At 71.7% G+C, this 57,671-nt stretch carries 23 protein-coding genes and 7 pseudogenes (1 of these 30 running past the window's edge); 18 read left to right on the forward strand and 12 right to left on the reverse strand.

The genetic code is table 11. From position 1 onward, the window contains the following. Positions 1–220: 220 nt before the first annotated feature. From ACZ562_RS33920 to ACZ562_RS33930, 3 genes and pseudogenes are all read right to left on the reverse strand, one after another. Positions 221–13,588 (reverse strand): annotated as a pseudogene (locus tag ACZ562_RS33920) (amino acid adenylation domain-containing protein); the annotation flags it as partial. Between the two features lie 87 nt (positions 13,589–13,675). Beyond that, positions 13,676–20,245: a type I polyketide synthase gene (locus ACZ562_RS33925; protein WP_471187351.1), complete on the reverse strand. Its 6,570-nt coding sequence runs from the start codon at positions 20,243–20,245 to the stop codon at positions 13,676–13,678. 121 nt (positions 20,246–20,366) lie between these two features. Further along, positions 20,367–29,810, reverse strand: coding sequence for a type I polyketide synthase (locus ACZ562_RS33930; protein WP_471187436.1), 9,444 nt, complete (start codon positions 29,808–29,810; stop codon positions 20,367–20,369). Between the two features lie 1,061 nt (positions 29,811–30,871). Here ACZ562_RS33930 and ACZ562_RS33935 point away from each other — a divergent pair. Continuing rightward, positions 30,872–31,228, forward strand: a complete 357-nt coding sequence (locus tag ACZ562_RS33935; protein WP_471187354.1) for a LysR family transcriptional regulator — start codon at positions 30,872–30,874, stop codon at positions 31,226–31,228. Then, entirely contained in the window at positions 31,150–31,398 is a 249-nt protein-coding gene (locus ACZ562_RS33940) for a hypothetical protein (RefSeq protein ID WP_471187447.1), read from the forward strand. Before ACZ562_RS33935 ends, ACZ562_RS33940 begins: the two co-directional genes overlap by 79 nt. A 578-nt stretch (positions 31,399–31,976) precedes the next feature. On the opposite strand, the gene ACZ562_RS33945 is transcribed toward ACZ562_RS33940, so the two are convergent. Further along, complete coding sequence (locus ACZ562_RS33945; protein WP_471187357.1) at positions 31,977–32,324, reverse strand: hypothetical protein; 348 nt, start codon at positions 32,322–32,324, stop codon at positions 31,977–31,979. Between the two features lie 276 nt (positions 32,325–32,600). On the opposite strand from ACZ562_RS33945, the gene ACZ562_RS33950 reads away from it, so the two are divergent. After that, positions 32,601–33,803 carry an acyl-CoA dehydrogenase family protein gene (locus ACZ562_RS33950; protein WP_471187360.1) on the forward strand — a complete coding sequence of 401 codons (1,203 nt, stop codon included), beginning with the start codon at positions 32,601–32,603 and terminating at the stop codon, positions 33,801–33,803. 150 nt (positions 33,804–33,953) lie between these two features. Here the strand turns inward: ACZ562_RS33950 and ACZ562_RS33955 are convergent, their stop codons facing one another. Continuing rightward, positions 33,954–34,139 carry a WCX domain-containing protein gene (locus ACZ562_RS33955; RefSeq protein ID WP_471187362.1) on the reverse strand — a complete coding sequence of 62 codons (186 nt, stop codon included), beginning with the start codon at positions 34,137–34,139 and terminating at the stop codon, positions 33,954–33,956. Positions 34,140–34,336: 197 nt separating this feature from the next. Here ACZ562_RS33955 and ACZ562_RS33960 point away from each other — a divergent pair. Beyond that, positions 34,337–34,578, forward strand: a pseudogene (locus ACZ562_RS33960) (VOC family protein); the annotation flags it as partial. 18 nt (positions 34,579–34,596) lie between these two features. On the opposite strand, the pseudogene ACZ562_RS33965 reads toward ACZ562_RS33960, so the two are convergent. After that, positions 34,597–34,827, reverse strand: a pseudogene (locus ACZ562_RS33965) (hypothetical protein); the annotation flags it as partial. 486 nt (positions 34,828–35,313) lie between these two features. On the opposite strand from ACZ562_RS33965, the pseudogene ACZ562_RS33970 reads away from it, so the two are divergent. After that, a pseudogene (locus ACZ562_RS33970) lies at positions 35,314–35,721 on the forward strand (DUF4158 domain-containing protein). A gap of 73 nt (positions 35,722–35,794) precedes the next feature. Here ACZ562_RS33970 and ACZ562_RS33975 read toward each other — a convergent pair. After that, positions 35,795–36,418, reverse strand: a complete 624-nt coding sequence (locus tag ACZ562_RS33975) for a DJ-1/PfpI family protein (RefSeq protein ID WP_471187366.1) — start codon at positions 36,416–36,418, stop codon at positions 35,795–35,797. Positions 36,419–36,510: 92 nt separating this feature from the next. On the opposite strand from ACZ562_RS33975, the gene ACZ562_RS33980 reads away from it, so the two are divergent. The 6 genes from ACZ562_RS33980 (at position 36,511) to ACZ562_RS34005 (ending at position 42,285) form a co-directional block, all read left to right on the forward strand. Beyond that, on the forward strand, positions 36,511–37,848 hold the full coding sequence (locus ACZ562_RS33980) for an aminotransferase-like domain-containing protein (protein ID WP_471187369.1): 1,338 nt from the start codon (positions 36,511–36,513) through the stop codon (positions 37,846–37,848). Positions 37,849–38,121: 273 nt separating this feature from the next. Next, a complete protein-coding gene (locus tag ACZ562_RS33985; protein ID WP_471187371.1) occupies positions 38,122–38,376 on the forward strand; it encodes a hypothetical protein in 255 nt (84 codons plus the stop codon). A 644-nt stretch (positions 38,377–39,020) separates the two neighbouring features. After that, the gene (locus tag ACZ562_RS33990; protein WP_471187374.1) at positions 39,021–39,464 is read left to right on the forward strand and encodes a DUF6336 family protein; all 444 of its coding nucleotides are present in this window, start codon (positions 39,021–39,023) and stop codon (positions 39,462–39,464) included. Positions 39,465–40,853: 1,389 nt separating this feature from the next. Further along, positions 40,854–41,030, forward strand: coding sequence for a hypothetical protein (locus ACZ562_RS33995; RefSeq protein ID WP_471187377.1), 177 nt, complete (start codon positions 40,854–40,856; stop codon positions 41,028–41,030). Between the two features lie 21 nt (positions 41,031–41,051). Beyond that, positions 41,052–41,501 carry a DUF6338 family protein gene (locus ACZ562_RS34000; RefSeq protein WP_471187380.1) on the forward strand — a complete coding sequence of 150 codons (450 nt, stop codon included), beginning with the start codon at positions 41,052–41,054 and terminating at the stop codon, positions 41,499–41,501. Between the two features lie 301 nt (positions 41,502–41,802). Next, positions 41,803–42,285 (forward strand): hypothetical protein, encoded by a 483-nt coding sequence (locus ACZ562_RS34005; protein ID WP_471187383.1) that lies wholly within the window; start codon positions 41,803–41,805, stop codon positions 42,283–42,285. 24 nt (positions 42,286–42,309) lie between these two features. On the opposite strand, the pseudogene ACZ562_RS34010 reads toward ACZ562_RS34005, so the two are convergent. Together ACZ562_RS34010 and ACZ562_RS34015 are read right to left on the reverse strand one after the other, a co-directional pair. Next, positions 42,310–43,150, reverse strand: a pseudogene (locus tag ACZ562_RS34010) (IS5 family transposase). A 42-nt stretch (positions 43,151–43,192) separates the two neighbouring features. Next, positions 43,193–43,567, reverse strand: a pseudogene (locus ACZ562_RS34015) (transposase); the annotation flags it as partial. Between the two features lie 168 nt (positions 43,568–43,735). On the opposite strand from ACZ562_RS34015, the gene ACZ562_RS34020 reads away from it, so the two are divergent. Then, entirely contained in the window at positions 43,736–44,053 is a 318-nt protein-coding gene (locus tag ACZ562_RS34020) for a helix-turn-helix domain-containing protein (protein WP_471187386.1), read from the forward strand. A 131-nt stretch (positions 44,054–44,184) separates the two neighbouring features. On the opposite strand, the gene ACZ562_RS34025 is transcribed toward ACZ562_RS34020, so the two are convergent. After that, positions 44,185–44,463: a hypothetical protein gene (locus ACZ562_RS34025; RefSeq protein ID WP_471187389.1), complete on the reverse strand. Its 279-nt coding sequence runs from the start codon at positions 44,461–44,463 to the stop codon at positions 44,185–44,187. Between the two features lie 193 nt (positions 44,464–44,656). After that, positions 44,657–45,688, reverse strand: coding sequence for an SMP-30/gluconolactonase/LRE family protein (locus tag ACZ562_RS34030; RefSeq protein WP_471187392.1), 1,032 nt, complete (start codon positions 45,686–45,688; stop codon positions 44,657–44,659). Between the two features lie 131 nt (positions 45,689–45,819). On the opposite strand from ACZ562_RS34030, the gene ACZ562_RS34035 reads away from it, so the two are divergent. The 3 genes from ACZ562_RS34035 to ACZ562_RS34045 all read left to right on the forward strand — a co-directional run bounded on the left by ACZ562_RS34035 (position 45,820) and on the right by ACZ562_RS34045 (position 53,457). Then, positions 45,820–46,761, forward strand: a complete 942-nt coding sequence (locus tag ACZ562_RS34035; protein WP_471187395.1) for a helix-turn-helix transcriptional regulator — start codon at positions 45,820–45,822, stop codon at positions 46,759–46,761. Between the two features lie 477 nt (positions 46,762–47,238). Then, a complete protein-coding gene (locus ACZ562_RS34040) occupies positions 47,239–50,436 on the forward strand; it encodes an NACHT domain-containing protein (protein ID WP_471187397.1) in 3,198 nt (1,065 codons plus the stop codon). 477 nt (positions 50,437–50,913) lie between these two features. Beyond that, on the forward strand, positions 50,914–53,457 hold the full coding sequence (locus ACZ562_RS34045; RefSeq protein WP_471187399.1) for a pentapeptide repeat-containing protein: 2,544 nt from the start codon (positions 50,914–50,916) through the stop codon (positions 53,455–53,457). 128 nt (positions 53,458–53,585) lie between these two features. Here ACZ562_RS34045 and ACZ562_RS34050 read toward each other — a convergent pair. Continuing rightward, a pseudogene (locus ACZ562_RS34050) lies at positions 53,586–54,473 on the reverse strand (transposase); the annotation flags it as partial. A gap of 93 nt (positions 54,474–54,566) precedes the next feature. Here ACZ562_RS34050 and ACZ562_RS34055 point away from each other — a divergent pair. The 3 genes in view from ACZ562_RS34055 to ACZ562_RS34065 are tightly spaced (at most 4 nt apart) and all read left to right on the forward strand, a layout consistent with a single transcriptional unit that may run on beyond the window. Beyond that, complete coding sequence (locus ACZ562_RS34055; RefSeq protein ID WP_471187403.1) at positions 54,567–55,922, forward strand: DUF6879 family protein; 1,356 nt, start codon at positions 54,567–54,569, stop codon at positions 55,920–55,922. Positions 55,923–55,926: 4 nt separating this feature from the next. Then, complete coding sequence (locus tag ACZ562_RS34060) at positions 55,927–57,219, forward strand: CHAT domain-containing protein (protein WP_471187406.1); 1,293 nt, start codon at positions 55,927–55,929, stop codon at positions 57,217–57,219. Then, positions 57,216–57,671, forward strand: partial view of a hypothetical protein gene (locus ACZ562_RS34065; RefSeq protein WP_471187409.1) — the 5' portion only. The gene runs 516 nt beyond the window's last position; only the first 456 of its 972 coding nucleotides appear in the window; the start codon lies at positions 57,216–57,218; its stop codon lies beyond the right edge, outside the window. The genes ACZ562_RS34060 and ACZ562_RS34065 overlap by 4 nt, the downstream gene beginning before the upstream one ends.

Raw genomic sequence — 57,671 nt, forward strand, 5'->3', positions numbered from 1 at the left:
CTGCGTTAGGGGAAAGGACAAAGAGGAGAGGGAAGGCCGAGGGAAGAGAAGAGGAAAGGGGACAGACAGATCGGGGGGGGGGGAAACAAAGGGGGGGGGGGGGCGGGGGGCCCCCCCCCCGCCCCCCACGTCTTGGAACCGCCCTCAGCCCTCAGCCCTCAGCCAGTTCCCGGCCCAGATCGTCGGCCAGCATGCGGAGGTTGGCGCCCCGCATGACGCTGTAGTGATCGCCGGGCAGGTCCACCACCCGGGCGTCTGCGGACAGGAGCTTCATCCAGCGCCGGGCGGTGTCCGTCGTGGCGCCGCCGTCGGCGGCGCGGTAGAAGCGGACCCGGCCGAAGTAGGGCGTCGGCTCGTGCCGGAGCAGGGCCCGGGAGTTGCGGGCGAAGCGGTCGACGATGCGGCCGAGGGTGTCGCGGTCGACGTCCGCGGGCAGGACCCCGGCCCGGCACAGCTCCTCGTGGAGCGCCACCAGCGATGAGCGGTCCGGTGTTCCGGCGAGAGCCGAGGCGGGCCTGTCCCAGCTGCGGCCCGACAGCCCCGCCAGGTCACCGGCGAACCAGGTCATCAGCGAGGCGTCGTCCACGGGCCCATGCTCGGCCGGTCCCGGCGGCTGCATCAGGTCGACGGCCGCGACCAGTTCGACCTCGTGGGCCGCCCGGGTGAGCTGCCCGGCCATCTCCAGGGCGATCACACCGCCCATGGACCAGCCGCCCAACCGATAGGGCCCCTCGGGGAGTTCCGCGGTGAGCGCGTCCACGTAGTGGGCGGCCAGGCGTGGCACCGTGTCCAGCGGGCTGTCCGTGTCCGGCACCTGAAGCGCGTAGAACGGCTGGTCGTCCCCGAGGAGCTTCGCCAGCTCGGCGTAACAGAGCACGTCGCCGCCGACCGGGTGGACGAACACCATGGGGGTGCGGGTTCCTTCGGTGCGCACCGGCACCATCGCGGCACGCCGGGCCGTGGTACCCGCGCCCGTCCCGTCGGCCTCGCGGACCGCCTCGGCCAGAAGTTCGACGGTCTGCCGGGCGAAGAGCGTGGACAGCGGCAGCGCGTGGCCGGTGACGTGCTGGATGCGGGCCATCAGCCGGACCGCGAGCAGGGAATCGCCGCCCAGGTCGAAGAAGCCGTCCGTGACGCCGAGCGCACGGCCGGGGAAGAACTCCACCCAGATGCCGGCCAGGGCGGCCTCCAGCTCGTCCCGCGGCGCCACGACGGCGGTGTCCGCCGAGGCGGGCCCGTCGGGGGCGGGCAGGGCGGACCGGTCCACCTTGCCGTTGGAGCTCAGCGGCATCCGGTCCAGGACGACGATCCGGCTCGGCACCAGATACTCGGGCAGCTGCGTGCGCAGCGCGGACCGCAGCGCCTCCTGGGCCGCAGTGCGGCCCTCCTCCGGGACGACGTACGCGACCAGGCGCCGCGACGTCTGCCGTTCGCCGACCGCGACCGCCGCGGCCTCCTTCACTCCGGGGCAGTTCAGCAGCCCGGCCTCGACCTCGCCCAGTTCGATCCGGTAGCCCTGGATCTTCACCTGGGAGTCCTCACGGCCGAGGAACTCGATGGTGCCGTCCGGCAGGTACCGGCCGAGGTCGCCGGTGCGGTACAGCCGCTCTCCCGTGGCCGGGTGCCGGAAGAACGCGGCCTTGGTCTTGACCGGGTCGCCCAGGTAACCGCGCGCCAGGCCGATGCCCGCGATGTACAGGTCGCCCGGCACCCAGTCGGGGCAGGGCTGCAGCGCCTCGTTCAGCACATGGAAGCGCTGGCTGCGCAGCGGCCTGCCGTACGGGATGCTCGTCCACTCCGGGTCGACGTGGGTGATCGGGTGGGCGATCGACCAGATGGACGCCTCGGTGGCGCCGCCCAGGCTCCACACCGACGCGCTGGGCAGCAGCCGCCGGATCGCGTCCGGCAGGTTCACCGGGATCCAGTCGCCGCTCATCATGACCACCCGCAGCGGCAGTTCGGGCAGGTCCTGCTGCGCGAGGGCATGCGTGGTGAACATCTGCATCAGCGCCGGGACGCTGTTCCACACCGTGACCCGGTGCTCGGTGACCAGCGACGCCCACCGGCCCGGTTCGCGGTGCGCCCGCGGTTCGGGCAGCACCAGCGCTCCGCCGGCCGCCAGGATGCCGAACACGTCGTACACCGACAGGTCGAAGTTGAGCGCCGACAGCCCGAGGACCCGGTCGTCCCGCGTGACACCGAAGCGCTCGTTGATGTCCAGGACGGTGTTGAGCGCCCCCGTGTGCTCGATCATCACGCCCTTGGGCACGCCCGTGGAGCCCGAGGTGAAGATGACGTACGCGAGATCACCGGGCCGTGTGCCCGCGGCGGGCAGCGGCGTGTCGCTCTCGGCGTCCGCGCCGCCGCCGTCGACACACAGGCGGACCGTCTCCCGCGGCCAGTCGGTCGTGGAGTCGACCCCCGACTGGGTCAGCGCCACGCAGATCCCGGCCGTGTCCATCAGCAGGCGCAGCCGTTCGGCCGGCACGCCCGCGTCGATGGGCACGTAGGCGCCGCCCGCCTTGAGGACGGCGAGCGCGGCGACCACCTGCTCCCAGCCCTTCTCCATCACGATCGCCACGAGGTCGCCGGGCCGCACCCCGCGGGCCCGCAGCACCCGGTCCCAGCGGTTGGTGAGCCGGTCCAGTTCGCCGTAGCCCAGCGTGCGGTCGGCGGTGATGACCGCGGGCGCGTCCGGCCGGTCGGCCGCCTGGCGCAGGAACGGCTCGTGCAGCAGCCCCGCGGGCAGCGGTGCCGCCGTCGCGTTCGCCACCTGGCGCACCTCCAGCTGCGGGGTGGGCGTCAGGGCGTGCGCCGGGTGCCGCCAGGCCTCCGGGTCCTCACTCAGTTCGGTGACGAGGCCGACGTACGCGTCGAACATCGCGTCGATCACCCCGTCGGGGAAGAGGTCCTCCACGACGTCCCAGTTGAGGACGAGTTCGCCGGCGTCCTCGACGGCCTGGTGATCGAGCCACACCTGCGGGGTCCGTACCGAGCTGCGGACCTCGCGGCCCGATGTGCCAAGCCGGGTCAGCGGGGCGACGTAGCCGGTGCCGTGCGTCCCCTGCTGTTCCTGCGCGGCCTTCACCGTGGAGGCGAAGACGACGGGCATCGACGCGCGGCCCGCGCGGCCCCGCGCGCGGTTGATCTCGCGCAGGATCCGCACACCGCTGACGTGACTGTGCTCCAGGTCCTGCCACAGCTGCTTCTGGACGCGCCGGGCCCGCTCCGCGAACGGGTCGGCCGCGGTGCTGCGCACCTCCAGCAGAGAGGTGGCGCTGAAGTTGCCGATGACCCTGCCGACGTCCGGGTGCAGCGGCAGCCGGTTGAACACCAGGAGGTTCAGCGTGAAGTGCGGTGACTTGCTCCACGCCGCGAGCACCTGTGCGTAGGCGGTGCCCAGGGCGGCCGAGGGGGTGACCCCGGCGGCTGCCGCGTACTGCCTGAACCGGGTCAGCGCGGCAGCGTCGAGGCGGGCGACGCGGTGGGTGAACTCAGGGCGCACGATGGTGCCCGGACTCACCTTCAGCGGCAGGTCAGGCGCGGGCGGCAGGGTGGCGGCCCGCTCCCGCCAGTACTCCAGGGCGCGCCGGTAGTGCGGGGTGTCCTCCACCTGGCGGGCGGTCAGGACGTAGTCGCGGTAGGTCAGCGCGGGTTCGGCCCGCTCGGGCGCCTCGCCGCGGTAGCCGGCCACCAGTTCGCGCACCAGCAGGGCCGTGCTCCACCCGTCGATGATCAGCGCGTCGAAGCCGATGTGCAGCCGGGTGGTGCGCGTGTCGATGCGGGTGGCGCGGAGGTCGAACAGCGGCCACAGCTCCGTGTCGAAGACGCGGGTGCGCAACTCCTCGTGCACCGCCTCCAGCGCCTGCTCGCGCTCGGCCGGGTCGGCGCTGCCGGTGAGGTCGACGACCGGGATCTCGTACGGCGGCACTTCGGCCAGGACCCGCTGGGTGCCGTCCCGGCCCACGATCGCCCGCAGCATGTCGTGACGGTCGATCAGCCGCCGGAAGGTGCGCGCCAGCAGGTCGAGGTCCACGTCCTCGACGTCGACCTCGGTGAAGAAGCACGTGGAGACGTTGCCGAGTTCGAAGGCGTCGCCGCGGCCGACGAGGTACGCCTGCTGCAGGTCGGTGAGCGGGAAGGGCTCGTGGCGTCCGGCCGGGTCGGTGACCAGCGCGGGCAGGTGCCGCTGCCCGGACGCGGGTTCCGTCTCCGCGGGGGTGGTTCCGGCGTCTCCCTCCGGTGCCTCGCAGCCACCGGAGACGACCAGCTCGGCCAGTGCGGCTGCGCCGAGATGGTCCTCCAGGAAGGCGACCAGCGGCACGGTGACGCCGAGGCGGGCGCGCACGGCCTCCCGGATCTCCATGGCGATCAGGGAGTCCATGCCCAGGTTCCGCAGCGGCTCTTGGACGTCGAGGTCCGCCGCGCTCATGCCGAGTGCCCGGGCCACGATCCGGGGCACCGTCTCGGGCACCGGCTCGGCTCGTTCCGCCGCGGGCTCTGCTGCGACGGGCTCCTCCGGCGCCGCCTGCTGCCCCGGCTCCTGTACTGCGGCCGGGGCCGCGGTCAGCCAGTACCTGCCCCGCTGGAAGGGGTACGTCGGTACGGCGACCCGGCGCCGCAGGCGGCCCTGGTCGAAGCCGGCCCAGTCCACGTCGGCGCCCAGCGCGTACAGCGCGCCGAGGCTGTCGGCGAGCACCCGCCAGTCGTCCTGCTCCGGGCGCAGCGACGGCAGGAACACCGTCGGGCGTTCCCCGCCCGGCGCGAACCGCCTTGCCATGCCTGCCAGCACCGGCGCGGGGCCCGTCTCGACGAAGAGGCGGTGGCCGTTGTCGTACAGGGTGTTCATGCCCGCCAGGAAGTCCACCGGGCGGCGTACGTGCTCGCGCAGGTACGCGGCGCTGAAGGCGTCCTCGCCGGTGAGCAGGCCGCCGGTGACGTTGGAGACGAGCGGGATGCGCGGCGCCCGGAAGGTGATGCGCGCGGCCTCCTTCTCGAAGGTGTCCAGCATCGGGTCCATCAGCGGGGAGTGGAAGGCACGGTTGGCGGTGACCGGCCGGGTGCGCACGCCCCGCGCGGACAGCTCCGCGAGGAGTTCCCGCAGTGCCGGTGCCGCGCCGGAGACGACCACGCTCTCCGGGCCGTTGACCGCCGCGACGGCGACCTCGCCGGCGAACCGGGCCACGGCGTCGGCGACGAGCGCCGCCGGGGCCTGGACCGCCGCCATCGCGCCCTCGGCGCACAGGTCCTGCATCAGCCGGCCGCGCAGCGCGGCCAGCCGCAGCCCGTCCTCCAGGTCCATGACGCCGGCCACGCAGGCCGCGGTCAGCTCGCCGACGCTGTGCCCGAGCACGGCCGCCGGTTCGACACCCCAGGAGCGCCACAGCTCGGCCAGGGCGTACTCGACGGCGAACAGCGCGGGCTGCGTGAAGCGTGTCTCGTGGATCAGCCCGGCGTCCTCGGGCGCCGGGTCGAGCACGCTCCTGAGGGAGCGCACGAGCAGCGGGCGCAGGATCTCGTCGCAGGTGTCGAGGGCACGGCGGAAGGCCGGCTCGGTGGCGTACAGGGTCTTCGCCATGCCCGCGTACTGCGCGCCCTGGCCGGTGAACAGGAACACGGGACGCGGAGTGCCGTCCTGGCCGGCCCGGCCGGTGCGGACGCCGGCGGGCAGGTCGTCGTCCGCCCGTGCCGGGTCGAGCAGTTCGTCGAGCCGCCCCCGTACCTCGGCGGCGGAGCCGCCCACCACGGCGACGCGGTGGGCGAAGTGGCTGCGTCCCGTGCCCGCGCCGTGGCACACGTCGGCCAACTGCCCGGAGTCCTCTGCCAGGAGGCCGCGATAGCGTCCGGCGAGTTCCCGCAGCGCCGCCGGGGTCATCGCCGACAGGGGCAGGACGTGCGCCGTGCGTTCCGGAGCGGGTTCCGGGCCGTCCGGCGGCACGGGTTCGTCCCACTGCTCGACGATCACGTGGGCGTTGGTGCCGCCGATCCCGAAGGAGGAGACGGCGGCCCGCCGCGGGCGGCCCGTCGCCGGCCAGTCGGTGGTCTCGGTGACCACCCGGGCCGCGCCCGCCGACCAGTCGACGTGGGTGGAGGGCCGGTCGGCGTGCAGGGTCGCCGGCACGACGCCGTGCCGGATGGCCTGCACCATCTTGATCACCCCGGCCACGCCCGCGGCCGCCTGGGTGTGCCCGATCTGCGACTTGACCGAGCCGATCAGCACGGGCCGCTCGTCCGGCCGGTCCTGCCCGTATGTCGCGAGCAGCGCCTGCGCCTCGATGGGGTCGCCGAGCACGGTGCCGGTGCCGTGCGCCTCGACCACGTCGACGTCGCCGGGCCGCAGCCCGGCACCCGCGAGCGCCTGCCGGATCACCCGCTGCTGCGAGGGGCCGTTGGGCGCGGTCAGACCGTTGCTCGCCCCGTCCTGGTTGACGGCGCTGCCCCGCACCACCGCGAGGACGGGATGCCCGTTGCGTACGGCGTCGCAGAGCCGCTCGACGACCAGCAGGCCCACGCCCTCGGCGAAGCCGGTGCCGTCGGCGCCGTCGCCGAACGCCCGGCAGCGGCCGTCGGGTGACAGGCCCCGGTGCCGGGAGAAGCCCGCGAAGGGCGCCGGAGTGGCCATGACCGTGGCTCCGCCCACGAGCGCGAGCGTGCACTCGCCGTTGCGCAGCGACTGGGCCGCCAGGTGCAGGGCCACCAGGGACGAGGAGCAGGCCGTGTCGACGGTGATCGCCGGGCCCTCCAGGCCCAGGGTGTAGGCGATCCGGCCGGAGGCGACGGCACCTGAGGTCCCGGTCATCCGGAACCCTTCGGCGTCCGCCGGGAGTTGGACGGCGGCCGTGGCGTAGTCGTGATAGATCACGCCGGCGAACACCCCGGTCCGGCTGCCGCGCAGGGCGTGCGGCGCGATGCCGGCGTCCTCCAGCGCCTCCCAGGCCGTCTCCAGCAGCAGCCGCTGCTGCGGGTCCGTCACCAGGGCCTCGCGTGGCGAGATACCGAAGAAGGCGGGGTCGAACTCGGCCGCGTCGTACAGGAATCCGCCGTGCCGGGTGCTGCTGGTGCCGGGCCTGCCCAGCTCCGGGTCGTACAGGTCGGCCGGCCAGCCGCGGTCCGCCGGGAACTCGCCGATCGCGTCGGTGCCCGCCATGACCAGACGCCACAGCTCATCCGGGGAGCTCACCCCGCCGGGGTAGCGGCAGGCCATGCCGACGACGGCGATCGCGTCGTCGTCGGCGGGCGCGGGAGCCGTCCCGGCCGGGGCCGCCGGCGCGGGTGCCTGGTCGCCCAGCAGCCGGGTGCGCAGCAGCCCGGTCACCGAAGCCACCGTGGGATGGTCGAAGACCAGCGTGGTGGGCAGGCGCAGGCCGGTCGCCTTGCCGAGCCGGTTGCGCAGTTCCACGGCGGTCAGTGAGTCGAAGCCGAGGTCCTTGAACGTGCGGGACGCGTCGAGGGAGCCCGGCGAGCTGTGCCCGAGCACGCCGGCGGCCTGCTCCTGGACGAGTTCGGTGAGCAGCGCCTCCTGCTGTTCCGAGGTGAGGCCCTGGAGCCGGGCGGCCAGCGAGCCGGCCGAGCCCTGCGCGCCGGCGGCGCCGCGCCGGGCTGGCATCCGGACCAGGTCGCGCAGCAGCGGGGGCAGGCCCTCGGCGCCGGCCCGGGTACGCAGGGCGGCGGTGGACAGCGCCACGGGGACGAGCAGGCCCTCTCCGGAGCCGGCGGCCAGGGCCGCGTCCAGCAGGGCGAGGCCGTCGTCGGCGGTGAGCGCGGTGATGCCCTGCCGGGCGAGGCGCTCGACGTCCGCCGCATCCAGCTCGCCTGTCATGCCGCCGTCCTGCTCCCACAGGCCCCAGGCCAGGGACAGCGCCGGCAGCCCGTGGGAGCGGCGGTGCCGGGCCAGCGCGTCGAGGAAGGCGTTGGCCGCCGCGTAGTTGCCCTGCCCGGCGGCGCCGAGCACACCGGCGGCCGACGAATAGAGCACGAACAGCGACAGGTCGGCGTCGGCGGTCAGCTCGTGCAGATGCCAGGCGGCGTCCGCCTTCGGCCGGGCCGCCCGAGACAGGTGCCGGGGGGTGAGCGCGTCGATCACCGCGTCGTCGAGCACCCCTGCCGTGTGCACCACCGCGGTCAGCGGACGCTCCGCCGGGACAGAGGCGAGCAGCGCGGCGAGCGCCTCGCGGTCCGCCACGTCGCAGGCCTCGATCCGTACGTCGGCGCCCAGCGCGGCGAGTTCCTCGCGCAGCCGGTGGGCGCCGGGCGCGTCCGGGCCGCGTCGGCCGGCCAGCAGCAGGTGCCGGGCGCCGTGGGCGGTGACCAGGTGACGGGCGGTCAGGGCGCCGAGTGAGCCGGTGCCGCCGGTGATCAGGACCGTGCCCTCGGGGTTCAGCGGCGTCGGCATCGTCAGCACGATCTTGCCGGTGTGCCGGGCCTGGCTCATGTGCCGGAAGGCCTCCGGGGCCCGCCGGACGTCCCAGGCCGTCACCGGCAGCGGCCGCACCACACCCCGCTCGGCGAGTACGCCCAGCTCGGTGAGGATCTCCCCGATACGGTCGGCCTCCGCGTCGAGCACGTCGAACGCCTGGTACGAGACACCGGGACGGGCGGCGGCGACCTCGGCGGCATCGCGGATGTCGCTCTTGCCGATCTCGACGAACCGGCCGCCGTCCGTCGCCGTCAGGCGCAGGGTGGCGTCGACGAACTCGCGGGCCAGGGAGTTGACGACGACGTCCATGCCGTGGCCGTCGGTGGCGGTGCGGAACCGCTCCTCGAAGTCGAGGGTGCGGGAGGAGGCGAGGCGGTCGTCGTCGAGGCCGAGGGCACGCAGGGCGTCCCAGTTGGCGGGGCTCTCGGTGCCGTACACCTCGGCGCCGAGGTGCCGGGCGAGGTGGACGGCGGCCATGCCGACGCCGCCCGCGGCGGCGTGCACGAGCACCCGCTCGCCCGGCCGCACGCGGCCCATGTCGACCAGGACGTAGTACGCCGTGAGGTAGGCACTCGGTACGGTCGCGGCGGCGGCGAAGGACCAGCCGGCCGGGATCCGCGTCACCCTGTGCCGGTCGGCCACGCCGACGGGACCGAAGGCGCCCTCGAACAGGCCCATCACCCGGTCGCCGGGGCGCAGGTCCGTCACGTCGTCCGCGACCTCGGTGACCACGCCGGCGCCCTCTCCGCCCAGCAGGGAGGCGTCGCCCGGCCGCATGCCGAGCGCGAGGAGAACGTCCCGGAAGTTCAGGCCCGCGGCCCGTACCGCGACCCGGACCCGGCCGGGCGCGAGGGGCGCCGCCGCCTCGGGGCTCTCGGCCAGCCGGAAGCGGTCCAGCGTGCCCGGCTCGGGGTTCTCCAGCCGCCAGGCGGCCACCCCCTCCGGCGGTACGAGCCCGCCGGTGGCATCACCTCGCGCCAGTCGACGAGCGCTCAGGGTGCCTTCCCTCAGCGCGAGTTCGGGTTCGTCCGAGGCGAGCGATGCGCCCAGCGCGCGGTACGACTCCGGTGTGCCGTCCAGGTCCAGCAGCGACAGGCGGTCCGGGTGCTCCGCCTGCGCGGACCGCAGCAGCCCCCACACCGGGGCGTGCGCGAGGTCGGTGACGTCCTCGTGCGGCTGCGTGCTCACCGCCCGCCGCGTGAGCAGCACCAGCCGCGAGGCCGCGAACCGGTCGTCCGCCAGCCAGCGCTGCACCAACGCGAGCGCCCCCTCGGCCGCCGTACGTGCCGCCGCGGTCGTCTCCCCGGCGGCGGGGGCCAGCGGCACCACGACACGACCGGGCACGGCACCATCCGCGGCCTGCGCGTCCGCCAGCTCGTCCAGGTCGGCGTGGCGGGGCGCGAGACCGTCCAGTTCGGGCCAGGCCGTGGCCCCGGACACCTGCACCCAGGGCACCGGCTCGGGCGTTTCGGGCTCGGCGAGCGGCACCCACTCCAGCCTGAACAGCGAGCCGTCACCCGTGCCCGAGGCGGCCCGCAGGCGCTCGGTGTCGAGGGGCCGCAGGGCCAGCGCACCGATCGAGGCGACCGGGGCGCCGGCGGCGTCGGCTATCTCCAGGGACACCGCGTCCTGTCCGGCCGGGGACATGCGCAGCCGCAGCCGGGAGGCGCCCGTGGCGTACAGGGCCACCTCGGACCAGGCGAACGGCAGACGGGGGCGGTCGCCGGCGGAGCAGAAGTCGCCGAGCCGGGCGGCGTGCAGGGCGGCGTCGAGCAGCGCCGGGTGCAGGCCGAACCGGCCGGCCTGCTCGTGCTGCCCGGGCGGGAGCACGGCCTCGGCGTAGACGTCGTCGCCGTCCCGCCACGCGGCGGTCAGGCCCCGGAAGGCCCGGCCGTAGCCGTAGCCGGCCTCGGCCGCCCCCTCGTAGAAACCGTCCAGGTCCAGCGGGCGCGCCTGCGGGGGCGGCCAGGCGGCGAGCGTCTCGCCGGTGCCGCCGCTGCCGCGGGCCAGCGTGCCGGAGGCATGCCGGATCCAGCCGGCCGAGGGGTCCTCGGCGTCGGCGGTCTGCTCGGGCCGCGAGTGCACGGACAGCGGCCGCCGCCCGTCCGCGTCGGCGGCGCCGACGACCACCTGGAGCTGGACGGCACCGCGCGCGGGCAGCACCAGCGGTGCCTCGACGACGAGTTCGTCCACCAGGTCGCAGCCGGCCTCGTCGCCCGCGCGCAGGGCGAGTTCCACGAAGGCGGTGCCCGGCAGCAGCACCGTGTCCGCCACCGCGTGGTCGGCGAGCCACGGGTGGGTGCCCGTCGCGAGCCGCCCGGTGAGCAGCAGCTGGTCGCCGTCGGCGGCGGCCACGGTGGCGCCGACCAGGGGGTGCCCGGTGCTGCCGAGACCGGCGGCGCGGACGTCCCGGTGCGCGGCACCGGCGCCCTCGGGCCAGTAACGCGCCCGTTGGAAGGCGTAGGTGGGCAGGCCGACGGTGCGGGCGTCGTGCCCGGCGAGGCAGGCGGCCCAGCCGACGGGGGCGCCGTGGGTCCAGGCCTCGGCCAGCGCGGCGAGGAAGCGCCGGGGACCGCCCTCGTCGCGCCGCAGCGAGCCGAGGGCGACCCCGTCGGCGCCGGCCGCGTCCAGCGTCTCCTGCACCCCGACGGTCAGGACGGGGTGCGTGCTGACCTCGACGAACCGGGTGTGGCCGCGTTCCAGCAGGGCCCGTACGCCGTCCTCGAAGCGCACGGTGTGCCGCAGGTTCTCGTACCAGTAGGCGGCGTCCAACTCGGGGCCCTCGACGGGCTCGCCGGTGACGGTGGACAGGAACGGGACCGTGGCCGGGCGCGGGGTGATGCCGTCCAGGGCGTCGAGGAGGGCGGTCCGGATCGACTCGACGTGCGCCGAGTGGGACGCGTAGTCCACGGGGATGCGGCGCGCCCGTACGCCGTCGCGCTCGCAGCCGGCGAGCAGCCGCTCCAGGGACTCGGGGTCTGCGGAGACCACCGTGGAGGTGGGCCCGTTGACGGCGGCGATCCACAATCCGCCACCGTCCGCCGCGATGCGTGCGCGTACCTGCTCGGCGGTGTCCGCGACCGAGACCATGCCGCCCTGTCCGGCCAGCGTCAGCAGCGCCTTGGCGCGCAGCGCCGACACCTTCGCCGCGTCCTGGAGCGAGAGCACGCCCGCGACACAGGCGGCGGCGATCTCACCCTGCGAGTGCCCGATGACCGCGTCCGGGGTGATGCCGCAACATCGCCACAGTTCGGCGAGGGACACCATCACCGCCCACAGCACCGGCTGGACCACGTCCACCCGCTCCAGAGAGGGCGCCCCGGGAACGCCGCGCAGGACGTCGAGGAGGGAGAAGCCGGTGTGCGGGGCGAGGGCGTCCGCGCACTCGGCGAGCCGGGCGGCGAACACCGGGGAGGTGTCGAGGAGTTCGACGGCCATGCCCGCCCACTGGGAGCCCTGGCCGGGGAAGACGAACGCGGTCCTGCCCGCCACGCCGGCGGTGCCCTGTACGACGTCGGCGCACTCCTCCCCGGCGGCGAGCCGCTCCAGCGCGGCGAGCCGGTCCGCCTCGCTCGCGCCGACGACGACCGCGCGGTGCGTCAGGGCGGTGCGCGTGGCGGCGAGGGACAGCGCGATGTCCGCCGGGCGCGCGTCCCGGGCGAACTCCCGCAGCCGGGCCGCCTGGGACCGCAGCGCCTCGGGGCTGTGGCCGCTGACCGGCCAGGGAAGGGCGGCGGAGCCGTCGAAGGCCGCCGGGGCGGTCGTCACGGTCAGGGACTGCGGTGCGGGCGCGGCCTCCTCGAGGATCAGGTGCGCGTTGGTGCCGCTGATGCCGAAGGAGGAGACAGCGGCGCGGCGGGGGCGGCCGTCGGACGTCCAGGGGCGGTTCTCGGTGAGGAGACGTACCGAGCCCTCGGACCATTCGATGTACGGGGAGGGGGCGTCGACGTGGAGGGTGGGCGGGAGTTCGCCGTGCCGCATGGCCATGATCATCTTGATGACGCCGCCGACGCCGGCCGCGGCGGCGGTGTGGCCGATGTTGCTCTTCACCGAGCCCAGCCACAGCGGCTGTCCGTCGGGCCGGTCCTGCCCGTACGCGGCGAGCAGCGCCTGCGCCTCGATGGGGTCGCCGAGCGTGGTGCCGGTGCCGTGCGCCTCGACCGCGTCGACGTCGCCGGGACGCAGCCGGGCCCGGGTGAGGGCCTGGTGGATCACCCGTTGCTGCGCGGGGCCGTTGGGTGCGGTCAGGCCGTTGCTCGCCCCGTCCTGGTTGATCGCCGAGCCCCGGATCACGCCCAGCACCCGGTGGCCGCGGCGCACGGCATCGTCCAGCCGTTCCAGGACGAGCAGGCCGACGCCCTCGCCCCAGCCGGTACCGTCGGCCGCCGCCGCGAACGCCTTGCAGCGGCCGTCGGGCGCGAGGCCCCGCTGGCGGCTGAACTCGACGAACATCGAGGGCTGCGACATCACGGTTACCCCGCCGGCCAGTGCCAGGGAACACTCGTCGTTGCGCAGCGCGTGGCAGGCCCAGTGCAGGGCGACCAGCGACGACGAGCAGGCCGTGTCCACCGTCACCGCGGGGCCCTCGAGCCCGTAGACGTAGGAGATCCGGCCGGAGAAGACACTGCTGGACGCGCCGGTCAGGCCATAGCCCTCGGCGGTGTCCTGACCGGTCTGCGCGCCGCTGAGGAAGCCGGGTGAGCCGCCGCCGACGAACACGCCGGTGGCGGAGCCCCTGAGCCCCGACGCGGTCAGGCCGGCCCGCTCGAACGCCTCCCACGAGGTCTCCAGGAGCACCCGCTGCTGGGGGTCCATGGACAGCGCCTCACGCGGCGAGATGCCGAACAGGCCGGCGTCGAACTCCGTGGCGTCGTCGAGGAATCCGCCGTGGCGGGTGTAGGACGTGCCGGGGTGGTCGGGGTCGGGGTGGTAGAGGGCGTCGAGGTCCCAGCCGCGGTCGGCGGGGAACTCGCCGATGGCGTCCCGGCCCTCGCGGACCAGCCGCCACAGGTCCTCGGGCGAGCGCACTCCGCCCGGGTAGCGGCAGGCCATGCCGACGACGGCGATCGGCTGACGGTGCTTCTCCTCGGCCTCGGTCAGGCGTTCGCGGGTGGTGTGCAGCTCGGCGGCGACCCTCTTGAGAGAGTCGACGAGTACCTCTTCGTTCGCCATCAGGCGCTCTCTTCCGTTCGTGCGGTCCTGCGGGTGTGGTCTGCGGGTTTTGTGGGCTGACGGTTCCGTGGTGGCGCACGCCCGGGCTCACACGCCGAGCTCGTTGTGGATGAAGTCGAGGACCTGGTCGGCATCGGCCGACCGCAGTCGCTCGGTGACGTCGGCGGTCCCGCCCGCCGGGGCGGCGGACTTCCGCCACTGCCGCAGCAGTTCCTCCAGCCGCCGGCCGATCTCCTCCCGGTCGGTGCCCGTGTCGGCCACGTCGGCCGCCGCGACGGCCGCTTCGAGCCGCGCCAGCTCCTCGGTCACCGCTCCGACGGCCGGGGCCGCCTGCTCGGCGGGCAGCAGTCGGGGCAGGAGGTGGTCGACGAGGGCGCCGACGGTCGGGTGGTCGAAGATCAGCGTGGGCGGCATCCGCAGCCCGGTGGCGGAGTTGAGCTGGTTGCGGAACTCCACCGCGGTCAGGGAGTCGAAGCCGAGGTCCTTGAAGGAGCGCCCCGCGCCGATCGTGTCGGGTCCGGTGTGCCCGAGCACGGCGGCGATCCGGCCGCGCACCATGTCCAGGACGCTCTGCTCCCGTTCCGCCGCCGGCAGCGGGGCGAGCCGCCGCGGCCAGTCCCGGGCGTCCGCCGCCGCCGGGGCGACGACGCGCCGTACCGGGGTGCGCACCAGCCCGCGCAGCACGGCGGGCAGCTCTCCGGACGTGGCCCGCTCGCGCAGCGCGGCCTCGTCGAGCAGGGCCGGCACGAGCAGCGCCTCGTCGAACCGCCGCGCGGCGTCGAAGAGGCCCAGGGCCTGCCCGGTGGGCATGGGCACGAACCCGGAGCGGCCCAGCCGGTCCAGGCCCGCCCGGTCCAGGGAGCCGGTCATGGCGCTGGTCTCGGCCCAGTGCCCCCAGGCGAGCGAGGTCGCCGGCAGCCCCTGGGCCCGGCGGTGGTGGGCGAGCGCGTCGAGGAAGGCGTTGGCGGCCGCGTAGTTGGCCTGTCCGGCGCTGCCGACGACCCCGGCGACGGAGGAGTACAGCACGAACGCCGTGAGGTCCAGGCCGAGTTCCGCGGTCAGCTCGTGCAGGTGCCAGGCGGCGTCGGCCTTGGGTCGCAGCACCCGGTCCACCCGCTCGGGGGTCAGCGCCGTGAGGACTCCGTCGTCCAGGACACCGGAGGTGTGCACCACGGCGCGCAGTGGCCGGTCGGCCGGAACGGAGGCCAGCAGCCCGGCCAGCGCGTCCCGGTCGCCGACGTCACAGGCCTCGACGCGGACGTCGGCGCCCAACTCGCCCAGTTCGGCGGCGAGTTCCCGTGCACCGGGGGCGTCGCCGCCCCGGCGCCCCGCGAGCAGCAGATGCCGTACGCCGTGTGCGGTGACCAGGTGCCGGGCCAGGGCGGCGCCGAGCGTGCCGGTGCCGCCGGTGATCAGGACCGTGCCCTGCGGGTCCCAGCCGGGCGGCATCGTCAGCACGATCTTGCCGACGTGCCGGGCCTGGCTCATGTGGCGGAAGGCGTCCGGGGCGCGCCGAGCGTCCCAGCCCTGGACCGGCAGCGGCCGGAGGGCACCGGAGGCGAACAGCGGGCCCAGCTCGGCCAGCATCCGGCCGATGCGTTCCGCACCGGCCTCCAGGGTGTCGAACGCCTGGTAGACCACGCCCGGGTGCTGTCGGGCGACCGCCTGCGGATCGCGGACATCGGTCTTGCCCATCTCCAGGAACCGGCCGCCGTTCCGCGCCGTCAGACGCAGGGTCGCGTCGACGAACTCGCGGGCCAGGGAGTTGAGTACGACGTCCATGCCGTGGCCGTCGGTGGCGGCCAGGAACCGTTCCTCGAAGTCGAGGGTGCGGGAGGAGGCAAGGTGGTCGTCGTCGAGGCCGAGGGCACGCAGGGCGTCCCGCTTGGCGGGGCTCGCGGTGCCGTACACCTCGGCGCCGAGGTGCCGGGCGAGGTGCACGGCTGCCATGCCGACGCCGCCCGCGGCGGCGTGCACGAGCACCCGCTCGCCCGGCCGCAGCCCGGCCAGGTCGACCAGGGCGTAGTACGCGGTCAGGAACACAACCGGCACGGACGCCCCCTGCTCGAAGGACCAGCCGTCGGGCAGCGGGGTGAGGAGCCGCGCGTCGGCCACCGCTACCGGGCCGAAAGCATGCGGTACGACACCCATCACCCGGGCGCCGACGGCGAGTCCGGTCACGCCGGGGCCGGTCTCGGTGACGACGCCCGCGGCCTCGCTGCCGAGCTGGATGTCGCCCGGGTACATGCCGAGGGTCATCAGCACGTCGCGGAAGTTCAGCCCGGCCGCGCGCACGGCGATCCGCACCTCGCCCTGCGCGAGCTCCCGGCGGGCCTCCGGGCTCGGCGCGAGGGCCAGGCTCTCCACGGTGCCGCCGCCGGCCGTGTCCAGGCGCCAGTCGGCACCGCCGGCGGGCGCGGCCAGCGCGTCGGTGCCGGCCGCGGTGGTGAACCGCGGCGCCAGCGGACGGCCGTCCCGCAGGGCGAGCTGCGGTTCCCCCGTGGCCAGCACCTCGGCGAGGTCGTACCGGCCGTCGTGGTCGACCAGCACGAAGCGGCCCGGGTGCTCGGTTTGCGCGGCCCGGACCAGCCCCCACGCCTGCGCGTGCACCAGCGCGGGTACGTCCTCGCCGGTGCGCACCGCGACGGCGCCCCGGGTCACCACCACGAGCCGGGACGACGTCAGCCGCTCGTCGCCGAGCCAGTCGCGCACCGTGCCGAGCAGGGACACCGTCGCCTCGCGCGCACGGTCCGCGACACCCCGCCCCGAAGCGGCCGCGACGGGCGTCTCCAGCTCCAGGACGACCGTGTCCGGGACCTTCGCCCCGGCGTCGAGCGCGTGCACCAGCGCCGCGAGGCCCGGGTGGTCGCCCCGCGTCCCGAGCCGGACCACACCGTCGCCGGACACGTCCGCCGGCGCCGAACCGGCGGACACGGGCACCCAGTCGACGCGGTACGGCGTCCCCTCCCCGGTCGCCGGCCCCGCGTCCGCCCGGCCGTCCGGAAGGCCCGGCAGGGACCGCAGCGTGAGGGCGCCGATCGTGGCGACGGGCAGGCCCCGCGTGTCGGCGACGGTCACCGCGACCGTGTCCGGGTCGTCCCCCTGCGCGGTGATCCGCACCCGCACGGCGGTGGCCCCGGTGGCGTGTACGGACATCCCGCCCCAGACGAACGGCAGCCGCAGCGGGGCGGGAGCGGACGCACCGCCCGCCGCGTCGGCCAGCAGCGCGTGCAGGGCGGCGTCCAGCAGTGCGGGGTGGATGCCGTAGGCCCCGGCCTGCTCGTGCTGGTCCGCCGGCAGCTCGACCTCGGCGTAGCGGTCACCGCCCGCCCGCCAGGCCGTACGCAGCCCTCGGAACGCCGGGCCGTAGGTGAATCCGGCCGCGGTGAGTCCTTCGTAGAAACCCTGCAGCGGAACGGGCTCGGCGCCCGGCGGCGGCCAGGCGGTGAGCGAGTCGCCGTTGGTGGTGGCGGGGGCGAGGGTGCCGGTGGCGTGCCGCGTCCAGGGGGTGTCCGGACGGGCCGTGGCGGCCAGCGAGTGGACGGACACCGTACGGGTGCCGTCCGCGGCCGGGCCCCCGACCCTGACCTGGACGCGCACCGCGTCGTGCTCGGGCAGGACCAGCGGGGTGTGCAGGGTCAGCTCCTCCAGAGCGCCGCAGCCCGTCTCGTCGCCCGCGCGCAGGGCCAGCTCGGCCAGCGCCGTGCCGGGCAGCAGATCGCGTCCCGCCACCCGGTGGTCGGGCAGCCAGGACACGGAGCCCGCCGACAGCCGCCCGGTCAGCACCAGGCCGTCGCCGTCGGCGAGTTCGACCGCGGCACCGAGCAGCGGGTGCCCGGTGTCCTGCAGCCCAGCCGACCGGACGTCCCCGGCGTCGTCGGCCGGCCGCAGCCAGAAGGTCTCGTGCTGGAACGGGTACGTCGGCAGGTCGGGCAGCGGTGCGCGGCCGTCCCCGCCCCGGGGCAACAAGGAGCTCCAGTCGGGCGTGCCGCCGCGCACGAACACCCGGGCCACCGAGCGCAGCAGCTCGCCGAGGCCCCCGCAGTCCCGGCGGAGCGACCCGGTCACCAGTACTTCGGCGCCGGCGGACTCGGCCGTCTCCTCGATGCCGACGGTGAGCACCGGGTGCGGGCTCATCTCGACGAACGTGTCGTGCTCGGCGTCCAGCAGGCCCCGGGTCGCCTCCTCCAGCCGCACCGTGCCGCGCAGGTTGCGGTACCAGTAGGCGCCGTCCATCAGGGTGTCGCCGAGCCACTCGCCGGTGACGGTGGAGTACAGCGGGATCTTGGCCCGGCCGGGCCGCACCGGTGCGAGCAGCTCCGCGAGCCGCTCCTCGATCTCCTCGACGTGCGCGGAGTGCGAGGCGTAGTCCACCGGGATACGGCGCGCCTCCACATCCGCCGCCGCCAGCTCGACGTACAGCTCGTCGAGGGCGTCCGGATCGCCGGAGACGACGGTGGACGAGGGGCCGTTGGCGGCGGCGAGCGACAACCGCCCCTGCCGCGCCGCCAGCCTCTCCCGCACGGCGTCCCGGGGCAGCGGCACGGACATCATGCCGCCGCGCCCGGCCAGCGCCAGCAGGGCCCGGCTGCGCAGCGCGACGGCCCGCGCCGCGTCCTGCAGGGAGAGCACACCGGCCACACACGCGGCGGCGAACTCGCCCTGCGAGTGCCCCGTCACGGCGTCGGGCTCCACCCCGAGGGAGCGCCACAGCTCGGCCAGCGACACCATCACGGCGAACAGCGCGGGCTGGACGACGTCCACCCGCTCCAGCGAGGGGGCGCCGGGCAGCCCGCGGGCCACCTCACTCAGCGACCAGTCGGTGTACGGGGCCAGAGCCCGTTCGCACTCCGCCATGGAGGCGGCGAACACCGGGGAGGTACGCATCAGTTCGGCCGCCATCCCGGCCCACTGCGCTCCCTGACCCGGGAAGACGAAGACCACCTTGCCGCGGGGGCCCGCCACCCCGGTCACCACGTCCGCGGCGGTGCGTCCCTCGGCCAGCTCCCGCAGCCCCGACACCAGCGCCTCCCGGTCGGCGCCGAGCACCACGGCACGGTGCTCCAGCAGGGAACGGGTGGACAGCAGTGCCCGGCCGATCTCGGCGGGGTGGGGGCTGTTGGGGGTCTGGGCGTGGGCGTGGAGGTGTTCGGCTTGGGCTCGGAGGGCGCCGGGGGTGCGGGCGGAGAGGATCCAGGGGAGCGGGTGGCCTGTCTCCGCAGGGATGTCACGGGTGTCGTCTTCGGCGGGTGCTTCTTCGAGGATGACGTGGGCGTTGGTGCCGCTGATACCGAAGGAGGAGACGCCCGCGCGGCGGGGTCGGTCGTCGGTGCGAGGCCAGGGCACGGGTTCGGTGAGGAGGCGTACGGTGCCTGCGGACCAGTCGGCGTGCGGGGTGGGTTGGTCGACGTGCAGGGTGGGCGGCAGGGTCTCCTCGCGCAGGGCCATGACGGCCTTGATGACCCCGGCCACCCCCGCGGCGGCCTGTGCGTGACCGATGTTGGACTTCAGGGAGCCGAGCCACAACGGCCGTTCCCCGGACCGGTTCTGGCCGTACGTCGCGATCAGCGCCTCCGCCTCGATGGGGTCGCCGAGGCGGGTGCCGGTGCCGTGGGCCTCGACGGTGTCGACGTCGTGGGGGTGGACGCCGGCGTCGGCGAGGGCCTGGCGGATGACGCGTTCCTGGGAGGGGCCGTTGGGTGCGGTCAGCCCGTTGCTGGCGCCGTCCTGGTTGACGGCGGTGCCGCGGATGACGGCGAGGACACGGTGGTTGTTGCGGCGGGCGTCGGAAAGGCGTTCGAGGACGAGCATGCCGACGCCCTCGGCCCAGGCAGTGCCGTCGGCCGCGGCGGCGAAGGACTTGCAGCGGCCGTCCGGTGCCAGCCCCCGCTGCCGGGAGAACTCCAGGAACATGCCGGGCCGGGACATGACGGTGACCCCGCCGGCGAGGGCCAGCGTGCACTCGCCGTCGCGCAGGGAGCGGGCGGCCAGGTGCAGAGCCACCAGGGATGACGAGCACGCCGTGTCCACGCTCACCGCCGGGCCCTCCAGACCCAGGGTGTACGCGATCCGGCCGCTGGCCACGCTGGAGGTCGTTCCGGTCAGCAGGTGGCCCTCGTATCCGGCCGGGGCCCGGTCGAGGGTGCCGCCGTAGTCCTGCGCGATGATCCCGGTGAAGACCCCGGTCGGCGTGGAGCGCAGCGCGTCCGGCACGATGCCGGCCCGTTCCAGCGCCTCCCAGGAGGTCTCCAGCAGCAGCCGCTGCTGCGGGTCCATCGCCATGGCCTCGCGGGGCGAGATCCCGAAGAACTCCGCGTCGAACCCGGCCGCGCCGTTCAGGAACCCGCCCTCGCGCACATACGACCGGCCCGTGCTCTGCGGATCCGGGTCGTACACGTCCTCCGGCCAGCCCCGGTCGGCCGGCAGGCCGCCGATCGCGTCGGTACCCGTGGCCACCAGCCGCCACAGGTCCTCGGGAGTGCTCACCCCGCCCGGGCATCGACAGCTCATGCCGATCACCGCCACGGGTTCGGTACTCGCCTCCTCCAGCTCGCGGACCCGTTGCCGCGCCTTGTGGAGATCGACGGTGAGTCGCTTGATGTAGTCCGTCCATTTCGTCTGTTGTGACGACTTTTCGTCCTGTGGCAGGGATGACATCGGTATGTGCCCTTCTGGTCAACGGTGGTGCACGCCGGACACGCCCTGTCGCACGGCCTGGGGCCGTCGCGGGCGCGAGGAGTGCGTACGGGTGTGTCCGGCACGAGGTGGGGCCGGCGGGTCAGCCCACCGGGAATTCGCTGTCGATGAGGTCGAGGAGTTCGTCGAGCGAGGCCTCTTCGATCCTGTTCACCAGCTCGTCGCCGCCGGCCTGTTCGGCGGGCGGTCTGTCGTCCGCGGCGACCGGAGCGGGCTCCGCGGGCGCGGGGGCCAGCTCCGCCGCCAGGTACCCGACCAGCTCCTCGGGTGTCGGCAGGGTGAACAGGAGGGTCGGGGACAGCCGCAGTCCGGTGGCCGCCCCGAGCCGGTTGCGCAGTTCCACCGAGGTCAACGAGTCGAACCCCAGTGACTTGAAGGACTGGCCGGCGCGCAGCGACGCCGGTTCGGTGTGGCCGAGCACGGCCGCCATGTGCGTACGGACGAGGCGGTGCAGGACGCGTGCGCGGTCCTCGGCCGAACTGTCGGAGAGCTGCGCGCGCAGCGCCTCGGGACCGCCGTCCCCGCCGTCCCCGGCCGGTCCGGAAACGTCTGCCGTGGGCGCGAACGCCCGCAGTACGGCAGGTAGTTCCGCGCCGGGCCGGCGCAGTGTCGGGCGGTCCAGCCGGGTGGGCAGCAACACGGGCGCGGCGGCGGCCAGGGCCGCGTCGAGCAGGGCGAGCCCGTGCTCGGCCGACAGCGGCAGCATGCCCGTACGACGCATCCGGGCCCGGTCGGTGTCCGAGAGGGCACCGGCCATGCCGTCAGCGTCCTCCCACAGCCCCCAGCCGAGGGCGAGGGCGGGCAGGCCACGGGCGTGCCGGTGCTCGGCGAGGGCCTCGACAGCGGCGTTGGCGGCGGCGTAGTTGGCCTGCCCGGCGCCGCCGAGGGTGCCCATGGCCGAGGAGAAGAGCACGAACGCGCTCAGGTCCAGGTCCCGGGTGAGGTCGTGCAGATGCCACGCCCCGTCCGCCTTGGGCCGCAGTACGGCGTCGAGGCGTTCGGGGGTCAGCGAGGTCAGCACGCCGTCGTCGAGGACCCCTGCCGCGTGCACGACGGCCGTGAGCGGATGCCCGGACGGCACCCCGGCCAGCACGCCCGCCAGCGCCTTCCGGTCGGCCACGTCACAGGCCGCGGTCGTCACCTCGGCGCCCAGCGCGGCCAGTTCGGCCGCAAACTCGGTGGCACCGGCGGCCGAGGCGCCGCCCCGGCTGGCCAGCAGCAGCCGGCGGACTCCGTGCCGGGTGACCAGGTGCCGGGTGACGGTGCGCCCGAGCGCGCCGTACCCGCCGGTGACCAGCACGGTGCCGGACGAGTCGAGCGCCTGCGGCACGGTCAGCACGACCTTGCCCACATGCCGGGCCTGGCTGACGAAGCGGAATGCCTCCGGCGCCCTGCGTACGTCCCAGACGCCTACCGGCAGCGGCCGCAGCGCGCCGCACGTCAGCAGCCGCAGGACCTCGGCGAGCAGGCCGGCGAGGTGCTCCGGCGGCTCCTGGAGCAGGTCGAAGGAGTGGTAGGCCACGTCGGGACGGGCCGCGGCGACCTCGCGCGGGTCGCGCAGGTCGGTCTTGCCCATCTCGACGAACCGTCCGCCGCGCGCCAGCAGCCGCAGCGAGGCGTCGGTGAACTCGCCCGCCAGGGAATTGAGAACGACGTCGACCCCCTGCCCGCCGGTGGCGGCGGCGAAGCGGTCGGCGAAGTCCAGCGTGCGCGAGGAGGCGATCCGCTCCTCCGGTACGCCGAGGGCGCGGACGGCGTCCTGCTTGCCGGGCCCGGCGGTCGCGAAAACCTCGGCGCCCAGGTGCCGGGCCAGTTGGACGGCCGCCATGCCGACGCCGCCGGCCGCCGCGTGGATCAGGACGCGCTGCCCCGCCCGCAGACCGCCGAGGTGCACCAGGCCGTGGTAGGCGGTGAGGAACGCGATGGGCGCGGAGGCCGCCTCGGTGAACGACCACCCGTCGGGAACCGGCACGATCGTGCGCCGGTCGGCGACGGCGATGGGCCCGCAGGCGGCCGGGAAGACGCCCATCACGCGGTCGCCGGGCGCGAGGCCGGTGACCCCGGGGCCGGTCTCCATGACGAGCCCGGCGCCTTCCAGACCGATCCGCCCGGGATCGCCCGGGTACCTGCCGAGGACGTTCAGCACGTCACGGAAGTTGACCCCCGCGGCCCGCACCGCGATCCTCACCTGCCCGGCCGTCAGCGGCTCGAGAGCCTCCGCCGAGGGCAACAGAGCCAGCCGGTCGAGGCTGCCGCGGCCGTTGCTGCCGAGTCGCCACGCGGCGGCGCCGGAAGGCACCGTCAGCTCCTCGTCCGCGCTGAGCCTGGCGATCCGCGGGACGGATAACTCCCTGCCCCGCAGGGCGAGTTGTGGCTCGTTCCCGGTCAGGGCCAGTGCGGTGGGCAGGGCCGCGAGGGAGGCGGGCGAGCCGTCCACGTCGACCAGGGCGATCCGTCCGGGCTGTTCGGTCTGGGCGGTGCGCACCAGGCCCCATACGGCCGCCTGGGCGGGGTCGGTGACATCGGCACCGGGCGCCCCCGTGCCGGCCGCGACCCCGCCCCGCGTCACGATCACCAGCCGGGCCCCCGCGAGCCGGTCCTCCGCCAGCCAGGCGCGGGTCAGCCGCAGCGCCCAGGACGCGGCGTCACGCACCGCGTCCGGGCCACTGCCGGACGCCTCGGCGGCGGGACAGACGGCCACCACCAGGCCGGGCAGCGGCTCCTCCGCGTCCAGCGACGCGAGCAGCTCCGCCGGACCGGCGTGCACGACCGGCGGCCGTCCACCGGTGCAGGCGGCGACGATCCCGTCCGGGGCGGCGCCCAGCAGGACGGGATCACCGGCCCGGTCCGGCCCGGCCGCCGCCACGCCGTCCCGCTCACCGGTCGCCTCCCACACGACCCGGTACAGGTCGTCACGGGCCGCGGTGCCCCCGCCCGGCAGTGCGGCGGCGCGCATGACGAGCGTGTCGACGTGGGCTACGAGGTCTCCCTCGGCGTCGGTGAGGGCCAGGGCGTACGCGCCCGATCCCTTGGGCGCCAGGTGGGCCCGGAGGGTGGTCGCACCGGTGCGGCGCAGGGTCACGCCCTCCAACGAGAACGGCAGCGACTGCCGTCCGGAGAGGGCCGGTTCGGCCTCGGCCCGAGGATGCAGCAGCACATGCAGACAGGCGTCCAGCAGCGCCGGATGCATGCCGTACCCGGGCGCCTCGGCCCCCGCCTCCTGCGGCAGGGTGACCTCCGCCCACAGCTCCTCGCCCCGCCGCCAGGCGGCCCGCAGCCCCCGGAACGCCGGGCCGTACCCGTAGCCGCAGTCGGCCAGGTCGCCGTAGAGGCCGTCGAGCGGCAGCGGCGCGGCACCGTCCGGCGGCCACACCGGGGCGGACGCCGGCGCGGCGGCGGCAGTCGCGGCCAGCACGCCGGTCGCGTGCCGGGCCCAGTCGGTGTCCTCACCGGCCGGCCGGGCGTACACGGTGAACGCGCGCTGCCCCTCGCCGTCGGCTGCGGCCACGGACAGCTGGAGCTCCGCCTCCCGGTCGGCGGGCAGCACCAGCGGCACGGCCAGGGTCAGTTCCTCGACGCACCCGCGGCCCGTGCGGGCCCCGGCGTGCAGGGCCAGCTCCACGAAGGCGGTGCCCGGCACCAGCACCGAGCCGGCGATCTCGTGGTCGGCCAGCCAGGGGTGCGTACGCCGGGACAGGCGCCCGGTGAACAGCACCTCGCCCGTGCCCGCCGGCTCCACCACGGCACCGAGCAGCGGATGCCCGGCCTCCCGCAGCCCGACGCCCGCGGCACCGCCCGACACCGGCTCCTCCGGCCGCAGCCAGAAACGCCGCCGCTGGAAGGGATACACCGGCAAGTCGACCCGGCGGGCACCGGCGAAGTACCCGTCCCAGTCGACGTCGTGGCCCCGCAGGTGAAGCCGGGCGAGACCGGCGGCAAGAGCCCGGTCCTCGGGCCGGTCCCGGCGCAGCAGCGGCACGAAGTCCGCCCCCGGGTCGTCGACGCAGTCCCGCCCCATCGCGCTGAGCACACCGTCCGGGCCGAACTCCACGAAGGTGCGGACGCCGAGGTCGTACAGCCTGGCCACCCCGTCCGCCAGCCGCACCGGCCGGCGGACCTGCTCCACCCAGTAGCGGGGATCGCGCAGTTCGTCGGCGGACAGCACATCACCGGTGACCGTCGAGACGACCGCCGGCCGGGGCTCGCGGTAGGTGAGGGAGCCGGCGACGCGCGCGAAGTCGTCGAGCATGGGGTCCATGCGGGGCGAGTGGAAGGCGTGGCTGACGGTGAGCCGGCGCGTGGCCCGGCCGAGCGCGGCGAAGCGGGCGCCGATCTCCTCGACGGCCGGCTCGTCGCCGGAGACGACGACGGCGAGGGGCCCGTTGACGGCGGCGACGCTCATCTCGTGCTCCCGCCCGGCGAGATGGGGCAGTACCTCCTCCTCGCTCGCCTGGACGGCCACCATCGCGCCCCCGGCCGGCAGCTCCTGCGTCAGCCGGCCGCGGGCCGCGACCAGCGCGCAGGCGTCCGCAAGCGACAGCACACCGCTGACGTGCGCCGCGGTCAGTTCGCCGATCGAGTGGCCGAGCACGAAGTCCGGTACGACACCCCAGCTCGCCAGGAGTCGGAACAGCGCGACCTCCAGGGCGAACAGCGCGGGCTGCGTGTAAGCGGTCTGGTGCAGCAGTGCCCCCTCGGGGCCGGGCCCGGAGAACACGACATCGGCCAGCGGCCGGGGCAGCTCCCGGTCGAAGTGCGCCCACACCTCGTCCAGGGCGCGCGCGAACACGGGGTACGCGGCGTACAACTCCCGTCCCATGCCGAGGCGCTGACTGCCCTGCCCGGTGAACAGGAAGGCGGTGGGCCCGCCGGTCCCGGCGACGGCGGTCAGCAGGTCCTCGTGCCCGTCGCCCCGGGCCAGGGCCGCGAGCGCGGCCGCGAACTCCTCCCGGTCAGCACCGAGGACGACAGCCCGGTGGTCCAGGGGGGAGCGGGTCGTGGCGAGGGAGCGGCCGACGTCCCGCACGGACGGCGCGGGGCGGTCCCGGAGGCGCTCGGCCAGGCGGGCCGCCTGGGCGCGCAGGGCCTCGGGGGTGCGGGCTGAGACGAGCCACGGGGTCGTCGGCGCGGGCTGCGCCTGATCCGTGCCGGCCCCCGGCTCCCGCTCCTGCGGTGCCTGCTCCAGGACGACGTGCGCGTTGGTGCCGCTGATCCCGAACGAGGACACGGCGGCCCGGCGCGGGCCCTCGGTGTCGGGCCAGGTCCGGTTCTCCCGCAGCAGGCGCACCGCGCCCGAACTCCAGTCCACGTGCCGGGTGGGCTCGTCCGCGTGCAGCGTGCGGGGCAGTACGGCGTTCCGCATGGCCTGGACCATCTTGATGACGCCGCCGACACCGGCCGCGGCCTGCGTGTGCCCGATGTTGGACTTCAGGGAGCCCAGCCACAGCGGCCGGTCCTCGGCACGCTCCTGCCCGTAGACGGCGAGCAGGGCCCGCGCCTCGATCGGGTCACCGAGCACCGTGCCGGTGCCGTGCGCTTCCACGGCGTCGACGTCGCCCGGGGCGAGCCCGGCATCGGCGAGCGCCGCCCGGATGACACGCTGCTGCGCGGTGCCGCTCGGCGCCGTCAGGCCGTTGGAGGCTCCGTCGGAGTTGACGGCGCTGCCCTTGAGCAGAGCCAGGACCGGGTGGCCGTGGCGCCGGGCGTCCGAGAGCCGCTCCAGCACCAGCATGCCCGCCCCCTCGGCCCACGCGGTGCCGTCGGCCGCGCCGGAGAACGGCTTGCAGCGGCCGTCGGGTGCGAGGCCCCGCTGCCGGCTGAACTCCACGAACATGCCGGGCGTCGCCATGACCGTGGCCCCGCCGGCCAGCGCCAGGGAGCACTCCCCGCGGCGCAGCGCCTGCGCGGCCTGGTGCAGCGCGACGAGGGACGAGGAGCAGGCGGTGTCGATGGTGAGGGCGGGCCCCTCCAGACCGAGCGTGTAGGCGATCCGCCCGGAGATCACGCTGGCGGCGGTCCCGGTGAGCCCGAAGCCGGCGACACCGGGTCCCGCCCGGTGCAGCCGGGGCCCGTAGTCGGGCGGCATGGCGCCGGTGAAGACGCCGGTCGACGTGCCCGCCAGGGTGCCGGGGTCGATGCCTGCGCGCTCCACCGCCTCCCAGGCGGTCTCCAGCAGCAGCCGCTGCTGCGGGTCCATCGCGAGGGCCTCGCGGGGGCTGATGCCGAAGAACTCCGCGTCGAAGTCGCCCGCGTCGTACAGGAATCCGCCGGAGCGGACGTAACTGGTGCCGGGCCGGTCGGGGTCCGGGTCGTGGCGGACGGCGTCCTCCCAGCCGCGGTCGGCGGGAAACGGCCCGATGGCGTCCCGGCCGTCGGCGACCAGCTCCCACAGGGCCTCGGGGGAGTCGGCGCCGCCGGGAAGCCGGCAGGCCATGCCGACGACGGCGATGGGATCGTCCGCCGGTTCGGGCAGGGGCGCACCGGCGGCAGGTGTCCCGGCGGCACCGGTCCGCTCCCGCAGCGTCTCCCGCAGGGCCCGCGCCAGCGCGACGGGGCTGGGATGGTCGTACATCGCTGCGGTCGCCACGGCGACGCCGGTGACGCGCTCCAGGCGGCGGCTGAGCTCCATGGTCAGGGCCGAGTCGAGGCCCAGTTCCTTGAAGGCGGACCGCACCGGGACGTCGTCGGCCGTGGTGTGCCCGAGGACGGCCGCGGTCTCCGCGCGAACGACATCCAGTACGGCCCGCTCAGCGGCGGTCTCGCCGAGCCCGCCGAGCCGGCTCCGCAGCCGGGCCGCGGGGGTGTCGGCGGGGGTGTCTTCCGATGTGTCGACGGGGCGCCCCCCGGCCTCCCGGGCGGGTACGGCCCGTGGGGCGCCGCGCAGCCAGTGGGAGCGGCGCTGGAAGGCGTAGGTGGGCAGGTCGACGCAGGGCGCGGCGCCGGGCAGGAGCGCGGCCCAGTCGACCGCCACCCCCTGGGTGAACGCCTCGGCGAGTGCCCGCAGGACGCGCGGGGCGCCGCCGTCATCGCGCCGGAGCGTGGCCAGCACGGCCGCCGTCCGCGCACCCTCGGCGACGGTCTGCTGGACGCCCTGCGTCAGCACCGGGTGCGGGCTGACCTCCACGAACGTGTCGTAACCGGCCGTCAGCATCTGCTCCACCGCGGGCCCGAACCGGACCGTGGAGCGCAGGTTGCGGAACCAGTACGCGGCGTCGAGCCCGGCGGTGTCGAGCGGTTTCCCGGTGACGGTCGAGTGGAAGGGCACGGCGGCGGAGCGCGGTGCGATCCCGTCGAGCGCCGCGAGCAGCTCCTCGCGCAGGGCGTCGACGTGGTCGCTGTGCGAGGCGTAGTCGACGGGGACACGGCGCGTGCGGACGTCCTCGCCGTAGGACGCGGCCAGGGTGTCGAGCGCGGCGGCGTCACCGGCGACCACCGTGGCGCCGGGGCCGTTGACGGCGGCGATCTGCAGGGTCGGGCATCGCTCGGCCAGGTCGCGGGCGACCCGCTCGGCCGGCAGCGCGACGGACAGCATGCCGCCGCGCCCACGGATGCGGGCGAGCAGCTTGCTGCGCAGGGCCACCACCCGGGCGCCGTCGGCCAGGGACAGGGCGCCGATCACGGTGGCGGCCGCGATCTCGCCCTGCGAGTGGCCGATGACGGCGCCCGGTTCGACGCCGGCCGCCCGCCACACCTCGGCGAGGGAGACCATGACGGCCCACAGCACCGGCTGGACGACGTCGTCGCGGTCGAGACCCGGTGAGCACGGCGCACCCCGCAGTACGTCGAGCAACGACCAGTCCAGATGGGGCCGCAGCGCCTCGGCGCACTCCTCGACGCGGCGGGCGAAGACGGGTGAGGAGTCGAGGAGTGCGGCGGCCATGCCGGCCCACTGGGAGCCCTGGCCGGGGAAGACGAAGACGGCCCGCGGCGCCTGGCCGTGGTGGGCTCCTTCGGCGACGGCCGGTGCCGGGTGCCCCTCGGACAGCGCCTCCAGGGCGTCCAGGAAGGACTGGCGTTCACGTGAGAGGACGACCGCCCGGTGTTCGAACACGGAGCGGGTGACGGCGAGGGCGCGGGCGACGGACGTCAGCTCCGCGTCGGGGCGGGCGAGGACGTGGTCCCGCAGCCGGGCCGCCTGGGCGCGCAGCGCCGCGTCGCTCCGTGCGGTGAGCACCAGAGGGAGCGGGTCGGAGGGCTGTGAGGGCTGGCAGAGGACGACCGGGCGGGACGGTGCGGCCCCGACGGCCACGTCGTCCGGGGTGGGCCGCGGCGGCGCTTCGGCGAGGACCAGATGGCAGTTGGTGCCGCCCATCCCGAAGGAGTTGACGCCCGCGACCAGCGGCCGGCCGGGGTGGGGCCACTCGCCCGGCTCGGCCGTTACGCGAAGCCGGAGGTCGTCCAGCGGGATGCCGTCGGGCGGCGACTGGAAGTTGAGGCTGGGAGGGAGCCGGCGTTTGCCGATGGCCAGGACGGTCTTGATGAGGCCCGCGATGCCCGCGGCGCCTTCCAGGTGACCGATGTTGGTCTTCACCGAGCCGACGAGCACGGGTCGGCCGGGCTGGTGCGCGGCACCGATCACCGCGCCGACGGAGGCCGCCTCGACGGGGTCTCCGACCGCTGTACCCGAGCCGTGCAGTTCCACGTACTGCACGGCCTCGGGCTTGGTACAGGCGTCGTCGTAAGCCAGGACGAGGGCCTTCTCCTGGGCGCTGCGGCTCGGCACGGTGAGGCCGCTGCTCAGGCTGCCGTCGCTGTTGGTGGCACCGCCCCGGATGACGCAGTGCACCCGGTCGCCGTCGGCCAGCGCCCGGTCGAGCCGCTTCAGTACGACGACACCGCCGCCCTCGCCCCGCACATAGCCGTTGGCGCGCCGGTCGAAGGTGAAACATCGCCCGTCCGGCGAGAGACTGCCGAACGCCTCGAGGACCCGGGTGGTGTCCGGGGAGAGGTTGAGGTTGACGCCGCCCGCTATGGCCAGGTCCGATTCGCCGCGGCGCAGGCTCTCGCAGGCAAGGTGGACCGCGACGAGTGACGACGACTGGGCCGAATCGACCACGAGGGAGGGGCCGTTCAGCCCCAGGGCGTAGGAAACACGGTTGGCGATCATTCCGCGGTGCTGCCCGGTCATGGAGTGCGCGGAGAGGGCGTCGCCGCCGAGCGAGCGAGCGAGGGCGGCGTAGTCGTCGGCGATGGCCCCGAAGAACACACCCGTCGTGCTGCCGCGCAGTGTCCCGGGGACGACCCGGGCCTGTTCCAGCGCCTCCCAGCTGAGTTCCAGCGCCAGCCGCTGCTGCGGGTCCATGTCTGCGGCTTCGCGTGGCGAGACACCGAAGAAGACGGCGTCGAACGCGTCGACGCGGTCCAGGAACCCGCCCTGCGGCGCGATGTGGTCCCGCCCGTCGGGGGGCGAGGTGATCGCCGATTCACCGGCGATGAGGAGGTTCCAGAACGCTTCCGGGTCGGCCGCTTGCGGCAAGCGGCAGGAGATTCCCGTGACAGCTATGTATTGGTGCGTGGGTTCGATAATTGTTGATTCAACGGTTGACTCAACGGTTGTTGAATCAACCGTTGGCGTGTGATTTCGGGCGGACGTCGACGCAGCTGACTTCCCCGTGAATCCCAACGGTTCCCTTCCCATTACCTCTTCGGCCCCGTCGACCGTCCCCCGTCAACGGGTTCCGGTCGCGGCTCGTATACGGCCGCCCTGGATTTATACCGCCACGCTTCTCCGGACGCGCTGCCCGGTACCTGGCAGGTATTGCCCGCTTGCTGAGCGACGGCAGACGGCATTCCTGCAGGTCATCTCGGCGTGACTAACAGGTTTGAAATCGCCCGTTAGCCGGAAGCAGGCGGCGCGGTGCCGGAACCCGCAACAGGTCCGTGAACCGCCTTCGCCAATCCGGGCCATCGGGCAAGTTACGCCGCCACGAACGTGATCAGGGTGCGGCAAGCCCGGCGCTGGTGGCCCGGCCAAAGGCGCAGGGCGGTTCGTGGAGGAGCCGGCGCGGCCGGAGTCGGGGCGGTTCCTCTACCTCGATGACGTCGACCGGGAGCTGATCCGGAAGGGCCCGGGGATCCCAACCGGCAGGGCTTCGCGCTCCAGTTCCCGCACGGTCGGGACGTGGACGCGGGCCGCCGGGCCGGGACGACTCATTCGGCCGTCATCAGCTTGCCTCGGGTCGGAGACAACAGCGTGCCGAGCCAGCCGTCCCGGGGCATCAGGTCTTCCTCCGTCGCCCGGGCCTTGCCGAGGGCCTCAGCGTTGCCGTCACCGCGCAGGGCGTCGTACTGCCGTAGCGGTCGGCCAGCAAGCCGTAGAGGTGGAGGCCACGCCGCGGTTGCTCGGGAGGCGCCTTCCAGAAGCCGAGAGTGCCGTCACCAACCGCCAGGACCGGGGCGCGCTTGCCGCGCCGGGCGCGAATGATTACGGCCAGCCTAGCTACGCGAAGTTGGCGCATGGCGCACGATCTCAGTCAACTTCGGCCAGCCACGTTTCGGCCCGCTGCCCGCGCGCCGGACCGGAGAGCCCGCGTCCGCGGCCTGGGAGAATCTGGTTGGGAGGGACAACGGTCCGAAATGGTCGCGAGCATGGACTTGCTCAGGCTTCGGTACTTCGTGGCGTTGGCCGAGGAGGGGAACGTGGGCCGCGCGGTCCGCCGACTGCACATGTCCCAGCCTCCGCTCAGCCAGCGCATCCGCGAACTGGAGGCGGAGCTGGGCTGCGCGCTGTTCGTCCGGACTCCTCAGGGCATGTGCCTGACCCAGCCAGGTGAGGTCCTCCTGGCCGAGGCCCGCCAACTCCTCGCGGACGCCGAGCGGGCCCGCGAGCGGGTCCGCCGCGCGGCTCCGGGGAGCGCGAACTGCGCGTGGGAGTGCTCGGTCCCGGCAAGGCGGCCCTGTCCGCGCTCGTCGCGGACGCCTTCATCCGCGACCACGAGGGCGTGACGGTCCGTCTGGTCCCCGGCGACCTGGCCGATCCGACGATGGGGCTGACGAGCGGCAAGGTGGACGCGGCCATGAACGTCGGCCTGGAGGAGGCCAAGGCGAGCGCGCTCGTGCTGGTCAAGGTGCGCGCCGAAGGCTCAAGTGAAGTGGTCGGGATCAAGGAGGGCTGACGCGAGTCGGGCGAGCCCCGCGCGGATCTGCTGCCCGACGACGCCCGGGGCGGCAAGCGCGCCCCGGTCCTGGCGCGGTTGGTGACGGCACCCTCGGCTTCTGGAAGGCGCCTCCCGAGCAACCGCGGCGTGGCCTCCACCTCTACGGCTTGCTGGCCGACCGCTACGGCAGTACGACGCCCTGCGCGGTGACGGCAACGCTGAGGCCCTCGGCAAGGCCCGGGCGACGGAGGAAGACCTGATGCCCCGGGACGGCTGGCTCGGCACGCTGTTGTCTCCGACCCGAGGCAAGCTGATGACGGCCGAATGAGTCGTCCCGGCCCGGCGGCACGCGTCCACGTCCCGACCGTGCGGGAATTGGACACGAGGCCCTGCCGGGTTTGGCCGAACCAGCGCCGGGCTTGCCGCACCCTGATCACGTTCGTGGCGGCGTAACTTGCCCGATGGCCCGGATTGGCGAAGGCGGTTCACGGACCTGTTGCGGGTTCCGGCACCGCGCCGCCTGCTTCCGGCTAACGGGCGATTTCAAACTTGTTAGACACACCGAGATGACCTGCAGGAATACCGTCTGCCGTCGCTCAGCAAGCGGGCAATACCTGCCAGGTACCGGGCAGCGCGTCCGGAGAAGCGTGGCGGTATAAATCCAGGGCGGCCGTATACAAGCCGCGCTGACCGGAACCTGATTCCAGGAAGGTGGCGTGCGTGTGAAAGGCCGAAGGCGACAGCATCGGATCCTGGCGCAGCTCGCCCTGCGTGCCCTGGCTGCTGTCCGATCGCCTGGTCTTGCGGCCAAGCAGAGCCTGCGGACGCTCGCCAAGGACTCGTGACTCATCCACAAGGTGCGCGTTACTGCCGGCTTCATCAATCCGGCAGGCCAATACATCGAACCGGCACGCAACTAGTCCCGCCAACATCAAGGAAGCCACATTCACCACCTTTGGCAGGCCCCAACAGAGCTCACCAAGAGGGGCCTTGACAAGCCATGTGACGGATGGGAGATGGGGCAGGGCTAGGAATCTCTCCTGCTTCACCAGCTTGAACAGGATTGCGTGACCCGCTGTTTCACGAGGCACACAGGCGACAACACCAGGTTGTTGCAATTTCAAATTGCTTTCAGTGATATGGATCCCGTCGATATATGGCTCTGGGCGGCCACACAGGTACGGGACTAGTTGATTACACCAGGCAAGCAGGGAGTCATCATGAGCGTCACAGAAGCGTCGCAGTCCTCCGGGAACGGCACGCTGAGCCGAGAAGCACTCATTGTTCGGGCAAAGGAATTGCAGCCGTTGCTTCGGCGGCACGCGACCGCCTTCGAAACGGGGCGACGATTGACCGACGAGGCCAACGCCGCCCTGGTGCACGCCGGCCTGTTCCGCATGCTGGTCCCGAAGCGCTTCGGCGGCCACGAAGCGGACTTGCGGACCGTCCTCGAAGTGACTGAAACTCTCGGTGAGGCCGATGCTTCCGCGGCCTGGCTGGTGGGCGTTGCCTCCGCCGCGAGTTGGACGGGCGGCCTCGCTTCCGAGCAGTCGCAGCAGGATCTGTTCGGAGGCGAGGCCAACGCCCTGATCGCGGGAAGCGGCGCTCCTGCCCCCGCCCGGCGGGTTGACGGCGGTTATCGCGTGAGCGGTCGTTGGGCCTATTCCTCGGGCGCCAACCACGCGACATGGGCTTTGAATGGTGCCCTCGTCACCAGTGAGACGGGCGAAGTCGACGCCGTACTGTGCCTCGCTCGGGCATCAGAGATGAAGCTGGAACAGACGTGGCAGACTGTCGGGATGCGAGGCACCGGCAGCGACACATGGGTCGCGGAGGATGTGTTTGTACCCGACCACCGAGTCATTTCCGTGGCGCAGTTGCTGCAGGGCACGTGGCCGATTCCAACCCAGGAAACGATGTATCGCCTCCCTGCCGGTCCGCTGGCCATGCTTCCGTTGCTTGGTCCACTGCTCGGAATAGGTCAGGCGGCGCTGGACCTAGTGATTGACAAGGCACCCTCCAAGAGGATGCACTACACTTTCTTCGCCCGGCAGAGTGACTCGGTGGGCAATCAGATCCAGCTCGCGCAGGCGGCACTAAGGCTTAAGACCGCACGTCTGCATGCCTACGGGATTGCCGACGACTTGGACGCGGCCGCCGCGCGTGGTGAGACGGTCAGCTTCGCCGCCCGCGCCGAGTTTCGCGCCGAGTACGGCTACATCGCCCAGGAGGTGCTGGAGGCCATTAGCATCCTGATCAACGTGCACGGGGCCGCTGCGTTCGAGGAGTCGAACCTGCTCCAGCAGTACTGGCGCGATGCCAACACGGGCGCGCGGCACGCCGGCCTCAACGCGTTCGTAGGTTACGAGACCTTCGGCAAGGCACTGCTCGGGATCGATGAGTTGGTCACTCCCATGGTGTGACCGGCTTCCCGAGGGCTTCCCCCCTTCCTCGGCCGGTGTGCTCATCGCCACGGGAGGGGGGCTCATAGCGCACGTGGGGCTACGGCGCGAGCTTCGGGTGCACGGGCGCGAACCTTAGATGTGCCATCTCATGACATTGGTTCCTCGCGGTCAGGCTTGGCGGGCGTAGGACGCAAGGCGATCGGCGAGCGCGATGACGAGGTCTCGCAGTTCATCGGGGCGCTCGATGACGAACGGCCGGTCGAGTGAGGCGAGTACCGGAGGCGACCAATCGAGCCGCTCCGCCCGCATCTCGACGCGCATCCAGCGCTCGGTCGCCCGGTCCTCGCCTGCCACGGGGGGCGTACTCCTCCAGGCTCGCGACGCTGACGGGAAGGTGGGCGCGGATCTGCTCAACCGTCCCGTGGATCCGCAAGGTCACCTCATGCTGGTACTCGGCCCGTGGCAAAGCCTGACAACACGCGCTGTGCCGGACCGGGCCCCACGGGTGCTTCGAATGAGCCGGGCAGGGTCCGGGCGTCCGCGGCGCGGGCACGTGGGCCACCGAAGACTTCGCCGAACTCAAAACCGCGAACGCCACCCCGCGATCACCGGCACCCGCACCGTCCCGCTGTTCGCCCCGGGCTCTGCCCGCCCGGCGGACGACCACAGCGTGATCACCGAGTTCCTCGTCGACGACGTGGACCGCGTTCACCAGAACCTGACCGGCTTCGTCACCGAGCCCACGACGATGCCCTGCGGCAACCGGTCGCTGCTGTTCCGCGACCCCGACGGCAAACCTCGTCAACCTCGCCCGTTCTGTGCCCCACCCGGTGGCGGTGGTTGCCCAGGGATCGGCTGTTGGCGCGGTGTGGTTGGGCAGGTCCTCGAAGTCGGCGACTGCGGTTGTGCCGGCCAGGGCATCCGTCATGAGCCAATTTGCCCGGTCCTGCCAGGAGCTCGTGGATCGGAGGACGCGCTCGCCCTCGGACACGAACAGCGATGTGAGCCAGAGGAGTTCGTGGTTGCTCAGGTCCAGACTCACCGCAACGTCATCGCCCATCAGGGTGTGTCCCGGCTCTGAGTGATGAATTGCCATCTCAGTCCCGGATGAGCTCCTGGAACTGCGGACATCCAACGGCATGCCACTCCCTGACCAGCACCTCCCCGTCAACAACCACGACCTCGGCGTGCCACGGCAGGCAGTCATGGCACGCATGGTTCTCGTACGAGTTGGGGTCGCCGTAGTAATGGCCGCAAAAACAACGGATATCGCTGACCCAGGGACGATACCGCTCGGGGCGCAGGGGTGTCGGGGCCGCTCGTACCGGTGGGGACCTCGCCGAACGCTGGGCGCCGCGCGTCCGCTGACGATCAGCAGCCCGCATAGCGCCGTGCCTTGAGGAGTGGCCGGGTCGTTCACCATGAAATGCGGTAAGCCGCTGATATGACGGGTCGGCCCGCACGCGAGTGGTTGTGGTTGGGGTTTTCGGTGGCGACCCGTGTATTCGCAGATGACGAGCTGTAACGGCTGCGCGGCTTTCCGGAAGGAAACAAGGAAGAGCTGATCCGGTTCTTCACCCTGATGCCGGCGGACGTGGGGTTCATCGACCCCGGACGCGGCCGTAGCCCGAAAGACCGACTGGGGCTGGCGGTCCAGCTGTGCACGCTGGCCTGGCTCGGGTTCGTCTCTGAAGACGTCGTCTAGGCGCCACCGGCGGCAGGGGCTCGGCTCTCCGAGCACCTTCAGACTCCTGTGGGCGAGCTGCCGTTCTACGGGCGACGGAGGCAGACCCGCACCGGGCACCTGCGCGAGGTGGTCCGGTATCTGAACTGGAAGCCCGCGAAGACGCTGGTGCTGAGGGAGCTGGACGAGTTCCTGCTCGCCCGCGCAATGGAACACGACTCTCCATCGCTGAACTACGTGAGAGTCCGGTAGGTGCGGGCCGCGAACGAGCGGCCCGGCTGCCGGGGCGTGGCTTCCAGGCCGGTCGCTGCTTGCGGCTCATTGTTCAGACGAGCGCCGGTGTGGGAGCGGGCAGGTAGGGGGTGATGTTGCGCCAGGCGCGCTCGACGTATTCCTCCTTTTCGCCGACCGGGGCGACATAGTGCAGCGCGCTTTCGGCGGCGTCGTTGCCCTCGAGGCGGGCGATGATCCAGGCGGCGAGGTAGTGCGAGGCCAGGCAGCCGCCGGCGGTGGCGATGTTGTCCTTGGCGTAGAAGGGCTGGTTGAGCACCTCGACGCCGGCGGCGATGACCCACGGCTTGGTGGTCAGGTCGGTGCAGGCCGGGATGTCGTTGAGCAGGCCGAGCTTGGCCAGCACGAGCGCGCCGGAGCACTGTGCCGCGATGAGTTGGCGCGAGGGGTCCAGGCCGCGCAGGATGTTCATGATCGCCGGGTCTTCGACGACCTCGCGGGTGGCGATGCCACTGCCGACGATGACGGCGTCAGCGGCGCACGCCTCCTCAAGGGTGGACATCTGTTCGATGACCACTCCGTTCATCGACGTCACCTTGGGGGCGGGGGTGGCGATGGTGACGCGCCAGTCGTCGGTCTTGATGCGGTTGAGCACTCCGAGCGCGATCAGAGAGTCGAGCTCGTTGTAGCCCTCGAAGGTGAGGATGGCGATGTGCACGGCGGTTGTCCTCCGTAGGAGTGGGGTGGGTCTTGACGGTAAGGACCCGCGAACATGACGGTCAAAGAATTGTCATGGATACAATTCGGCGCATGGCAGCCTCGCGGTACAAAATGCTGGTCGACGCGCTCGCATCCGACATCCGGACGGGGCGGCTCGCCGCAGGCGTGCGGCTGCCGACACACCGCGGGCTCGCCGCCCGTGAGGGCATCGCCGTGGTGACCGCGACTCGGGTGTACGCCGAGCTGGAAGCGATGGGTCTGGTGAGCCGGGAACAGGGCCGCGGCACGTTCGTGCGTGACATCACGGTTCCCGCCGGTCACGGCATCGATCAGCAGGACGTCGCCACGGATGCGGTCGACCTCACCTTCAACTATCCGTCGCTGCCCGGCCAAGCCGAACTCCTACGGCAGGCCCTGCGGGAGGTGGCCACCTCCGGTGATCTCGACTCGCTACTCCGCTACCAACCACATCGAGGGCGTCCCCAGGACAGATCCTCGATCGCACGGCACCTGAGGCGTCGAGGAATCACCACCGACGCCGATCGGATCCTCATCGTCAACGGTGCGCAGCAGGGCCTGGCCATCACTGTCATGGCCGCGCTCAACGCCGGCGACGTCGTCGCGGTCGACGCGCTCACCTACCCGGGTTTCAAGGTGCTCGCGCACGCCCTTCAACTCGACCTGGAGCCCATACCCACCACCACCGACGGGCCGAATCTCGATGCTCTTGAGAAGCTGTGCGCTACCCGCCCTGTGCGCGCGATCTACACCATGCCCACCCTGCACAACCCTCTGGGCTGGGTCATGCCGGCAACGGACCGAACCCGCCTGATCAAGATCGCTCGACAACACGGTCCGCTCATCATCGAAGACGCCGCATACGCCTACCTGGCCGAGGACCCTCCACCGCCTCTGGCTGCAACCGCGCCGGACAGCACCGTCTACGTCTCGGGACTGTCCAAGAGCATCGCCACCGGCCTCCGGGTCGGCTTCGTCGTCGCCCCGCCATCAGTAGTGCCGTCGCTCGAACGCGCGATTCGGGTGACTACCTGGAACACCCCCGCCCTCACCACCGCGATCGCCTGCCGCTGGCTCGACGACGGCACGGTGGACCAGTTGGAAGCGCAGAAACGAGACGACGCCAAGGCCCGCCAGTCACTCGCCAGACAAGAGCTGGCAGGCCTACCACTCATCAGCCACCCCTCGTCCTACTTCACATGGCTGACGCTGCCCGACGACGCACGCGCCGATCGCCTGACCGCCGCCCTCGCGCGCCGGAACATCTCGGTGACCACAGCGGAGCCGTTCACCACCTCGACGCACACACCGCAGGCGATCCGCCTCGCTCTGGGCTCGACCGATCTGGACCGTCTCCAGTCGACGCTGCGTACAGTGCGACAAGTCGCCGTCGAGGACGCCTACACCTGAACTCCCCTCGACCAGCCGATTCACGCTCCGCACCGGCGTCTGCGTACGAAAGTCCGTCGGAGCTGGAGGCCTGAGGCCCGGTCAGCCTGCGACCCGAGACTGTTGACAGCTCGTGAAGGGGCGGCTGGCCTTGAAGTGCGTGAGGAAGCACTTCGGGACCAGGGCGCCGATTTCGGCTGCCTCACAAGCATGGATGTGACACAGGCCGTCGGGGGCCGCGCAGTGATCCCTCCCCACAGGTCGGCCTGTCTCACAAGCTGGTGTCACAACGATGTGTCAGAACCCATGTTGCGGGACATCCGCCACGCTGGCCACGCGTTCGCGGAGCTGCTCCTGCCCTCGTCCAGGAGCCGGGCGGCCCTGTCTCTGGATGTAGGCGCGGGCTTCGTCGGCCTGGCGTTGGGCGGCGCGGAGCCGTTCGATGTGGGCGCAGGCCTGCACAGCAGCCACGAGTCCACTGGCGTGCAGGGGAGTTCGGGGCCGGAGCCGCACCGCTCGCCCACCCGGGTCCTGTGCGACCTCCCGTGAGTTCCCCTGAGCCGGGCTGAGTCCTCGACCTCGTGGCCAGGGGATTCTTTCTCCTTCGGGTGCACTGCATCTCTGTGACGTAACTTCGGGATTCTTGAAGCGTTCCCACTTCGTCCGACCGATCCGCAGTCGGGCTGAAGGCGAGGAGGCTCGGGTTGACGCCGACCGCACCCGCCGGGCCACAGAAAAACCGGGACCCGGCGGGCGACCTGCCTCAGGAGCAGGGACGGCCGTTGGCCGGCGCGGGGAATCCCCCTGCCGCGGGCTTCGGACGGGCGAGGACGGGCCCCTGACGCAGGTATGCGAGTGCGGGACTGGGACCGTTGGCCCGGACACCCGGGCACTCAGGCGAGGCAGCGCCTTCCCACAGGGTCGCCGTGCCCAGGTCCGCCCTGGAGCCGATTGTCTTTTGGTGGCAGGGGCTTCGCCCGGCGCCATGTTGATCCATGCGCCGGGAGGCGACACCGGCCTCGTACCCCAGGCCCAGCCAGCGCCAGGAGGTCTGACCGGAGCCGAACCCGAGTTCCAGCGGTAGCAGTTGAGACCGAGAAGACCGGGTGGTGGCGGAGCTGTCATCCAGCTGGATGTCGGGGTTGGCCAGGCCTAGGGATCCCGCGCCCTGAGCTCCCGATAGTGTCCCCTCCATGACGGGGACACAGCGCACCGGAGCACAGCCGACTTCTCGATGGACCACGGACGAGGAGGGCGTACGCGTGCCGCGGCTGCGCTTCAAGGACGTTGTCGTGCGAGGGATGCTGCAGGGCATCGCCGCAGCCGCCCTGCTCTATGCGGCCACGCCGTTTATCACCGACCACCACGACCGCGAAACGTTCCTCGCCGTGGTGGCCGGGTTCTCCATGATCCTGGCAGGAACGGGGATCGTGATCGGGGGCTACTTCTGGACGGCCTGCGCGGGTGACATCCGTCGTTGGCGCGACTGGCGCACGATCACCGGCCAGACAGACGGCGTCATGATCATGGCGCCGGTACTCGTACGCTCGGGCGTCCTCGCCCTCGTGCTCTTCCCCAGCGCCCTCGGCCTCTACCACCTGGTCGACTATGCTGCGTACGACAGCTGGCTGTATTGAAGTTGAGCCAGGACGCCCCCGCCGGCGTAGGCGGTACGGCCAACCCTCCCGGCCTCGGTGCCGGACACGTCGCCGAGGGCACCAAGCCGCACGGCGTGGTTGGTCCAAGTCCGCTTCGAGGCGTCCTCGTCGAGAGGCCAGACAGCCATACCCAGGCCAGCCCGGCGAAAGCACCCCCTGCGCAGGCTTCGAACGAGGCGAAGGCCGGCCCCTGACCGGTGCCCGGGAGGGCGGGTGCGGAGCCGGGAGCCTTCGGCCCCAGCCAGGCACGTCACTGGCCCACCGGCCCGGCGAGGGGGCCGCAGCCCCACCGGGGCTGAACAAGGCGGTGACGGCCCGACATGAGGCCAGGCAGCCGGCGCCGCCGCGCCCCGCCAGGCAGGCAGGGCGGGCCCCGCCTTGGCGCCCATCCCTCGATGGCGGCCGGGCGGGGGTGAACCCGGCCGCCGGCCTGCGGATCAGGACCGGGCGAGCAGGAGGATCAGAATGTGAACTCGAGAGGAAACTGGCGACCACCAAAGCGCCGAAGCCCTCGCCCGAGAGGCCGCCGACATCGGTGACACCAGCGCCCTGGTCCGCCTGGCCGTAATGCGGGTGCAGGCCGGGGACGAGCAGGGTGCCGAAGCCGTGGCCGTAGAAGCCGCCGACGCCGGTCAGATCAATGCCTCACACCGCTTGGCCGAGATACGAGATGGGTCTGAGGTGCTCAAAAGAGCGGTGGCCGTATGGGCTGGACCCGGATGCTACGCCGACACCCGCCTGGTAGCGGCTTGGCGTTCACCATCGTCATCGTCTGGCCCGCGCGCCAGCCAGGTACTCCAGGACCGAGAACTCCCGCGGTGTGAGGCCCACTGGCACCGCAGCACGTGAGAGCGAGCGGCGCTCGGTCCGGTCGGACGCGGAGCGTCTGCCCGGCACGCGGCGAGGTGGTACGGCGCGCGGAGCGTGCCGCACCGCCGACCGGCACGCGTCCGAGCGGGGCCCCCAAAGTGAAGGTGCACCGGATCTCCAGCGCAAGGAGTGCCGATGGCTGCCCGTCTTGGCCCCGCGCTTGCTGCTCCGTGTGCGATGCCCCGTTGGAGTCGGGGGCCGCGCCGCGGGCGGTGTACTGCTCGGCGGCGTGTCGGGCCAGGTAGTGGCGGCGTGTGCGCCGGATCCGCCGCAGTGCCACGGCTGAGTTCGATGGGGTGGGACGCACGTCAGCCGGATCATGGGCAAGCCGGGGGCACCGGACCGGGCCCAATTGCTCGTGGCCTACGAGTCCGGGCTGATCACGCCGGAGAGGGTGGAGGACAGTGGGACCAGCGACAATTTGTATCAACTCTCCCCCACCGGAGCGTAATTGTGCCAACATATCGCCTCTGACCGACAAAGGGGGGAAGGTACGGCGTGTGCGCGGAACCGAGCGGTCACCTGACGGAGCCCGAGGAGCCGGAAGACGACCACGCCGACGAGGTGGAGACCTTCCGTGGACAGGCGATCGTCGACCCGCACGCCGAGATACCGTCCTCCGACGTACCTCCCCAGCCCGCTCCCGCTCCCACCGCCTCGTCCACCGATGACTGACGCCCGGCCGGGGCGAGGCCGATGCCGGGCAACGTAGTCGGACTGGTTCTCTTCATCGCCCTTCTTTTCCCCGGCTATGTGTACGAGCGGCGGCGGAGCAGGGACGTTCCCGACCGCCGGCGCACCCCCTTCCGGGAGACACTGTCCGTGGTGTTCGTCGGGGCGCTGGCGGACTCCGTCTTCTTGCTCTCCGCGCTGCTGTTCACCGTGCTCGGGCCTTCCTGGGTACCGGACGTACCCGCGCTCATCGGCAGCCCCGGTCCGTATCTACAGGCGCACCCGCTGCGTGTCGTGGCGCTGCTTGTGTGGGTTGTCGTGGGTGGCTGCGCGCTCGGCCTGCTGTGCGCGGTGCGGCCCTGGCGTTCCGTGGTACGGCGTCGCTGGCCGGACCGGAGCCGACACGAACGTCTGCGCGATCCACAGCAGTCCGCCTGGTGGCTGCTGTTCCACGCTAAGAACCCGCGCGGATAGGGGTGGGTATGGATGCGACGGGCCCAGCGTCCTGCCGGAACAGCTATGGAGGATGTGACGCTCCGTAACCGTATGTGCTGGTGTTCCCGGTGGCCGTGCTTGTGTGGGGCGTTCGTGTGTCCGGGTGCGGGGCCCGGTGGTTCTCGGAGCTCGGCGTAACTGCGTGGTTCGCCCTGGGGCGGAGTTGGCGATCAACATGTGCTGGTGGAGGGCGTATTAGGGTGCAGGGCATGTGTGATGTTCTGTGGCCTGCGTGTCTCCACATCAGGCCGAGCGAACGGTCATGGAAGGAGCAAAGTGGATGAGTTTTGATCTTGTTGTTGTACCCTCTCGGCTTCCCAACGATCTCAAGGGGCTGTGGGAACAGGCGATCGCCGGGCATGGGCTCCGGGTTGAAATCTGCCCGACCTTCGACCCGGCCACGTGGCTTGGTGGTTTCCTCCCGTTTCAGCTGCACTCCGGACCGCTGGCCTTGCTCGGAACCGATCTCCGCGAACCGGTCCTCGCAGGGTGCGAGGTGTACTTCAGTGAGGGTGAGGTGGTCTTGTCGACCGGCAGCGGCAGATCGTCAGCGGACTTTGCCGTGCAGTGCATTGCCGCAGCGACCCTGACCGTCCTCACCGAGGGCATGTACGAGGATCCGCAAGCCGGGACAAAACACGACTCGCGCAGCGCCACGGATGCCGCCCTAGCCGAGATCCATGCTTTCATTCGTCGCCGCATCACTGAACAAGCCGAACTCATTCAGCGTCCATTTCCCGGCTGGCACATACTGCAGCGGTAAGGTCGTGCGCGGATAGGCGTGGGTTCACGGGCGGCGGTTCGGGCGTTCGTCCCAGCGGTGGGTGGTCCATGCCCGGCGGATCAGGCTGCGGACGGTGATGATGCTGTCGGCGAGGTCGAAGAAGGCGTCGATGACGACGGCCCGGCGCTCGTAGCAGCGGGCGAGGCGGTGGAAGGCGTTCTGCCAGGAGTGGGTCCGTTCGACGTGCCACCTCTGGCTTGCCTGGATCGGTGCCTTCACCCCTGTGTGCGATCCGGCCGTGCAGGCCGCGTTCGTCGAGCAGGGCGCGGGTCTTGTCGGAGTCGTAGCCGGCGTCCAGATGCACGGTGATGTCCTGTGGGAGGGGGCCGAGGTCGTCCAGGCGGTCCAGGGTCGGGGCAAGCAGCGGGGAGTCGTGACGGTTCGCTCCGGCCAGCACGCGGCCTAGTGGGATTCCGTAGCCATCCGTCATGCCGGAACGTTTCAGGCCCTGTTTGCCGCGGTCGACCGGTGATCGTCCTGTGACCTCACCACCGCCGGGGGCTTTGGTGATGGAGCCGTCGACGGCGATCTGGTCTAGGACGAGGCCCACGATCCGGTCGTAGGACTCCAGCGCGATCTGCTTGAGCTTGGCGAAGATGCCCAGTCGTATCCATTCGTCGCGACGGTTGCGGATCGTGGTGGCCGAGCAGGTCGTGTCCGCGATCGCCTGGTAGGAGCAGCCGAAGCGCAAGAGCTGCAGCATCTTGTCGAAGACGATCCGGTCGCTGATGCGTGGGCGGTGGCAGCCCAGCGGATGGGTCGGCACGTAGGTCGATCGCTCGGGCAGCAGGGCGGCGAATTGGCCCCAGAGTGGTTCGGTCAGCCATGATGGCAGTACAGGCAGCTCCCACTCGGGATTCGGATAGCGATGACCTGCTTCGCTGCCCATTAGGATTCGGGCCTGTCAGGTCCCCCTTTTCAGGGCACGCATGTTCACCGAGTCGATCGCGCAACGGGATAAGTCCAGCTCACCGCGGGCGCCGAGGTCGTCGAGGACCAGGCGGTGCAGCTTGGCCCAGACCCTGGCCTTCGTCCACTCGGCGAAGCGCCTGTGAGCCGTCGCTCCCGACGGCCCGAACGACGCGGACGGCAGCTGCTGCCACGTGCAGCCCGACGTGGCCACGAACACGATCGCAGCCAGCACCTCCCGGTCACCGTGCCGGCGCCGGCCGCCTCCCTGAGGCCGGGTAGGCGCTTCCGGCACCACTCGCTGGAACAGCTCCCACAATTCGTCCGGCACCAGCCGCTCAACGATTCCCACGGCAGCAGGCTATCGAACACGGCCAAATGAGATGGTGTCTACTCTTCCCAATCCCGTGCCCTATGCGTCCGCGGACGCCCCGCTGCCCGGCACCCGCGAGGATCCCGCCAGTCCGGCCCGATCGAATCTTCGGGAGCGGCCTACAACCGTCTCTCTCCCATCCTGTCCATGCTGATCCGCACCGCCCAGCTCACGAACAAGGAGGTCAGTAGCCGGATCGGGTGCTCCGCGTCCTACTTGTCGCGGATCCTGTCCGGCGAACGTGTGCCGACCTGGGACCTGACCCGGAAGTTCGCCCAGGCCTGCGGGGCCGACCCCGAAGTCCTGCGCACCGTCTGGGAGTCCGAGAAACTCAGCCAGAAAACCCGCGAGCTGCCCACCCCGGATCCCGACGCCCCTCCCCTGCCCGCCACGGAACAACTGCGGGCCGCCGTCCACACCTGCATCTGCGCGCCGGGCGCCCCGCACCCAGCGACATCGCAGTAGCCAGCCGATGGCTGCTGAGCACCGGCCAGTCGCCTCCATCCTCCACAGCACAACACTGCCGCACCCCGACTCCTGGAGACCTTCGTTGCCCGGCTGCGTGAGACGGCCGGTGTCACGCAGGCCCGGCTGGCCTAGGTGCTGCGGACCATGACGCAGACCGTGAAGAACTGGGAGAGCGGCCGGTCGGAGCCGCGTCCGCCGCGTCGTGAGGCGTGTCTGCGGCTGTTGGAGGGCTGGGCGGCGAAGCACCCGGCTGAACCGGCTGCCGAGGCCTTGCCGGAGATCTTCTCCGGGCCCGCTCCCGCACCCGAGCAGCCTGTGCCATCCGCCGGCAGCGGCAACTCCGGTTCGCCCGCCAGCAGTTCGTCCACCGCCGCAAACGGCTCGTCCTGACTCGGCCGGTCCGGCATTCGCCACCTCCGCCCCCACACTAGCGAAATTAGCCTGGGATATATCCAACTCCTTAACCCTGAATTACGGATCCATTAGGGAATAAAGGACGGAGCGGTAGTCGGAAGCCGTCTCAACCGCAGCAAGGGCGTCTGGTGGTCGCCCGGCGTGATGTGCGCCGGGCGCCCCCAGCGGTTCGCGCCGTCCTGGCGGCTACAGGTCGACGCGGCGCAGCACCAGGTCGTCGGCCAGGCCCCCGGAGAACAGAACATCGAGTCGCCCGTAGAGGACGTACTCGCCGCACGGGGTGGCGGTGACGGTGGTCGGCGCCGCGTCCGGCCAGGACTGCCGGCGTACAGTGGTCGCGCTGGCCCAGTCGTCGCGGCTGCGCAGGACGCGGACCGCCGACACCCCCTGCGGGCCGAGCGGGTTGGTGACCGCCAGCAGTGTGCCGTCCGGGCGCACCAGCAGCCCGTCGCCGTTGTGGACCGGCTCGTCGGTGACCACCTCGCGCACGGTCGCTCGCTTCCCGGTCGTGACGCGAAACAGCTGTCCGCCCCAGGACTTCACGGCGAGCAGGAAGCCGTCCGGGTGCCAGGCGATCCCGTTGAGCCCGAAGCCGAACGGGTTCTCGAGGTCGTGGAAACGGGGGTCGCGCACCAGCACCGAGGCGTGCCCGTCGACGTCGACGCGCAGCAGCGCCTCGCTGAGCGAGTCGGTGACGTAGGCGGTGCCGTCCGGCGCCACGGCCACGTCGTTGGCAATGTGAGGGCCGGGGCCGGCGGCCTCGGCGAGGTCGACGAGGCGAAGCGCCTCGCCCGTGCGCAGGTCGAAGATCCCGAGTCCGGACAGTTTGGTGGCGGTGGCCGGGGTGCTGCGCTCACCCACCCCGGGGTCGGCGTAGGCGACGAGGACCCGCCGCCGGGCCACGTCCACGCGTACGCCGAGCGTGGACACGATCGCCGGATGGCTGATCAGAGTCTGTACGTCGCCGTCGGCGCCCACGACCGAGACCGTGCCGTGGCGCACCGAGCTGACGAGAATCGCGTGCCGCGTCGGGTCGTAGGCCACCCCCTCCGGGTGCAGGGCTGCCGCCGTGGCGGTCACCACCGCAGGCAGGCCGTTTCGGTCGGGTCGCCGCCGACCGGTGCCGGCCGCGTTCGCGGGGGCGGCGACGGTCGTGGTGGCGAGGGTGGCGGCGCCGAGCAGCGGCACGGCCAGCATGGAGCGTCGGGTAACGGCCATCACGTGTCCTTCGGGTGTCGGATGTCGCGGTCGCTACCGGCGACCGCCCCTGGCGCCGGTAAGCGTGCGGTCGGACGCGGAGGCAAGGAAGTGTCTGACAGTAATAGGATCGCCGCCATCAGGGAGGGGCAGTGCACGACACACGATCTGACAACGGCACGGCGCGCCGCCGCGTGCTCGGCGAGTTCCTGCGCGCAAGGCGGGCCCTGCGCCGTCCTGAAGACGTCGGGCTGCCCGCCGGCGGGCCCCGGCGCACCCCTGGCCTGCGCCGCGAGGAGGTCGCGCTGCTGTCAGGCGTCGGTATCAGCTGGTACAGCTGGCTGGAGCAGGGACGCTCGATCAACCCTTCGGAAGCGGTACTCCGCAGCGTGGCCCGCACCCTCGGCCTGACCACCGCCGAGACCGACCATCTGCTGATCCTCGCCGGCCTGCGGCCCGAAGAACCCCGCGGCGGGCCGCCCGCCGCAGTGGTGCCCGACCCCCTGGCCCGCCTAGTGCACGAGCAGCGGCCGGCCGCCGCCTTCGTCATGGACGCCCGCTGGGACCTCGTCTGCTGGAACGACACCGCGACGGCCCTGCTCGGCCTGCCCGACCAGACCTCCGACCCGCCGAACATGGCCTGGCACATGTTCACCCCGCCCTACCGCGCGCTGCTCGACGACTGGGAACGCCACGCCCGCCACGTCGTGGCCCAACTCCGGCTGGCCGGCGCCCGCCTCGTCGGCGACGACCGCTTCGCCGAGGTCCTCGCCCGACTTCGACGCGAGCACCCACAGGTGCAGCAGTGGTGGGACCTCGCCGAGGTGCAATGCCGGCTCGACGTGGCCAAACGGTTCCACCATCCAACGGCCGGCGGCATCGACGTCGACGAGGTGGTCCTGCGCCCAGCCGCGGCCCCCGACCACCAACTGACCATCCTCCTCCCCCAGCCGGGCAGCCACGCGCCGCTTCAGCAACTGACCACCCACACACCCGCGAACCCGACCCCGCGACCCGGCGGAGAACCCGCCGAGAGCACACCCGCGGGCGCCGAAGCAACGTCGAACGAGGCCAGGGACGACCCTCGGACGTGACAGCCAGCCGGGCACAGCGGACATGTCAAAGCCTGAAGCCTGCCCTACGGACCTGACGGCTACGGACAAGACTTCAGGCCGCCTATGGCCAGCGCAATACGGCGCAGGCCTCCTTCTACCGGCTCGCTCTTCAGCCCGCCTGCCCCGCCGACCGGTGCGCACCCCGGCGATCAAGACGGACGCAGTCGCCGTACCGTCGGGGAGCACGTGCAGATCGAAAGAACGGTCCCCTGAGCCGTGCACAGGACCGCTCCAGCATCCGGCGGTCCACGACGCCAGGGCGTCGGCCGTATGTCTCGGCGGTCAGGTACGAGGTGAGCTTCGCCCAGGTCCGGAGCATCCTGCCCGTCGCGAAAGCAGGCGATGCGCTCGACATCGAAGCCGTGAGGCAGTTGACGGAAAGATGTTGCAACGTTCCGTGACCTCGATGGACTCCTGCGTGCCAAAGTAGAGGCCGCACAACAAGGAGTTGAGGGCATGAGGGCGCGCAGGCTGGTGACTTTCGCTGACGCGCTCGTGCTTCTCGGGGCCGAGCCGCCGCGGCTGGCGGCGCTTGACCGGGCGTTGGGCGGGGCCCTCAACCTGGCCACCGGCGGGGTCAGCGGCACGGTGATCGGAATGGCGGACGCCAATGGCCGCCTCATCGGGCTCGGCCGCGACGCTGTACAGGGCGTCGGCACGCGGCTCGGCCGAGTCCAAGGCCGGTCGGAGCGCACGGAGCTGTTGCGCGCCGCGCACACCGTAATTGTGGTGGTGGCGTTCTTCGAGGCAATGACGGAACTGGAGCTGCCGTTCGGCTTAGATCAGGTGGAATTGACGCTCAGCGAACAACTGGCCCTCGCTTCGCTGGACTCGGCGTCCGCTGCCTCGACATCCGAGGCCACGGGCTTTGTCGCCCTGCTCCTGGCTGCCGACCTGCCCTGCCCGGCGCCGCACACCGCGCCAGACGCGGTGTGGGCGGCCCTGTTGGTCAGGTACGGCGAATACGCCGACAGGTTTCTGTGCTTCCTTGAAGGATTGACCCTCTGGGAAGGGCTGAACCAGCGCCAGCGCGAGGGAGCCCGTGGCAGTCTCACCCGGGTCCTGCCGAGAAGGGCTCAGGAGCGCTATCAAAGTCTGTACACCCAACTCGTCGCGCAGGCACCGGAGTTCGCGTTCTGGACGATGCAGCTGGCGCAGCAGGCCACGCATGCGGAGGTCAGCCGCGCCTTGGCCGGTGTGGAGACCCTCCTCGCCCGCACAGCCGAGGCGCTGCACCCGCCGATCGACGTGGCCGCGGCACTCGCTCGCGCCCACCGGGCAGCGCTGAGCCGTACCGTCCTTGACGCCCAGACCGCGCCGGACGGCATCCGTATTCCCACCATGGAGGAGCTGTATCTCGACCCGGACTTCAGGGTGAGCGACGTGCCCGGATCGAGTGAGCCGACTGACGAGCAGTGGTGGGGGCGCATTCCGGTGCGGCGCGACCTGACGAGGTATCTCGCCGGCGCACTCACGGCCCCCCATCTGGCCGAAGCGCCACTGCTCGTCCTGGGACAGCCCGGTGCGGGCAAATCCGTGCTCACTCGCGTGCTCGCCGCTCGGCTTCCGTCCGTCGGCTTCCTCCCCGTGCGTGTGCCGTTGCGGGATGTCCGTGCCGAGGACGATCTCCAGGAACAGATCGAGCAGGCGACCAGAGCGGCCACCGGCGAGAGGGTGAGCTGGCCAGAGCTGGTGCGCTCAGCAGGCGGCAGCACCCCCGTGCTGCTCCTCGATGGATTTGATGAGTTGCTGCAGACCACTGGCGTGCACCAGAGCAACTTCCTTGAGCGCGTCTCGCAGTTCCAGCAGCGCGAGGCGGATCAGGGCCGCCTCGTCCTGGCGCTCGTGACCAGCCGGACCGCCGTCGCGGACCGGGCTCGTTTTCCCGACGGGATGGTCGTACTGCGTCTGGAACCCTTCCGGCCCGAGCACATCAGACAGTGGCTGACCGTGTGGAACGCGGCCAACGCGGCCGGGTTCTCTGCCTCCGGTCGCTCGCCGCTGGCCTGGGAGCACATCGAACGGCACGCGGAACTGGCCGCCCAGCCACTGCTGTTGACCATGCTCGCGCTGTACGACGCCACCGAGGGTACGCTCCAAGGTGCCGCCGACACCCTCGACGTGACTCAGCTGTATGAGCAGTTGCTCTCCTCGTTCGCCCGGCGCGAGGTGGGGAAGGCAACCCAGGGTGCGATACCGGAGGAGGAAACGGCCGCGCTCGTCGAGCGAGAGCTGCAACGCCTGTCACTCGTGGCCTTCGCCCAGCTCAACCGCGGCCGCCAGTGGGTGTCGGCTGGAGAGCTGGAACAGGACCTCACGACTGTGTTCGGGCGACAGCAGGTACAGGTCAGTGAGTTTCGCACCCCGTTGACACCCGCCGAGGTGGTGCTCGGCCGGTTCTTCTTCGTCCAGCGCGCTCAGTCAAGGCGGGACGGACAGATACTCGCCACATACGAATTCCTGCATGCGACCTTCGGCGAGTACCTCGCGGTGCGACTGGCCCTGCATCTCCTCACGGACCTGCTCTCCTCCCGCCCTGCGCTCGCGCTTGGCGGCAGTCGCATCCACGACGACCTCGCTTACGCCCTCCTTTCGTACACCTCTCTGGCATCCCGCCAGATGCCGCGGTACGCACGCTCCTTGACCGAGTCGATGCCCGACGACAAGCGCCGTAGTCTCGTACGACTGCTCGTCCAAGTTCTGGCTCAGCACCAGACCCGCACAGGCGATCAGCTTCCCGCCTATCAACCGACGGTGCTGCGCACCACATCGCGCCACGGCCTCTACGAATCGAACCTCGTCCTGATGATCATTCTGCTGGCACGACAATGCCCTGTGTCGGCGCTGTTCCCCGAGGCGGAGGATCCGGTGGGAACCTGGCACCGGCATTGCCTGCTGTGGCGTTCGGCGATGGACGAGAGCCAGTGGACGGACTTCGCGGGGTCACTGCACGTCCGTCATCACTGGGACAGTGGCGGGCGGGCCTTGAACATATCCCTGCGTGCCCACGCTGCCAGGCCGCCGGAACCGCTCGACATGAACTGGCTCTTCCGCTACCCGCAGGGGCATGGCGGTCCGGGCTGGTCGCGCTCCTACTGGGAAGAGCTGTGGCTCAAGATGGCCATATCCGGAGGTACGAACGACTCGGTGGCACGGCATACTCTCGACCCGGTGTTCCGATGGCTCGGGCAGGCAGTGACGGTCTTCACGCCGGTCGAGGGGGCGCCCGCCTCGTCGCTCGCCCACGACTTACTCGAATTGCTGCTCGCCGATCGTGGGGCGGTGACCGACGACCAGCTCAGCGAGCTTCACACGCGCGCGCTCCAGGGGGTACGGCTGATGTTCCCGACGGCGTCGAAGTACCTGGTACGGACCGTCGATGCACTGTTCATGGCGTTCTCCTGGGACAGGGAGCGGCTGCCGGGAGAAGCATCCGACGGTTTCGGTGAGTTCCTGAGAAACGACTTGGTCCCCCTACTGTTCGGTGAGCATGAAAGAGTGCCGGCGCCACCACCGTTCGTCAGTCATGCTCTGTTCCAAGTGTTGTGGCTGCATGAGCGTGTACTCTCCGGTCTGGTTCCGCCGGACCTTCTGGATCGTCTGAACGAGTACCGGCTGAGGCACGTTCCGGTCCCCTTGCCTTCGTCCGATTGAGGTTTGTCCTACGGCGTGGCGCAGCAATACGGACCGAGCCCTCCGGATAGTGCGCTCCGCCATGTCCGGCTGACCGCCGTGAGACCGGGCTCCCCCTGTCCTCGGCACCAAGACGACGCTGATCCCGAGCGGAGGGCCGTGCGCTGCGATCCGCGGAGTCGTGGACTCCTATCCCTGCACCACCCGGCGGCACACGACCTCGATGAGAAGGAAGCTCACCGACCAACCTTCAGAACCCGTCTCTGAACCTCATAGTCGGTCGCACCGAGGTTCTGCGGCACCGGAGTAGCGATTCCTGGTACGGCGTTTCGTGAACATCCGGCGGGTCTGGCTGCGTAGTGGCAGGGTGTCGTTGGTGACGGCTGAGCGGGTGGGAATGATTCGCCAGGAGCGACTAGCGGGGACACGGCGAGCAGCGTGGCGGGCGGAGCCCATAGAGCGTGAACGAGTCGGGGGATTGCCTGGAGTTCTCAGGCCGTGAGTACACCACCGGTCCCCGCGCCATCAGCGCCTCCGTGGCCGTACTGCGCTCACGGTGCGAATCCCACCATCGACCCCGTCGGCTGCACCGGCATCCACGTCCCGGGCCACACCGTGTGCCTCGCCCACCTGAGCGGCACCGACCGCGACGCCTACCTCGCCGGCTTGGCCCCCGGCGTCGACATCGACCACCGAGGCACCCGCTTCAGCGCGCGTCTTTTCAACGCCCTCCGCCGAGCCCTCCGGGACCCCGCCTCCAGCAGAGTCCGATTCGGCATTGCGCGGTTCGAGGGTGCGCGGTTCCTCGGACCCGCCCGGTTCGGCGAGGCGCAGTTCGCTGGCGAGGCCCGGTTCGACAGGGCGCTGTTCGTCGGCGAGGCCCACTTCGACAAGGCGCAGTTCGTCGGCGAGGCCCACTTCGACAAAGCGCAGTTCTCTCGTCCCGCCTGGTTCCTCGATGCGCAGTTCTCTCGTCCCGCCTGGTTCCCCGATGCGCAGTTCGCCGGTGACGCCCGGTTCGAGAGGGTGCGGTTCTCCGCCGACGCCTGGTTCGGGGAGGTGCAGTTCTCCGGTGACGCCCGGTTCGGCGAGGCGCAGTTCTCCGGTGAAGCCGGATTCGACGGGGCGCAGTTCGCCGCCGACGCCGGATTCAGGGCGGCGCGCTTCTCCGGCACCGCCTGGTTCAGGGAGGTGCAGTTCTCCGGCACCGCCTGGTTCAGGGGGGTGCAGTTCTCCGGTGACACCCGGTTCGACTACGCACAGTTCTCCGGCGACACCCGGTTCGAGGCCCAGTTCTTGGGCTATGCCGGATTCTCCGGGGCTCAGTTCGCCGGCGACACCCGGTTCGACAGGGCTCGCTTCTCCAGCGCCACCTCGTTCAGCGGGGCGCAGTTCTCGGTCCCCGTCCAGTTCATGGATGCGCAGTTCTCCGGCGACACCGACTTCAACAGGGCGCAGTTCTCCTTCAACGTCCGGTTCGAAAGTGCCCAGTTCTCCCGCACCGCCTGGTTCGTGCAGACACAGTTCAACGGCCACGCCCAATTCGCCGGGGCGCAGTTCGCCGGCGACACCGAGTTCGGCGCGGCGAACTTCGCCGAGGCGCAGTTCTCCGGCGGCGCAGGATTCCGCGGGGCGCAGTTCTCCGGCCGCGCCCACTTCGACAGGGCTCAGTTCTCCGCCGACACCCAGTTCGACTACGCACAATTCTCTGGCGCCGCCTGGTTCATCGAGGCGCAGTTCTCCCGCATCGCTGAGTTCCACCTGACGCGGTTCTCCGGTACCACCCTGTTCCACCGGGCGCAGTTCTGCGGCGACATCGGAATCGGCGGGGCGCAGTTCTCCGGCGACGCCCAGTTCAATCAAGCGCGCTTTGTGGTGCTGTCGCGGTTTGGACCGGTGGTGTGTTCGGGGATGGTTGATCTATCCGGCGCTGTGTTCGAGACGCCTGTGACGCTGGAGATCGCGGCTCGTACGTTGCGCTGTGACAAGACCCGGTGGGACTCGACGGCGAGCATGCACCTGCGCTACGCCACCACGGACCTCGGTGACGCGGTGCTGTCCTTCCCCACGGCGGTCACCGCCCATCCAGACCCCTTCACCACGAGCGTCGCCCGGCCAAGGGCCGACACGGCGGTGGACGAGAGCCTGCTGGCAGGCTCTGACAACAGGGTGCGGGTGGTCTCGGTACGCGGAGTGGATGCCGCGCACCTGGTCCTGACCGACATTGACCTGAGCGACTGCCTGTTCTCCGGTGCCTTCCATCTTGACCAACTCCGCCTGGGAGGCAAATGCACCTTCGCTCCTACCCCAACCGGCTTCCACCGCCGCCACTCCATATGGCCGTACCGGTGGACCCGTCGGCGTACCCTGGCCGAGGAACACCACTGGCGCGCGCTGACGGCCAGTCCACCCGCCACGCCTTCAGAGGAACGCTCACCCCGCGACTGGCGCGCCGGGCAGCACCACCCCAATCGCCGCCTCACACCGGCTCCGGAGGAGGTGGCCGCGCTCTACCGGCAGCTGCGCAAGGCCTACGAAGACGGCAAGAACGAGCCCGGTGCCGCGGACTTCTACTACGGCGAGATGGAGATGCGCCGCCACGACCGCTCCGGCACCCCGCCAAGCGAGCGAGGCCTGCTGTGGGCGTACTGGCTGCTCTCCGGTTACGGACTGCGCGCATCGCGCGCCCTGGGCTGGCTGCTGGCCGCCATGGTGGCCACCGTCCTGCTGATGATGGGGCTCGGCCTGCCCGATTCTTCCCCTCGGCAGATAGCCACCGGTACCGTCCCGGCCGGCGGCGGGCAGGTGGCTTTGACCGTGGACAACAAGCAGGACCCCCGGCTGACGCTGCCCGTTGGCGACCGGTTCACCAAAGAACGCTTCGACAAGTCACTGCAAGTGGTGCTGAACTCGGTCGTATTCCGGTCCAGCGGCCAAGACCTCACCACCTGGGGCACCTACACGGAGATGACCAGCCGCTTCACCGAGCCTGTCCTGCTCGCGCTGGCCATCCTCGCCATGCGCAGCCGTATCAAACGATGATGCCTACAGCCCTTCCCTGCCTCTTTGTTGAACAGACCGAATGCCTTACAGGTGTTTCCTGGCGCGCCGCGTTTCCAGAGGGCACTGATCACGCCGCCTTGACAGGTGTAGTCGGCTGTGGGGTCCCGGCGACCAAGGTGCCCCTCGACGACGGGGAGTTCACCGTCGTGCTCCAGCCAGGCCGAGCGGTGGGTCAACCTCGGGTGGACCCGGTCCCACGGTTGGGCTTCGGCCTTGCCGTAGTTGGCGGTGTCGGTGACGGTGGTGATCGCCGCCTCGGGCCAGGTCTCGGGTTTGGCGAAGCGGAACTCCTTGCCGTGCTTCGGCGGTCGCCCACCCTGGGGATAGGCCAGGGCGTACTCCTTGAGCGAGGGCTTCGGCAGCCGCATCACCCGGTCACTGCGAATCCGCCCGACCAGCTCGACAGGAAGATCCCGCAGGACCCAGGCCAGGCGGGTGACGTCGTAACCCGCGTCCATGACGATCGTGATGTCCGGGTCGCCGGGCGCCCACTGGCCAGCTGAGATGAGCCGCTCGGCCACGGCGCGGAGTTGGGTGGCGGTGACGGCGGTCGCATCGTCTTCGGGTCCGAGCCGGACCACGACCAGGATCGACGTCCACGAGGTGGCTCCCGGTTCGAGGACGGCGACGAAGGAGTACGGCCAACCTGGGATGAACTGGGAGGCGGACTTCGCCCGGCCGTAGACGTGGCAGAACAGCCGGCCGGCCGAGCACGGCGCGTCCGAGCGCAGCCACGGTGACACGTCGACCGCCAGCACCAGGCGCCCGCCCTCGAACCGGGGCAACGGCAGCCCGGCGAGCAAGGTCCGCAGGCTCTCGACGTCGATCCGGCCCCGGTTGAGAGCTCCGTACAACGCGCCGTGCCCACGCCGGTGCTCGGGCACCATCGTCAGGTCCACCGGCGAGGTGACCGGCCCGTCGACGCACAACAGCGCGTCGGCCAGTTCGAACATTTCGTCACGCCGGGCGGTCAGACACTCGTAGAACTCTGCTCTGGCAGGCTTGGCGGCTTGGGATGGTGCCTAACTGGCATGCGCGGGAAGTCATGGAGGTGGCGGTGGCTGCGCCGCCTCGGTGAGGGGGGCTTGATGAATGGCAGAAACGGGTCTACGACCGTGGGGGTCCAGGGCGCGTCACGGCTCAGGGACGGACGCCCGCTGGTATTCAAGTTGCTGGTCACGGTGGTGGCGGGCGCGGGCTCGTTCATCCTGGCGAGCACGCTGGCCCAGGACGCGGGCCAGGTGTGGACGCTGGTCGTGTCCGCTCTTGTCGCCGGCTCCACACTGATCGGGCAGTATCTTGTGGACTTCGAGAAGCGGCTCATGACGACAGACCGGCGCTTCGCCGATGCCCTCGCCGCGACGGAGCTGTTCAGCCAAGTGGACGGCTCGGTGCTCCGTTCCGACGAAGTCACCCGGCTGATCCTCGGGTACACAAAGGTCCGTCACCAGGGTGGCGACATCGCGCAGTACTTCGCCGAGAAGGAGCTGTCCCGCCTCGCCAAACTGCTGGAAGGTCTCGACGGCGGTAGCGCTGACTGCCTGGGCGAGAACCGCGCATGGCTGATCGACCTCACCGACTGCGTCAGGATGACTCTGGACGCCGTCAGCACCGCCGTGGACCGGGACTTCTGGCGCAGCGAGCCCGCGGAGCGGTATCTCGCCGCGCAGGAGAGGGCGGTCAAACGGCGGGGTGTGGAGATCCGGCGCCTGTTCGTGGTACAGGAACCACACGAGGTCACCGAGAACCTCAAGGAACTCTGCGAGGAACACAAGCGGCGTGGCGTCGACGCGCGCATCGCGGTGCAGTCGTTGATGGCGTCCAACCCCAGGGTGAACGACTTCGTCCTCTTCGACGGTGAACTGTCCTACGAGATAACGCCGGATCTGCGGTCCAATCCGGATGGTACCTGGCTACGGACGGAGCTTGAGCACGTCGAGGACCGCATTAACCAGTTCAACGGGCTGTGGGTGGCGACGGAGCCGCTGTGGCCGGCGCCGGAGCCACGGCGTCCGAGCGTCCCTCGCGCTTTTCCCCCGCACCTGTCCCCCGCCGGCTGCCGACTTGTCCTGACCTTGCTGGACGACCACCTGGTCGCGCGGATTCCCGCAAGAATCCGGCTGCACCTCCAGCCGGGGCCGGAACATCCATGGTCGAGGCCGGGCGCCGAACTCCCCCGGCTCACCGCCATGGCGACCCCGCTCACCCCGGCACGCGTCGAGCCTGTCAGCGTCTCGCTACGGCCCTCCCCGTCAGGGAACAACGGCACCGCCGAGGTCCTCTTCACCCCCGAGAAGCCCGGTAGGCACCGAATCCGCGTCACCGTCCACGACCGGACCACTGGCACCGTTCTCCAGCAGGTCGAGACGACAGTCCACGTCGGCACACCAGGTGAACTCCCCTCCGTCACGCCCCCCTTCACCCTGCGCACAGAAGGGGGGTGAGCACATGGCCCACGACCTCGAAACGGCCGTCCTCCAAAACCCCAGTCATGACTACACACGCTTCCCCACCCCCACCACACACCACCCCGACCTGGTCGTCGCCCTGAACCAGTACGGCCTGGAGGGGATCTTCGTCCGCCTGTACGGCCCCGCCGTACCAACCTCACCGCACGGCGACCCCTGCGCGGTGCTGCACGTGAAACAAGCGACGGTACGTGGTCTGGGCACCCGCCTGCGCCGGCGCTGGAAAGCGGAGTTCGTCGACGCCCGGCCGCCGACCGGACAGGGACCGCCTGTCCCCGGTCGCCCCGACTTCCCATACGCCGCGCAGGTGGACCTCACGGGCGAACCCGAGGACGAACTGCATTCGGCGCTCGACGAACTGGCCGCTCAGGGAGCCCACTTGCTGTTCGACGTACTCCTCGGCGGCAGGGACCGCCCCGTCTCAAGGGTGCGTCAGGTGCTGACCGAGGTGCTGTTCCGCAAGAACCTGCGCATCCGCTTCGACTCCGATGTGCTGTACCTGCCCTGGTCCCTGCTCTGTCTGCCCGGGAACACGATGCGGAGCGCCGGACTCGACGCACTTTTCGGGCGCTTCCTCGGCCATCGCCACCAGCTCGAGCAGACGGGCGGCTACTACCCGGAACTCCCGGATGCCCGGGCGCCCGCACCGCTCCCGGCTCATCCCTGCGTGAGTCTGAACCACGACACGGAGCTCGACGTCGCGGGCAGGACCAAGGCGGCGCAGGTGGCGGCCCTCCTGGCCAAGGACACGACATTCCATGAGCGCCGCAGCCGTCAGGAACTGGTGGACGACATCGCGGAGGGACGGCTGGACGAGCAGTTCATGTACTTCTGGTGTCACGGCCATTTCCGAGCCGAAGCGACCGAATCACCCTTTCTGGTGGTGCAGTTGAGCGACGGACGCGACATCGACGCACAGACCGTACTGGCCCGTTGCGCCGCGCACGCGGGCACGGTGCTGCACCGGCACCCACTCGTCATGCTCAACGCCTGCTACGGCGGAATGCCGGGCACTGCCGAACTGGCCCACCTGGGCGGCGCGCTCATCCAGGCGGGCGCCGCCGGAGTGCTGGGGCCGCAGATCGAGATGCCGCAGCTCTTCGCGGCCGAGTACGCGCTGCAGTACGTGACGCGGTACCTGGGCGGACAGGACACCGCAGGGGACATCGCGCACGCCCTGGCACGCCATTTCGCGGACACCCACCGCAACCCGCTCGGCCTCGCCTACACACTGCACTGTGGAATGGACAGCCGCATGGAGCTCGCCCTGTGACGCCGACCGTCATCGATCTGGATCCCACCGGCTGGCTCCTGCGGGAAACCCGTACCGGCCCCCGTCCCGTCCCCGCGCACCGCCTCGACGACCACTTCGCCGCAGCGCTCACCCCGCCGGACTGGGCCACCGACCTTCTGGTCTACGCCCACGGGTGGCAGACGAAGCCGCAGTCCGCGCTCTTAACGGTCCACCGGCTCCTCGCCCTGATCGCGGACCAGTACGACCACGGACCCTACCCGAACCTCGAACCCTGGCGGCCCTGGACCGTCCTGATCCGCTGGCCCTCCCGTTCCCGCCCGTCCCTCGGCGGTTACCGCAGCATCCGCGACCGTGCCCACACCATGAGTACCGAGGGCCACGCCTCACAGGTCATCGGCCGCCTCCTCGGCTACCTGGACGCCCACCGCACCGACCCCGCCGCACCGCCCGTCCTCGCCAACCGGCACGGC

The organism is Streptomyces sp. NPDC040410, from assembly GCF_055595715.1.

What these genes read in the sequence shown, in the direction of transcription:
- ACZ562_RS34005 (WP_471187383.1), top strand. Translation starts at nt 41,803, where the DNA reads ATGAGTTTTGATCTTGTTGTTGTACCCTCTCGGCTTCCCAACGATCTC.
- ACZ562_RS33950 (WP_471187360.1), top strand. Translation starts at nt 32,601, where the DNA reads ATGAGCGTCACAGAAGCGTCGCAGTCCTCCGGGAACGGCACGCTGAGC.
- ACZ562_RS34030 (WP_471187392.1), bottom strand. Translation starts at nt 45,688, where the DNA reads ATGGCCGTTACCCGACGCTCCATGCTGGCCGTGCCGCTGCTCGGCGCC.
- ACZ562_RS33990 (WP_471187374.1), top strand. Translation starts at nt 39,021, where the DNA reads ATGACGGGGACACAGCGCACCGGAGCACAGCCGACTTCTCGATGGACC.
- ACZ562_RS33935 (WP_471187354.1), top strand. Translation starts at nt 30,872, where the DNA reads ATGGACTTGCTCAGGCTTCGGTACTTCGTGGCGTTGGCCGAGGAGGGG.
- ACZ562_RS33925 (WP_471187351.1), bottom strand. Translation starts at nt 20,245, where the DNA reads ATGTCATCCCTGCCACAGGACGAAAAGTCGTCACAACAGACGAAATGG.
- ACZ562_RS34025 (WP_471187389.1), bottom strand. Translation starts at nt 44,463, where the DNA reads ATGCCGGACCGGCCGAGTCAGGACGAGCCGTTTGCGGCGGTGGACGAA.
- ACZ562_RS34040 (WP_471187397.1), top strand. Translation starts at nt 47,239, where the DNA reads ATGAGGGCGCGCAGGCTGGTGACTTTCGCTGACGCGCTCGTGCTTCTC.
- ACZ562_RS34020 (WP_471187386.1), top strand. Translation starts at nt 43,736, where the DNA reads ATGCTGATCCGCACCGCCCAGCTCACGAACAAGGAGGTCAGTAGCCGG.
- ACZ562_RS34000 (WP_471187380.1), top strand. Translation starts at nt 41,052, where the DNA reads ATGCCGGGCAACGTAGTCGGACTGGTTCTCTTCATCGCCCTTCTTTTC.
- ACZ562_RS34055 (WP_471187403.1), top strand. Translation starts at nt 54,567, where the DNA reads ATGAATGGCAGAAACGGGTCTACGACCGTGGGGGTCCAGGGCGCGTCA.
- ACZ562_RS33980 (WP_471187369.1), top strand. Translation starts at nt 36,511, where the DNA reads ATGGCAGCCTCGCGGTACAAAATGCTGGTCGACGCGCTCGCATCCGAC.
- ACZ562_RS34060 (WP_471187406.1), top strand. Translation starts at nt 55,927, where the DNA reads ATGGCCCACGACCTCGAAACGGCCGTCCTCCAAAACCCCAGTCATGAC.